The organism is Corynebacterium silvaticum, from assembly GCF_004382825.2.
Taxonomy (GTDB): domain Bacteria; phylum Actinomycetota; class Actinomycetes; order Mycobacteriales; family Mycobacteriaceae; genus Corynebacterium; species Corynebacterium silvaticum.
In genome coordinates, this window is the sequence record NZ_SDQO02000002.1 from 57,672 (window position 1) to 115,342 (window position 57,671).

Here is a 57,671-nt window from a genome sequence, read left to right on the forward strand (position 1 = left end):
CCCAGGCCAAGAACCGGGACCACTTTGGTATGAATCTCCCAAAGGGCCATCGACATTTCTCGCATCAAAGGGTTGGAGAGTTTCTCGGAAATCACTTTGTGGAACTGCCAATCTTCTTCCACAAAAGACTCCTGGCGCAGATACTTTTCCCGCATTGCTTCCACAATCCGGTCGAGTACCTCGGTGGATTGTCCCTTATAAGTGTTGACCAGCTCATCGGCGTTGGCCAGGTCCAGCGCGATGCGCATGTCCACAACGTACGAGAGGTTCTCTAAGGCGAGCTCCTCGTTCAGGGTCAGCCGCAACACCATTCCATTGATAAGGGGAGCGAGCGACATATTTCCTACAAACGTTCCGTGCCCATGACGAATCTCAACAACGTCCAGGGAAGCGAGCGTTCGCATGGCCTCGCGGACGGAGGAACGTGACACGGAAAGGCGCTCACAAAGCGCCGCTTCCGAGGGAAGGAGGTCCCCCGGAGAGAGATTATTATCACGGATGTAATCTTCGATTGCCGCCGCGGTAGGACTCTTTCCTACCGCCGGACCCACGTGTGAATTCATCTTTTCTCCTGTTCATCTGCGGCCGATCGGACATGCTGATGGACCGATAAACATGCCTCTTGACTACCAAAAATAGCCCTTATCTGCAGCTATTCGGTGTGAGAGAATTTTTAAGTGCTGGTTTCTGTGTGCTGCGGTTTTTCCTAGCAGCAGGGGATCCGCGTCCTCCCACACATGGGGTATAAAGCGGGGGAGAAACAAGCATGATCACAGTGCTGTTTGGCAACTTCGATTGAAATCCTAACACAAAACCTAGCGGACGTCAGACGTCTGATGTATTCTTTAGAATGACCCGCGACACGGCAACTGCCACCCATCCAAGCTGGTCGCCGCAGCAAGACATCTTGTACGCACACTTGGGGAAAGGAATAACCCATGAGCAATGCTTCAGAAAAAAAGTACACTCGCCGCGATTTCTTTAAGATCACTTCCGCTTTCGGCGCAGCGGCTGGTTTCGCAGCCACCCTCTCTGCTTGCGCCCCTAAGGGGAATGACACCTCGAGCCCCTCGGCAGGCGCGAGTGCCGGTTCATTGAACAAAGATGGCACCATCACGGCAGCTATCTCTTATGAACTCGGAACCAACGGCTTCGACCCCATGTCCACCACTGCAGCACTGACCGTTGCAGCAAACTGGCACACCATGGAGGGCCTCACGGAGCTCAACCCAACCAACGGCGAGCCCTACGCCGCATTGGCAAAGGAACTGCCTAAGGGCGAGGGCAAGTCGATCGACGTTATGCTTCGCGACGGCGCAAAGTTCCACGATGGCACCCCTGTCACCGCCGACGACGTTGTGTTCTCCTTCGAGCGCGTCCTCGACAAGGCAAATAAGAGCCTGTACGCATCCTTCATCCCCTTCATCGAGAAGGTTGCAAAGAAGGACGACAAGACCGTCACCTTCACCCTCACCGAAGAGACCGGCGTCTTTGCTAGCCGCCTCGCAGTAGTCAAGATCGTCCCCAAGGCCCTAGTCCAGGCAAACCTGGACAAGTTCGCTGCTAACCCCATCGGCTCCGGCGCCTACAAGATGACCGACAATGGTGGCACCTCCAAGACCATCAAGTTCGAGCGTTTCGAGGACTACAACGGTCCAAAGCCAGCGCTTGCCAAGAACATGGTCTGGCAGATCATCCCGGATGCATCGACCCGTACCAATGCCATCCAGTCCAAGACGGTTCAAGCTATCGACTCCATCCCTTACCTCTCCATTGAGCAGCTGAAGTCCAGCTCTTCCGTGGAATCAGTTCAGGGCTTTGGCTTGCTGTTTGCCATGTTCAACAACGATAAGTCGAACCCCTTCAGCGATGTAAAGAACCGCCAGGCATTCCTCTACGGTGTGAACATCAAGCAGATCATCGAGACTGCTCTCTTGGGCCAGGCAAGCCCTGTCACCTCGTTCCTGTACAAGGAGCACCCGCAGTACCACGAGGCAAAGGTTCAGTACGCTCACGACGCAGAGAAGGCCAAGAAGCTCTTCGCTGAGACCGGGCTCAAAGAACTGCGCATGCTGTGCACCGACCACGACTGGGTAAAGAAGTGCACCCCGCTGATCCAGGAGTCGCTCTCTGCAATCGGCATCAAGGTTGATTTGACCGAGAAGAAGTCTTCCGACGTGTACAACACCATCGACGGCAAGCCAGAAGCATACGACGTGGTCATTGCCCCCGGCGACCCCAGCGTCTTCGGCCTCGACCCCGACCTGCTTATGCGCTGGTGGTACTCCGGAGACACCTGGACCGAGTCCCGTATGCACTGGAAGGGCACCCCTGAGTACACCAAGCTGCAGGAGATCCTCGACGCAGGCCTCAAGTCCACAAATGCTACTGAGCAGAAAAATAAGTGGAACGAAGCCCTCGACCTCATCTCCGAGAACGTCCCGCTCTACCCGCTGTTCCACCGCAAGGTGCCAACCGCATGGGATGCTTCCTCGCTCGTCGACTTCAAGCCGATCTCTCTGACTGGTCTGAACTTCGTCGGCGTTGGTTCCACCAAGTAAAAACACCTTCTCCACATCCCAGCCAGCTATGCCGCTCCATAGGTCTTCCGATGGGAAGCACGCTGGCTGGGAGGAGAACTCCCACGTTGCCCTAGGGGGGTCACGGCAGCTGTGTTTCCTACGCGCTGTTCAACACCCCGATTGGGCGCACAATAACTACACAGAGCGTTTCACCCCGTCGAGCGCAAGCTCACGGAAACACATACAGGGTCTCGAAATCGAACATCGCACGTTGAGGCCTTATGTAACCCCATCCTTAGGCCACTATCGGCCGCAAAGAACCACGGCGCTACATATAAGACTCTCTCCGAGCACCTACGTTTTCCGCGCCAACTTGTAAAGATGAGGCTCCCTCCTCTCCGGTTGAGCCTTTGCACACGTACATCGCACGAAAGTCAGGACATTTACTATGTCTAACCTGCTACGACTGATCGGTCGGCGCCTAATCGCGCTACCCATCATGATCCTTGGCGTGACCTTCTTGGTGTTCTTCATCATGTCCTTCAGCCCTGCCGATCCCGCGCGCCTGGCGCTAGGAGAGACGGCTTCTCTGGAGGCACTCGAAGAATACCGTGAGTCCCACGGCCTCAACGACCCCCTGTTGGTGCGGTACTACCACTTCCTCGTGGACATGCTCCACGGCGATCTTGGTACCACAACTGGTAGCGCCTCCGTCACAGACGTCGTCGCTAAGGCATTCCCGATTACGCTGCAGCTCACCTTCTTAGGGTTGATCCTCGCTGCCGTGTTCTCCCTCGTCTTTGGCGTCATCGCAGCCCTCTACCGAGACAAGTGGCCCGATCAGGTAATCCGCGTTGTCTCCATCGCCGCACTGGCCACCCCTTCTTTCTGGTTGGCTATCTTGCTCATCCAGTGGCTAGGCACGATCCCCGGCGCATGGGGACTGTTCCCTGCGTTGATTACCTCATGGGTGAAGTTCACCGAGGACCCTGGCGTTTACCTCAATAACCTCTTCCTCCCGGCTGTGGCCTTGGCCGTTCCCGTTGCTGGCTCACTCACCCGCGTGGTGCGTACCGCCATGGTGGAGGAGCTCGACAAGGATTACGTGCGTACTGCCATCGGCTCCGGTATCCCCAAGGCTGAAGTCATCTCCCGCAACGTTCTCCGGAATGCGCTCATTACCCCAATCACGGTTCTGGGCCTCCGCGTTGGTTACCTCATGGGTGGCGCGGTGATCATCGAGATCATCTTCAACATCCAGGCTATGGGTCAGCTGATCCTCGACGGCGTTACCCGCAACGATGTTTACCTCGTTCAGGGTGTTACCCTCACCGTCGCTATCACGTTCATCATCATCAACATCATCGTTGACATGCTTTATGTGCTCGTCAACCCACGCATCAGGAGCATCTAATGCGACGCAACCTGACTGAAAAACTCGAAAATCGCGCAGGGCAGCGGTTCGCCGGAATTCGTTCTTTGCCTGTTACCTCCAAGGTAGCGCTGACGTTCCTTACGTTGGTCGCGCTCATGGCCATCTTTGCGCCACTCATCACTGCATATGACCCGCTAGCGTCTTCTACGCCAGTTCAGCCGCCAAGCGGTGAACACTGGTTTGGCACCGACGCCATTGGACGCGATATCTTTGCTCGTGTGGCCTATGGCGCCCGCGCATCGCTGATCATCGGCCTGTGCGCCACTGGTGCAGCGCTCGTCGTGGCTGCGGTCATTGGCTCTATCGCAGCGACTGCCGGCAAGGTCGTCTCTGAAGTTCTGATGCGCATCTTGGACATCATCATGTCCTTCCCCAGTATCGCTCTTGCAGCTGTGTTCGTTGCCGTCTTTGGCACGTCCATTCCGGTCTTGGTCTTTGCTATTGGCTTCCTCTATGTTCCGCAGCTTTCCCGCATCGTGCGAGCTAATGTGCTCAGCGAGTTCGGTGAGGATTACGTCTCTGCGGCCAAGGTGATGGGCGCTCAGATCCCTCATATCCTGATCAAGCATGTTGCTCGCAACACGATCTCCCCCATTGCAGTTTTTGCTACGGTGCTGGTTGCAGACGCTATCGTGTTCGAGGCCTCCCTGTCCTTTATTAACGCTGGTGTGAAGCCACCTTCACCATCATGGGGCAACATCCTCGCTGATGGTAAGCAGCTTCTCCTTACCGGTTCCTGGTGGCCTACCTTCTTCCCCGGCCTCATGATCCTTGTGACTGTGCTCGCGCTGAACATCCTCTCCGAGGGGCTTACCGACGCCATGGCGTCGCCACGCATCAAGCTCACCGCAAAGGTCTCCGACAACGACCCCAGCATCGATACCCGCAATACCCTCGGCCAGTCCACAGAGAAGGAAGCGGCTCGCTCGCTGAACACCTCTCTCGCAGCTCTCCGAGAAGCGGAAATGAGTGAAGACCGCCGGCTTGTTTATACCCGCGGCGAGGCACCACTGATTCAGGTCAAGGATCTCTCCATTGCTTTCCCTGCTGCGCACGGAGACGTGAGCATTGTGGATAAAGTGAACTTCACCGTGTCACCGGGCCAGACGATGGGCCTCGTGGGCGAGTCGGGCTGTGGCAAGTCCCTGGTGTCTATGGCCATCATGGGTCTACTTCCGCCCACCGCCAAGATCACTGGTGAAATCCTCTTTGACGGCAAGAATCTTCTCGATCTTAAGCCAGAAGAGCACAATGCCCTCCGCGGACATGACATGGCCATGATCTATCAAGATGCCCTGAGCTCTTTGAACCCCTCGATGTTGATTCGCACGCAACTGCAGCAGCTGATCCGCCGTGGTGGAAAGCGCACTGCAGAAGAGCTGATGGAGCTTGTCGGTCTTGACCCAGTGCGTACCCTCAAGTCTTATCCGCATGAGCTTTCCGGTGGTCAGCGCCAACGTGTGCTCATCGCTATGGCTCTTACACGCAACCCGCGCCTGCTTATCGCCGACGAGCCGACAACAGCTCTCGACGTAACCGTGCAGCACCAGGTCGTCGATTTGCTCAATGACCTGCGTGAAAAGCTCGGTTTCTCCATGGTCTTTGTCAGCCACGACCTTGCTTTGGTGGCTAAGCTAGCTCACAAGATCACGGTCATGTACGCAGGTCAGGTCGTCGAGCAGGGTAATACCCGCGAGCTTCTCTCCAAACCGCAGCATGAGTACACCCGAGGCCTCCTGGGTGCTGTGCTGTCCATCGAAGCTGGCGCGGATCGTCTCTACCAGGTACCGGGAACCGTGCCGAGCCCTCGCGAGTTTGTTATCGGTGACCGCTTTGCACCGCGTTCCAGCTACCCGACCACGGGCTTGGATCAGCGTCCGCTCCTCCGCCTTGTTGACGGTTCAGAGACCCACTGCTTTGCCGCCACAGATGCGTTGCTCGCACTGCGCCGCGAGGAAGCAGCCGCTAGCAGCAACCTCGATGTTGAAGGTTTGGAAGGTGAAATCCGATGAGTAATCCCCAGATGCAGCAGCGCAACAATCTCACGGGTCGTGACAGCGATGCTCCTATCATTGAGCTTCGCGACGTCAACGTGATCCACAAAACGCGCACTGGAAAGCTCTTCCGCCCCGAAACCCTTCACGCCAACAAGGACATCAACTTCCACGTTGACCGTGGCCAGGTTGTTGGCATCGTTGGCGAGTCCGGCTGCGGTAAATCCACGCTAGCCCGCGTCATGGTCGGTCTGCAGAAGCCCACCAGCGGCGAGGTTTACTTCCGTGGGGAGAAAATGACGGGACGCGGTCACCAGCGTAAAGAGTTGGGCCGTGCCATCTCCGTTGTTTTCCAGGATCCAGCCACTGCGCTGAATCCACGTATGACGGTCAAGGACCAGCTCCTCGATCCCATGCGCGTGCATAAGATCGACGATGAAGCCGGTCGTCTCAAGAGGGTCCGCGTTCTCCTGAGCCTCGTGGGCCTCCCACAATCCGCTCTTGATGTTCTGCCCCGTCAGATCTCTGGTGGCCAACGTCAGCGCGTGGCTATTGCCCGTGCGCTTGCGCTGGAACCGGATGTGATCATCGCTGATGAGCCTACTTCTGCGCTTGACGTCTCGGTGCGTGCACAGATTCTCAACCTGCTCACCGACCTACGCAATGAATTGGGACTCGGCCTCGTGTTCATTTCGCACGATATCAACACCGTGCGTTATGTCTCCGACCGCATGTGCGTGATGTACAAGGGCGAGATTATTGAGGAACAACCCACCGAGCTTCTCTTCTCTCAGCCTCAGCAGGAATACACAAAGACGCTGCTTGCCGCAACGCCGTCCCTCCTCTAAATACGTTTTTAAGAATCGAGTTTTACCATGTCTTCCATTGTTTCCGGTATCGTCCCCCCAGTCCTCACACCGCTGCACGCTGATCGCAGCCTTGACCTGGAATCGCTCGCTCGTCTTGTTGAGCACCTCATCGGTGCTGGTGTCGACGGTTTGTTCGCCCTGGGATCCTCCGGCGAAGTCGCATTCCTCAGCGATGAGGATCGCGGCATCGTTATCAACGAGATCGTGAAGCTGGCCAAGGGCCGCGTGCCCGTGTACGCCGGAGTCATTGACACTCAGGCAAACCGCGTAATCAAGCATGTTCGCCAGGCAGAGGCAGCTGGCGTGGACGCTGTGGTTGTCACGGCTCCCTTCTATGCCATCTGTGGCCCCAACGAGATCGAAGCACACTTCCGCGCCATCGCAGAGGCCACCGAGCTTCCCATCATTGCCTATGACATCCCCGTGTGCGTGCACTCCAAGTTGTCCTCCGAAATGTTGGTCAAGCTTGGCAAGGACGGCGTTCTCGCAGGTGTGAAGGATTCCTCTGGCGACGATGTTTCTTTCCGCCGCTTGGTGATGCTCAACAAGGCAGCTGGTTCACCGCTGACCCTGCTGACCGGCCACGAGGCAGTAGTAGATGGATCTTTCATCGCTGGTGCCGACGGCTGCGTCCCCGGCCTGGGCAACGTCGACCCCGCAGGCTACGTCCGCATGTGGAAGGCAGCTCAGTCCAGCGATTGGGAGACCGTACGCACTGAGCAGGATCGTCTCGCCGCACTCTTTGAGATCGTCTTCCAGCCGCGCGGCAAAGTCGGACCGGCTGCCGGCGTCGGCTCCTTCAAGACCGCCCTTGAACTCATGGGCGTGTTCTCTTCAAACTTGATGTCCGCACCACTCGCGCCTATCGACGACGCCGAGTCCCGCGATGACATCGCAGCAATCCTGCGCACTGCAGGTTTGCTGGGCTAATAAGCTCCGCCCTTACCAGGCGGAAACCGGAAAACAAGCTCACTGCCTTCTTGCCTGAAGATTCCACACAGATATCAGGCAGGGAGGCGGTGAGCCTTATTATACTCTCAAATTTTATCTCACGGTAGCGTTGCGCACGACGCTGAAGTACTGGTTAGAGATATCAAGAGCCACAGTCTGGCCAGGCTGGACCACTTCACCCGATGGCAGGGTCAGAGTCTGGTTACCCAGCTCAGTTTCTCCGGTCGGAGTAAAGAGTCCGCCATGAATCCAGTGCGTAATCGCATCGGCAGACTTCTGGGTGCCGTAGAACTTGTAGCCATAGCTGAAGACGTGGGAGTCGCCCACAGGTCCGACTTCGCCTAGATAGTCTGGCTTAGCAAATCCGATTTGTGATGCCGCTCGATCTTCAACGGTAGCGATGGTGGGGGTGATGTTGTCAAAATCAGAAGCCATAGCGGTGGCGGGGATTCCGAAGGCGATACCTAGAAAAATATATCAACTTGCTCTGAAGACTCTACAGGCAATTAGCAGGAAAATTTTTCCCACACATTTCACCCTATACCGACACAAAACTCAAGCTCACAACCACTTTTTACGGGTTTTACGCCCAGATATATATTTTTCACCCCACAACCGTCACCCCGCCACGAGCGACCACAAAGAATAGAAAAATGCCGCACAATAAACCACCACAATGGTTAATTGAATCAACGGATGAGCCTGCCAGGTAACCCGCCATTCCGGGTTGCGGTTACCGTGTGCCCTAGCAGCACGAAGCAACAAAACCGGGATAATAGACATAATCGCACCGGCAAAACCACCTGCATACGTCAGGGCAGCCACAAATCCCGTAAAACCGGCAAAGAAAATCACCAGCGGCGGAATCACGGTAAGGGACAGCGCTGCGATTCGCTGCCAGCCGGTTTCCTTCCAGTGGAAGATATTCAGGACGTTGCGCATCGTCGTAAAGCCAATCGCCAGAAACGACGTCAACATGGCGCAAAGAGCAAAGATATTAGCCAGATAAAAGGCCACGGTGCCCAAGGAATCACCCCAGGCAATGGTGATCACTTCCGTGACGTCGGTACCCAGCAAGCCAAGCGCGGCGAAGGGGACAATCGCCAAGGTAAAACCGGTGATTCCCATCCCGGCCACAACCGCGTGAGGTATGGCGTTCGGATTATGGTCGCGTAGCCCACGAGCGAGTTCCGGCACCACATATTGGGCGAGAAACGTAAAAACTGCCAAATTCATGATGGGAATGATGAATGCGGGATTCAGCACCACCACGTTAGAGATGGTGATACCCGGGCCGATAAAGGTCCATCCGCACAAAATGACGATGATCAGCGCCATCGCTGTGGTGATAGCACCTTCCGCGATACCTGTGGCATGCAGCCCAATCCACATCACCGCTGCACCCACGATGAAAAAGATGACTGTTCCCAGAGTCGGCGGAAGCCCAAGAAGGTTATGCAGAAGTGAACCCGACCCCGAGGCATATGCGATCAGGGCCCCGATCCCGTTCACCATAATGGCCACAAACACAAGCCATCGGCCGGCCTGGCCAAGATACTTTTCCGCGAGCCCCGAAAGCTGGAAGTCTTCTTGAGTGCGCAGCGCCACCTCCGCCACATAGAGCATAGAAAAGGTGGTCAACGTGCCCGCAATGATGAGTGCGATGACGAGGGATAAAAACCACCATCACGGGAGGCATAAGGGATACTCAAAATACCCGCGCCGATATTCGTACCAAAAATCAATGCGATGCCCTGGGCCAGGGTAATCCGGTGATTATGGTGTTCTTGATGATGCTCGCCATGGTCTGTGCGAGCTTTCCCAGCGTTGTGGGTTGGCAACGTCAGGGCTTGTTTATTGAAGGGCATACAACTCCTTGTTTTCTCGCTATTGCCACGCCACGTAGCGGATGTCTAAGTACTCAAAAATTCCTTCGACTCCGCCTTCCCGACCAAAACCGGATTCTTTTACCCCTCCGAAAGGAGCAGCGGGGTCCGAAATAGCACCGCGATTGATGCCAACCATTCCGGCATTAAGCTCGGTGGCGAGCCGTTGAGCAGTATGGACGTTCTCGCTGAATCCATAAGCTGCCAGGCCAAACTGCGTTTGATTAGCCAGAGAAATCGCCTCTGCGAGATCAGAAAAAACCGTTATCGTGGCTACCGGGCCAAAAATTTCCTCATGCATTATGCGCGAGTCCGGAGCCACCTGAGTCAGCACAGTCGCGGGGTAAAAATAACCAGGACCATCGGGAACCACGCCACCGCACTGAATGTGCGCGCCGTCTGAGACAGCGTCAGCGACCAACTCAGCAATCCGGTCCCGCTGCCGCTCAGTGATCATTGGCCCCAGCGTGGTCGACTGCTCTAGACCATGCCCAAGCACATAGCCTTCCATCAGTTCGGTTAGCCTGCGGGTGAATTCTTCTGCAATCTCCTCATGAACCAGGAAGCGGTTAGCCGCGATGCAGGCCTCCCCGCCGTTGCGCATCTTTGCCTGTAGCGCGCAGCTCACAACAAGATCAAGGTCAGCGTCTTTGTGCATCACAAAGGGCGCATTTCCCCCCAACTCCATCGATGTCCTCTGCAAGGTGTCTGCCGACTGCCGGACGAGAGTTTTCCCCACGGGAGTCGATCCCGTGAACGTGACTTTACGCAACCGTGAGTCTGCCATGAGCTCCTGCGATAAAGCAGCAGCGCGAGTGGTTGGGATAACAGAAAACACCCCGTCGGGAGCATCATGACGTTCCAATACCTCGGAGATCACCGCGCCGAGGAAAAGCAGCGTCAGGGGAGTCTCTGCAGCAGGTTTCACTATGATCGGACACCCCGCGGCAAGAGCTGGCGCGATCTTGCGAGTAGCCATTGCTAGGGGAAAATTCCACGGCGTAATCGCCAACACGGGTCCTGGGTCCTACCGGCGTGTGGGTTGTCAGGATGTGTCCGTTGCCGCCAGGAGCGGGGGAGAAGCGGCCCTGCACGCGCACAGATTCCTCCGCAAACCACCGAAAGTACTCATTTCCATAGCTCACTTCACCTTGGGCTTCCGCAAACGGCTTTCCCATCTCCAAGGTCATTGTCCGAGCAAAATCGTCACGACGCTCCTCTATCTCATGAAAAATCTCGTAGAGAACCTGTGACCGTTTTCTTGAAGGCCACGCGGACCACTCAGCAAACGCCTTATCTGCCAGATCAAGGGCGCGCATCCATTCCGTCGATCCTGCATCACTAACGTGAACTAGTTCTTTCTCCGTGGCGGGATCGACAACAGAAAAGGTCTCCGTTAGGTCCTGAACCTGAGTGCCGATACGCACCCCCGTAGGAATTACAGGCAAAAGGGCACTAGTCATGGCCCTCCTCCTATCGCCCGGACTCTTCACGAAGGGAATCGCAGAGAATTCCCAAGCCCTCACGCAGCAAGCTTTCGCTTATAACCACGGGCGGAAGCAGCCGAATCACATTTCCGTCAATTCCACATGTCAGGATCAGGATCCCCTGCTTCTTACACGCCGCAGCAACTCGCGCTGTGAGATTAGGATTAGGTTTTCCGTGGGCGTCGACAAGCTCCAGAGCTACCATTGCTCCGCGACCGCGAATCTCGGCAACCGTGTCCAGCTCCTTTGTCAAAGGATCGAGCACCTCACGCACAATGGCCTCGATGTCTAGTGCCCGCTGGCGCAAATCCCAGCGCTTCATCTCTGCAACAGCCGCAAGCGACGCCGCACAGGCGATGGGGTTGCCACCATAGGTTCCACCCAGGCCGCCCACCACCGGAGCATCCATCATCTCCGCGCGTCCGGTAACCGCCGACAAGGGCAGTCCGCCCGCGATGCCTTTTGCCGTGGTGATCAGGTCCGGGACTACGCCTTCATGATCGCAGGCAAACCACTCACCCGTACGGCAGAATCCGGCCTGAATCTCATCGGCAACAAAAACTACATTATTTTCCGTACACCACTGGGAAATAGCAGGCAAAAAGCCCTGAGCAGGGACAATGAAGCCACCCTCACCTTGAATCGGCTCGATCACCAGACAAGCAATGTTTTCCGCACCAATCTGTGTCTCGATCATGTGAATCGCATCTGCTGCGGCCTCGGCGCCACTTTTATTGTCGCGCAACGGATAAGACATCGGTGCCCGGAATACGTCTCCCGCCAGGGGACCGAACCCGGTCTTGTAGGGCTTGTTCTTTGCCGTCATTGCCATCGTGAGGTTGGTGCGCCCATGGTAGGCATTATCAAAGACGATCACAGCTTGCTTGCCGGTATATGCGCGGGCGATCTTGATGGCATTTTCTACGGCTTCCGCACCAGAGTTTAAAAGAACGGACTTTTTTGCGTGATCTCCTGGGGTGAGCTCCGCAAGCATCTCGGCAACTGCCACATAGGACTCGTAGGGGGAGACCATGAAGCTGGTGTGAGTGAAGCGTCGTACTGCATCGGATACTGCATCCGCGACGGCCTGGTTGGATCCTCCAACGGTGGTCACGGCGATGCCGGAGGCGAAATCGATCCACGAGTTACCGTCGGCGTCGACAAGCACGCCCCCGTCGGCATCCACAACATAATCGGGCAATCCCGGGTTGAGCGCGCGTGCGACGGCCTTTTGCCTGCGTGTATCCAGTTCGGCGCTGTGCGGACCGGGGGCCTCTGCTACCTTGCGAACCTGCGGGAGACGGTAAGTGAGATCTTTCATCATTCTCCAATCACGTTTGTGATCACGGACACTCTATCTGTGATGTGCACCAGTGTAAAAAGAAATACGTGACACAGTACATATACAAAGTGGATAATTTTTCAAAGACTTATCGACACAATGTCTAATCACAGCTAGAGTTTTCCTATGTCGTCGGAGCAGCGTCACACCACACCACTAGGACAAGAATCCCTGACCTCACCTGGCTTTATCAACAACGCTCTCTCAAGCTCACTGAAATTATTGCCGCTGACGTAGAGTTTTGCTCCGTCCACCCCACAGAAATGCCAGACCCCACGGAATTCCTCGCACCCGGCGCGATCGTACTCACTACAGGAATTGCCTGGGGCACCGAGGCAGATGCCGCCGACTATGTCTCACGACTAGCTTCCTGCGGTGTTGTCGCGATCGGTTTTGGCAGCGGGGTCATTTACCCGCACCCACCCCCATCGCTCATTGCGGCATGTACAGCGCACAGCATTGGGCTTTTCGACGTCCCCCGCGCAATCCCTTTCGTCTCCATCCAAGCGCGGGTACACCAGGAGATTCTGCGACGCCGAACCGTCGCCCAAGAATCACTACATACAGCACAGGAGGCGCTCAATTCCGCAGCACTGCGCGGGGGAATAACCCAGCTCTTGCATGAGCTTGCATCAAGTATTACCGCGGACGCGGCGTTAAGTGATGCAGCGGGCACCCTCATATTCTCCCCAGACAATGACCACTATGGCGTTGCACAGCGTGCACGCGCGCTTATCCGGGAGGGAAACATAAGGGAAGCCGTCTTGAACAGCGGCGATGTGGTCACAATGACCCAGCGTTTGGGCACTGGTGATGGTTTTTTACTGCTGGTTCTTGCTTCCGCCACGGGGTTTGACGCACGCGCGCGTAGTTTGATCAAACACGCCTCAGGACTCATAGAAATCCTTGCCCACAATCACGGGAATGACTCCCATGAGGCAGAAAAACTAGCACTAGGCATCCTTGCCCAACATCCCCTCCTGACAGAAACTGCACAGCACGTTTTATCCGCGCTGAGCAATCACGACAATGCCCTACAGATTGCCTATATCCATGCCGATTCTCCTTTAGCTATCACCAAGGCACTCAACCGCCTGACCAAACCAACCCCATCAGCCACTGTCCCACGCACAGTCGCTATTGCCCTGGGCAGTACCAGCGCCATCGCAGTGCACGCCGGCACATCGGAATCATTGTTTATGCAGGCCATAGGGCCGCGTCATCAGCTGCGCATTGCTTTCAGCGACCCTCTGACGCCTTCTGACCTCACCCCGGAGCTGGTGGAGCGCCTAAGCGTACAGGCGCAGAATCTGATGCTAGGCACCTCCAGCACAAGCACACACCATGATTCCTGGTTTAACAATCCCGAGTTTCTCCGACTCACAGCCGCACATAGATTGCGCACAATCGATACCTTGGACGAGCACGATTGCACGAACAATAGCGCCTACCGGGCAACACTTGAGGCGTTTTTACGACACAACGGCAACGCTGCCGCCGCAGCCCAACAGCTCGGCATCCACAGACACACCATGCGTAATCATCTCCACCACATCGAGGATCTCTGCTCTATCAACCTTAACGATCCCGTGACCAGGGCCGAGCTTCTTCTCCTACTCATGAGTCATGGCGCTCATACAAAAGGGGATCGGCTACAGCACCCGACCCCCTAAGTACTACGCGCATACTAGTCTTGCACGTAGTACAACTGTTTGTTCACAAACTCATCCATGCCCAGTGGTCCCAGCTCGCGGCCAAAACCGGAACGCTTCACTCCACCAAAGGGCAATTCAGCGCCTTCTCCCGCCGGAGTGTTCACATTTGCCATGCCCACCTCTAGTCGCCTGGCAACCTGAGCCGCACGCTCTGCGTCTTGGGAGAACACCGCTCCACCGAGGCCAAAGGGACAATCATTGGCCAGCTCCAACGCTTCGTCATCACTTTCCGCCTTGTACACCACGGCTACCGGTCCGAACAGCTCCTCGTAGTATTCGTCGCTTCTTCGGGGGACGTCAACAAGCACGGCGGGGGAGTAGTACGCACCTTTTTCTGCTAGCTTCCCTCCGGCAAGAAGTTTCGCACCTGCGGTAACGGCAGCTTTCACCTGTTTATCCAGATTTTCCGCAGCTTCCCTGGAGGACAGGGGGCAATACGTGTTATCACCAGCTGTATCGGGTGTGGCAGGCACCGACTGCTGCGCAAGAGAAACGAGCTCGTCGACGAACTCATCATATATATCGGCCATCACGATCATGCGTTTGTTGGAATTACACGCCTGCCCGGTGTTATACATTCGAGTATCCCACGCAGTGCGCGCGGCCGCCTTCACGTCTGCAGTATCCAACACAATATAAGGATCTGAGCCACCAAGTTCCAGTACCGCCTTTTTGAGGCTAGCACCCGCTTTGGCACCCACGATTGCCCCGGCGCGTTCGGAACCAGTGAGGGATACTCCCTCTTCGATGATTCGCGAAATCTGATCATGAGTGGCAAAGAGATTGGTGTACACGCCTTCGGGTACCCCAGCATCATCCATAATCTGTTGCACAGCCAGCGCAGAACGGGGACAAATCTCAGCGTGCTTCAAGACGATCGTGTTTCCCAGCATGAGGTTAGGCCCTACAAAACGCGCGATCTGATAAAAGGGAAAGTTCCATGGCATGATGCCCACGAGCGGGCCTATCGGCAAGCGACGTACCTTGCTGTGCCCTCACCAGTGGGAATGCTCTGATCCTTGGCAAAGCTTTCGCCGTTATCCACGTAGTACTGAATTATGTCCCCTGAGAACTCCGCTTCTTCGATTCCCTCTGAAAGCGGCTTACCCATCTCAGCGGCAGCAATATGAGACAGCTCTTCCTTGCGCTCATGGAACAAGTCAGCCACCCGACCAACGATCTGCGCGCGCTCCGCAAAGGTCCGCGCTCCCCAGTCTCGATAGGCAGCAGCCGCACTCTCTAGCGCTTTGTCCACGTCGAGATCCGTGGCGTTATCAAACTTCTCTACGATCTGATTGTTCACAGGGTTTTGAACTCGATACATCGTTGTGCTCCTTTATGTAGTAATCAACGTGAGGTTGTCATCGGCGCGGGAGGTGTTACGTCTTAACGTCCTTCCTAAAAAGAAATCGGGATGTGCAACGCGAGTAAAAATCATCAGAAGAATGCCCATGATCAAAATGCCCATCCCCAACACAAAAACAGTTCCCATTCCCATCAGGGACGAACCCGAACCATAGTCCGGGGACATCGAGTCAAACGCGGTGATAAAGAACATCACCAGGAGGGATCCTCCACCTAAAACGGGGAAAAGGAATTTAAAAATGATGTTGTGCGCTGAGGTGAAGAGTTCCGTGCGGAAATACCAGATGCATGCCACCGCAGTGACCCCATAGTAGAAGCAAATCATCAGCCCGAGGGTAGAGATCGTATCCCACAGTGCATTCTCGGAGATGATGCGAGTGATGGTGTAAAAAACTCCTGCAGCCACAGCGGAAGCAATTGTGGCCACGCTGGGGGTTCTAAACCGAGGGCTCACTCGACCAAAAGCTGGCGGCAGTGCACGATAATAGCCCATAGCCAAAAGCGTCCGCGCAGGCCCCACCATCGTCGATTGCAGCGATGCAAAAGAACTGAACAGAACTGCAATATAAATCAAGACTGCATAGTTTCCGAGAACGGGAAAGGACAAAGCTGCAAAAATAGAGGACTGATTCTCCGGGTTACCCGCTCCAAGTCCTTGGTCGCCCGTTCCGGCCCACGTAACCACGGCTACAGCGGTAAGCAAATAAAGGAGAATAATCGTGACTACCGTAATGGTAGCTGCCCTACCAGGCGTTTTCTCCGGGTTCTTTGTTTCCTCATTCATGGTCAGCGTTACATCCCAGCCCCAAAACATGAAGATAGACAGCGATATGCCAGCAGCGACCAGGGAAAAATTGCCAATGTCTAGTGGGTTGAACCACTGCATGGTGAACGGCGTGAAATCAAAACCGCCATGATGATAGGCCCGGAAAATTGCCACAACATCAAAAACCACCACCGCAATGATCTGCACTGCCACCAGTACATATTGCAGCTTCTGCGTAGACTCCAGACCGCGATAAGAAACATAACCGGCAATCGCGATGAACACGAGTGTCGTGGGAATATTGATCCACAGATTCCGCGTCCACTCACCGATCGCGGGGTTACCTAGTACCTGGGCTAGCAAGAGATAAAAGAAGTCCACCGCCACGGCGGCTAGGTTGGAAAGAACCAGAATGGTTGCTGTGATAAGCCCCCATCCGCCTATCCAGCCGACCCAGGGCCCAAAAGCCTTTGTTGCCCACGTAAATGAGGTGCCGGAATCAGGGACTCGGTTGTTGAGCTCTCGGTATGCAAACGCAACCAGCAGCATAGGGATAAAGCCCAACAACAGGATCGAAGGAACGTATTTGCCCACCGCTGAAATGGTGGGACCTAAACCCGACGTCAGCGTGTAAGTGGGGGCAATGCAACTGATACCAATGATCACCGCGCCGATGAGTCCCACACGGTTTTTTGCCAGGCCTTTTTCGGATTCAATAATGATCTCAGCCATCTGTCTCACCTCCCCTCATATATCCGTTGGGGATGACGACCATGGGCACAGGCACTGAGCGCAGCATCCGGGAAGCCGTCGTACCAATAAACAAACGCCCAGGAACAGCCAACCGCGAGGAGCCAACAATAACGATCTCTCCGGGATCCCACGCAAGGTCTGATACCGCGTCTTCCACGGAATTCCCGCTGGCTACTACGGTGCTCGCTTTTCCGTCGTCAAGCATGTGCTGGGCTATATCACCAAGAACGCGGTCGGCATACTGTCGGATGGCGTTGGGGACATCATTGCCTAGGCCCTGCAAGTCCGATTCCCCATGAATGACCAGAGACACTAGTCTGAGTTCCACGCCGCGCTTGCTAGCCCGATCAATGGCGTTACTTATCACGTCCACGCTTCCCGCACGAGGGCCAAACATACAGGTAAGACGAGAAATCGGCCCTGGATACGCATACCCTTTAGGTGCCAAAGCAATGGGAACCGTCGCGGAATGCAGCAAAGCGTTGACCGCAGCACCCATGTGGAACCGGCTGAGTATCCCGCCTTTACGTGCACCTACAACGATCATGTCACAGTTCAGTTCCACCGCAGCGTCGTTCAGGGCTTCTGCCTCTGAGTCTCCCAGGACGATTCGGGCTGTCGCATCGATGTCTTTGGGGATGCTGGCAAGGGCTTCTTCTAACCACGTTGCAATGTGCTCTTCCAGAATCGAGGAATAGCCTCGGTCATGTGGATATACCCCAGAAAAGGAATTACTGCGGGGAGCAATCATCACGATGTCCAGGCTTACGTCCCGTTCTTTGGCCAGAGCTATCCCAAGGTTGAGAGCGTCTTTGCCGTAGTCGGTGGCAACATAAGCGACCAATATCCGCCCTGAGGCACGTCGATGGGGAAAATCCATGGTTAACCCCTCGCGGCAATCGCACGCGCGACGTGTTCGCCCATGCGTATCGCCCCGTCCACGTGCTGATATCCCTCAGCAGCGATGTCTGAACACGAGTAGTAGATCGGGCCGGTTGGCTGGTTTTGCAAATGTCCCCACCGAGAAAGTCCACCGAGGTCATAGCTGGTGGCATAGGCGCCTCGCGTCCACTCTTCCGCAGCCATATCGGAAAGGTAAAAAGCTATCGGTTCCATAGTCTTGGGCCCCAAGTACATGGACATCGCCTCAAGGATGCGTTTTTTGCGTTCCGACGCAGAAAGGTGCCACATGTCCTCGGCGTAGACATCGGAGACAAAGCCCACGAGGGTGCCGTATGTGTCTTCCTTGTCGGGTTGCCCCGAGGCACAATTCTCACCGTAGTTGGTGTTGTCGTAGACCTCTTGAACAAGGTGTCCTCCGCCAAAACCGGTTCCCGATAGGCCTTCTTCCCGCCAGAAGGGCGTCGGGTAGACCGCGTGAACTTTGATGACCAGCCCCATGGAGATGTGCTGGTGCACGATCTGTTGGTCGCGGGGGAGTGGCGGAACATAATCAATCCTGCTGTACAGATTGGGAGGGATGGCAAGCACAGCGTATCGAGCGCTCACTATCGCCTTGTCCGAGTACGCAGTCACGTTTCCCGGAGCGCCGTTATCGGGGACCCCGTTGCGGACGTCGGCAAGCACTCCATTGAGCGGATCTGCAGTATCAGGATCGGGAGTAGCCCACTCTAAGCGACGTACGGGCGAGTCAAGAATCACGGCATCGCCAAGTTCCTGCGCCATGGCCAGCGATACTGACTGCATTCCGCCGACAACACGCTTATCCAAGATGAAGTCTTCATCTACGAGGTTGCTAAAAGAGCCTGCCGACGCCGCCATGAGCGCCGCCTGCAATGCCGAAAAGGTATGCGCCGGCTTTGTGAGCATGCCCGAGGCGACGTAGATGGATACGTTGTCTATCGCCTCGGTATCGCTAGAAAGCTGCTCCAACCAGCTGCGAAAAGAAATCGAGTCTAGTTCTTTAGCCCGCGGATGCATCCATGGTGATGCCGGGTCGATCTCCGAGGTCAACTGATCGAGTTCCCGGATAAGCCGATCCATTTCCTCGGCCGTAGTGGGGCTAACCGGGAATTCTTCCTGGTACACATGTCGTGTGCCATCGGGGGACACGTACACCGATTTTCCCTCGCGATAGCGGGGGAACGTGTCCAATCCCAGCTCTGAAACCAGCTCTATAAGCCGCGTTTGGTCTGGGGAAATCCACTGTCCGCCTAGCTCAATAAAGTGTTCTACGCCGTCAGCGTCTTTGACTTTTCCGTTCCAGGTCCGGCCACCCACGCGAGCACGAGCTTCAAGCACGCATACTTTCAGCCCTTGCGCTTTGAGGGTGCGGGCTGCCATAAGTCCTGACGGTCCAGCTCCAATAACTACTACGTCGCTTTCTATCTTTTGTGGACTCGTCATCACTACCAACTCCTTTACTCCGCACGATCTACTGGAAGATTTGTGAGAAAATCAACCAGTCGAGAAGGACTACAGCACATTAATGAATGCCATTCATTTTGTGTTGCGGGTCACTGTACAGTACATATGAGAGTTGAAACAAGGGGTATATGGCAATGAATTCTCCGCGCGGTCGCGGCCGACCCTCAAAAGGAGTGGTCACACGGGCAGCAATCGCCCAGGCCGGACTTTCCATCGCAAGTACCCGAGGGTATGAAGCCCTGACTATGGCAGCACTAGCTCGCCACCTAGGCGTAGCCCCCAGCGCCCTTTACAATCACGTGAGAAATAAAGCCGATCTCCTCATCGTGATACAAGACGAGGTGATGACCTCCGTGGACACCTCCCCCCTCGACGCAGCAATCACAGGCACCCTATCCCCAAAGAAGGCCCTGGCCGCCTGGGCGCGTTCCTATCGCGACGTCTTCTCCCAGCACCTCCCGCTAGTCCAAATCATCGCAACTTTTCCCATCATTGGGGCACCAGAAACCGTAAAGATATACAACAAAGCCGCCCACGTTTTACAACTCACAGCCCTGGAGCCGCATCTCATCCTCCCGAGACTCATCGCCCTAGAATCCTTTATCTACGGCTCAGCATTTGATGTGCACGCTCCGGAAAATATTTTTGACACCACCGGAATGACCCCAACCCCCGATTTCCTCCACGACGCAGTTGTAAAGTTTCACAATTCCGTCCGTCCCCCCGACCAGACAGCCTCGCAGAATATCTACGCAGAAGCCCCCTTCACAGTGGGGCTCAACGCCTTGCTCGCAGACCTCTAGCCCCACAACCTCACACGCTTTACTCGGGAGTCGCTTCAACCTGGACAGTCATACCAATATGAACCCAGTCCCACGGCGCCACCGACACTCCCTCAGAGCCTTCTCCCAAGAGGGCAGGCTCAACACAAACAAAGTTCCGCCATTCCCCGGCACCCATGTCAGACATCTCATTCGCCAGAGTTCCACACAATAAAGTGGTCGGTTTCTTGCCCTTTGACCGTGATGCGTCGCTGGCCATCGTCGATAAGCAAAGGCGCGGGAGCGGAAAGGCGGAATTCTTCTAACAAGCTGCCGTCCGAGGTAAAGGTCTCATGAGGTGCTGCCACGGTGGTGTTCAGCACATCAGCGACATAAAAATAGGGGTGAAATGCCAGCTGAAGGTTTCGACGAACGCTAGAAGCATTCCTACACTTCAGCATCATGGCAAAGCCGTGCGACGTCGACTGAACGGCCAGGCGCAGATCCCAATCATCGTGATTCATTCGAGCATCAATCCCGCCCGAAGTCTCCAGCACCTCCCATTCCTTTCGGCACGCCCACCCATGTTGAAGTTCATCGTGGCCCATAAGTTTGCCAAACCACGGGGCAATAACGGGCACGCCGCCGCGAATAGAACCGCCTAATGCCATATCTGGAATGCTCGACATAAAGAGTATTTCTCCACACGCAGAGGTGTTGGCGGAGATAAGGTGGCCGCGGTCTTCGGGCATAGTGAGAGTCGTCGTCATGGTTTCCCAGCCTACCGTTGTACAATGGGCAACAACAGCCCATGTTTCACGTGAAACTATGAGTTTCTACCAGCACATCCCGGAAGGTTTCCGAACGTGGCAGACTATAGGGCATGAATATTGCCGTAGTCACCGGCCGCGTACTCGATCCTCATTCCCTCCCCGGCCTCCGCTTTAATCGAGCATTCGCCCCCTCCGCCGATTATCGCGCCGCCCGAGTAGCACTCCTCACCGGGCAATACCCCCAACGGCATCCACTCACGCGCTTTGCATCGCTTATCGACGACGTCACCGATGACTTCTCCCGTTCCGGAATCCCCATCATTGAACGCGCAACTATCGACGGCACCCTCATCGCGGAAGCCCTAGCCTCCAAACGCGCCGTCTTTTTTGTTGGACACCCCGAGGGACAAGAACAGATTGCCATGTCACTCCATTGGCCAGGTGTTACCGATGCCAACCTACCCCACACCAAGGTATCCAGCACCTCATGGGAATGCTCGGAGCTCGTATCCAGTCTGGACGTTGCACCAACCCTTGCAGCCATTGCAGGATACGACGTGCGCCCCAACGCCCGACTCTCCTTTGATGGCATGAACCTAACGCCAGTTGTTCGCTATGGAGCTACCGGACATGGGGGACTTTTCTTTGACGACGGCACCATCATCACCCCCACAGAGACCCGACAAGACACATCCGACCCGGAATGGCAGATGTGGAAGTCAATCATGGAAATGGGGCCGCTTCAATAGTCATTGCACCGCATTAGATTGCGCACAATTATTGTGCACAATCTAATTTCGCACGCTTTACCCTACCCAGCAGAAAGGCCCAACCGAAGTTGGGCCCAAGGGGTGGAATTAACCAGGAATTAGCGCTTTTGGTACAGCTTATTCTTTTGGAACTTGGGGTCCGAGGTAACCAAGACGCCAAGGTTGCGGAAGATCCCCTCATCCACAGAACCCAGGATCGTAGTGGTGTGTACGTCGCAGCCTCGCAGGTTCTTCAGCTGGTCAAGAGCTTTCTGTGCGTTCTGATCCGTAGCTGCAGAAACAGAGAGGGCGATCAAGACCTCATCTGTATGCAAGCGAGGATTGGTGCTGCCCAGATGATGCGTCTTCAGCGTCTGAATCGGCTCAATAGCCTCGGGGGAGAGGAGATGGACTTCATCATCAATCCCGGCCAGTACTTTCAATGCGTTCAGCAGCATTGAGGAGGAGCATCCCAGCAAATCTGATGTTGCCCCAGTGACTATCTGGCCGCTAGGAAGTTCAATGGCACATCCCGGAAGTGAGGTGCGCTCTGCAACGGCACGAGCAGGCTGTACCACAACGCGCGCATCGGACTTGATGCCAGCTTTAGCCATGACAACTGCAGCACGGTCCGATTGTATGGAGTCGGAACCCGCACGGGCTTCATCCACGAGCGCCTTGAAATAGCGTCGAATGATTTCCTGCTCGGAGGCTTCCCGGCACGCACTATCATCAGAAATGTATTTGCCTGCCATATTGACGCCCATATCCGTAGGAGACTCATAGGGGCTCTTGCCCAGTAGTCGCTCGAGCAGCGTCTTTAGCAAGGGGAAAGCCTCTACGTCACGGTTGTAGTTGACGGTTTGCTCGCCATAGGCAGCAAGGTGGAATGGGTCAATGATATTGGCATCGTTAAGATCCACTGTGGCGGCCTCGTAGGCCAGGTTAACAGGGTGCTCCAGGGGGAGGTTCCAGATTGGGAAGGTCTCAAACTTGGCATAGCCAGCCTGAACGCCACGCTTATGCTCGTGATACACCTGCGAAAGACACGTTGCGAGTTTTCCCGATCCAGGTCCCGGCGCGGTGACAACAACCAAGTCCCGTGTCGTGTCCGCGTACTCGTTAAGCCCGAACCCTTCTTCGGAGACAATGCGATTCGTGTCCATCGGGTAGCCGGGAATAACCCGGTGCTTGGATACCTTGACCCCCAAACGCTCTAGGCGCTCGATAAAGGCAAGGGCGAGGCGGTTTCCTTCCTCCAATTGGGTGAGCACCACGTGCTCTGCTAGGAATCCACGATCCCGGAAGACGTCTACGAGCCGCAGGACATCTTCCTCGTAGGAAATACCGAGATCGGCACGAATCTTGTGGCGTTCCAGGTCCTTGGCGTTGATGCAGACAAGGATCTCTACTTCGTCTTTGATGCGGTCAAGCATCGCGATCTTGTTGTCTGGAGTGAATCCTGGAAGAACACGGGAGGCGTGCATGTCGTCGAAAAGCTTGCCGCCCATCTCCAGATATAGCTTCCCGCCGAGAGCTTCCCGTCGCTCCCTGATGTGTTGGGACTGCATCTCGATGTATTTTTCGCGGTCGAAGCCGATCCTATTAACCATGGAACCTCATCGTAGCAAGACCATAAACGCTGCCGCGATTCCGGCAGGTCATGCGAGTTATACTCGCGTTTTAATTCACATAACAAAGGCCTCGCTGTAGTTCACAACCGTACACGAGGCCTTCGGAGTTCTTTCCGCTACTGTGATCCACTGGGTATGCCCAGGTGGGACAACACATTAAGGCTAGGTCAGATCCTTCAGCTTTGCCCCTGCGGCGGCACGCTGTACAGCTTCCGTACCCTTGATGGCGCTCGCCTTAGACTCGTATGCCTCGCCACTGGCAACGATCTCACCGTTTCCAGCCTTCAAGCGAAAGCGGAATTTACCGGCCCTGTCTTCATAAACTTCGAATGTTCCAGCCATGGGGTCATCCTTTCATTGTGCGCAAGGTGCGAATGATTGAATTGTCCCACGCTAGGGCATATAAGAAACCCTTCTCAGCAAAAGACTACCTTTCATTTATCCTTTATAAAACCAGGTAGTCCCCAATATAAGAAATTAATCTCTTCCCCATATCTAAAAGTTAACTCAAGCGATTGGAACGCTCGACTAGCTCATCCCACGACGCATAGGGGAGGGTGAGCCACGTAAAGGCCAGCGCCCGCATCCGCACTGTTGCCACTTGCGATTCTCCCAAAAGCTCACCTTCTACGCTGCCACCATCCGCCAGAACCTCGCGTTGCGCCAGGGCAAGCTGGTCCAAGGTGCTGATGTATTCATGCGCCGTGCAGATCTCGTCCAGAGTCCGATAGCTCGCCACCCGATATAACCCCTCAGGAGAACGAGCCAGGAGTCGCTTAGGCACAAACAAAGCCTTGGGATTAACCAGGTTAACGGGGTGCGCATGGGCAGTTCCAATGCGATCCTGGGGAATATCTTCATCGCCAAGCAACCCCACACACCACGCCAGAGTTTCCACCACGATCGCCTGATCCAGAACCTCCGCCACTGCCATCATTCCTGAGCGCCGCTGCTCTCTATCAAGTGGAGCAATGCGAGAAAAAGCTCACAAAGCCGCTGCTCGGAATCGGTGAGCGTGACCAACGCTAAATCATAACGTTCAGCCATTGCCTGTACGTCGGGATTCTTTCCTCGCCACAACTCCCGTGCGATATCTACGAGTACGGCAAGGCACACCATGCGATCGACAACGTCGCTAGCTGCCGGTAGCAACATTTCTGTCACGTCTGGCACGGGCATGGCAGTGGAATCTACTAGGAACCCCTGTTGAGACAACGTTTTTCGGATAGATTGCGCACGATCTAATGCGCGGGTGTTAAGGATTGCCGCAGGGGCCTCCCCGGCGAGGATGTTGCGGCGGTGGACGTCGTAAAGCTCCCCCTGCTCATCCAAGAACAACACGCTTGCCCCGGCCGCCCATGATTCGGCATTGTCGGGGAAATCCTCAAAATCATAACGAGTAAGGCTCCGCCCCAACTGGCTCATATAGCGCCGCATGGCAAAAGGATCGATGGCCGGGTCGTCCGCAATGCGTTGATTGAGATTGCCCGCCGCGCTAAGAAACTCCTCACGCAATGCCCGCGACTCCGGGGTTCCTGCATAAAGCGGACGCGGTTCAGGCCCGCCAGGCAGGGGAGTGTTCTGCGCAGAATAAGCAATGAATTTCATAAGTTCCTCAGAGGCAGGGCGATAACGCACGGGGACATTGACAACACAAGGATTCTAGCCACTGTCCGCCACTTGCCGCTGCCGCGAGAAACGAACGCGGCTATAGCCCCATAGTCGCTTTTGTTCGCTCCAGGATATCCAGACGCTCAGAGACGCTGCTTGTGGGCGGAACCTGCACCTTGACCCCATAGTAGGAAGCATGGCCTCGCGCTGCTTACACGCATTCAATAACCCGCTCGGGGGTCAACCAGGAAATCGGCTCAGCCTCCACTAGTGGCAGGTGAGTATCTGCCCAACCGGGGCCATAAACGCTATCTTCACTGCCAGCACCTGAGATCATCACGCCCCCAAGCACTCCAGCAGCAACAAGCTTTTCGACGTGCTCACGTGGCCGTCCAGCATCTCGGCTTTCAATGACGCTACGCCCCCAGTTCACCGTCACCGTGAGCCCCAGCTCCTGGGCAACGCGAGCCTCTGCCTCAATATCCAAGAAACGCTTCTCTCCGGGATACTCCGGCACATACGCATCACAGTGCTCGATCACCAGATCCAGCCCTAGCCCGCGATCCTTGAGTTCTCCGCCAGCGACTGGGCAAACATGCCCTCTTGGGCAGTCACAGAAGGTGCGGAATGCACGTGAAGCTTGGATATGGTTCGTTGGCCAGTGAGATCATTGAGCTGATGTGCTTTCTCTACGGCTAGCAGCACATGGTCGATAGCGGCTTGCCTCCCTTCAGAATCAGAAGAGCCAAGTCCAAAAGTAGGGGAGGAGCCGAGACGTTGCATGGTCCCTGGAATCAACGTGAGAACTGAATCTTCAAACCTATGGGCAAAATGTTCCGTCTGCCACTCAATGGGATCAAAGAGGTCATCACGGAAAGGAATTTCCAGAGCATCTGCGATTCCACGCTCCGCCAGTCCTGCGTAAAACCACTCTTGTTCTTGTCTCGCGGAGGGCACTGCTGCATAGGCGCCGACCAAGAAGCGACGCACGGTTTCCTCTATTGCCATACCCATATTTTAGTCCACAAACCCAAGACGTAGGACGTCTGATGTCATTTTTTTAGAGATGATCACCACACTCGACTGCCACGCCACAACACACACTAAGGGGGCTGCACCAACCACACGCGGTTGGTGCAGCCCCCTTATCGAGCAGGAGACATGACATGTCTAATTCTTCTGAGCGGAATCCACTCCAGACGCAGATACATTATTGGCTGCGACATCATCTGTTGACTCTTTGGCGTCGATACCTGCGATAGCTGCAGCAAGGCCAAGGTCATCAGCATCGTCCAGATCGTGGCGAGAAATAGATCCCTTTGCAAACTTATCCACCACCATCGCAATAGCGCCATCGCCCGTGACGTTGCAGGCGGTACCAAAGGAATCGATAGCGATATAAGCAGCGATCATGAGCGCCACCTGATCGTCGTTAAAGCCAAGGCTTGAGGACAAGAGGCCAACAGCAGCCATGATTGCGCCGCCGGGAACGCCCGGTGCGGCAACCATCGTAACGCCCAACATCAAAATGAATCCGAGTGCGGTTGCCAAAGGAATATCCATGCCATCCATGAACATGATGGCAAACGCAAACAAGGTAATTTTCATCATCGAACCGGACAGGTGGATCGTCGCGCACAGCGGAATCACAAAGCCCGCCACGGACTTGCTCACACCATTCTTCAGAGCGGACTCATAGGTCACAGGGATCGTCGCAGCAGAAGACGAAGTTCCCAGAGCCGTAAAGTAGGCCGGCATCATGTTCTTGAGGGAGCTCAGCGGATTCTTGCCTGCAACGGCACCAGCAAAGAGGAACTGCAAAACAAGAAGCACAAAGCTCATAAAGATCGCCAGAACCAAGACCTTGGCAAAGGCGGTAAGAACATCGGCAAGGTTTCCGTTCATTCCCAGGGAGAGGAACATGCCAAAGATGTAAATAGGCAGCAACGGGACAATAAAGGAGGAAATAACCTTCATCACCACACGGCGCAGATCCGCAACACCAGAATAAAGCGTGTCGGACTTAACCGTAGTCATAGCCACACCCACCACAAAGGCAAGAATCAAGGCGGTCATCACAGCCATCGGGGCAGGCATATCCACACTGATATAAGGAGTCAAAGCACCTTCCTCAATGTCAGATGCGTGGACATTTTGCTGTCCTGCCAAAAGCTTCGGATAAATCGAATTAGCTACAGCCCAGGAAATCAGCCCAGAGACCAGTGCAGAACAATAAGCAATTCCAGTTGTAATCGCCAGCCACTTACCCGCACCCCGGCCAAGGCCCGCGATGGCGGGAGTAATGAGTGAGAAGATAAGAACCGGAATGAAGAAGCCCAAGAAGTTTCCGAAGAGACCATTGAAGGTTACAAAAATTCGGGCTAACCCATCAGGAAAGAAAAAGCTGCACACAATGCCCAGGATGATCGCCACGATGATCCTGAACAGCAGCGAGGAAGAAAGACGCTTTATGTTCATTAGTTTGCCTACACTATGGAAGGAGGTACGAGGGACATACTGTTCCCTGCGCGACTGGCGTGTCGCCTGGGTTGTGAACTAACTTACGCGGTTACCAATGGAATTCATATTTTCCATGGATCTCATATATCGGGATTTTCCCTCGACGTTCCGGCTGGAAAATATGCACAAGCCCACGACCTGCCCCTTCTATGCGAATCCCCTCAAAAACCCACATTGGGCCAGCTGGCATTTTCCGATTTTTCACCATGTTTCACATGAAACATGGCCTTGTATCGCCCCTAGAAGAGGGAATGGGAAGCCTTTGGAAAGTTTTACAATGTCCAGCGCAACTGGTTATGTCGCGTGACCCAATTTCATCCGTCAAGGCACGTGCCAGACATACTGGACGATACGCCGAGCATACGCGTCAGACATGTGGACCAAACACGCACCAGGAAAGCCTATCGGGTTCACATATGTGACAAGAAAGCGCCATACCTTTGCTGTACATTTTAAAAAGAGCCCAAACAGAAAACCGGAGTTAGCGCTTTATAGGAAGGAGCCATTCATGTCTCGTTGGCCCCTCCGTAAAAATCATCGCCACCCAAAGTCGCATAGATTTCCGCTACTTCCACCACTCTCAGGAGGTTCAAGAGCAGAAACCCCAGAGGCTCTTACACCCCGACGCGCCCGAGGGTCGGCCCTGGCGGCAGCTTTTCGCGCACTCACAACACTGGCGAGACTCCGAGGGAGAAAGTCAGGGGAGAGGGGGCTCACGGCGTCCCGTAACCTTCTCCGTGCAGAGTCCGGAGAAAATTTCAATGAGGGGATTTCGGTTACAGCTCCAGCAACAACGTCGCTCGAAAACTTTGATCGCATGTCTATCAGGGCTGCCGAAAAAGTCATCACGTCTTATTCCACCAGCTTCTCTTTTGCCACCCATATCCTCGAACCGGAGCTACGCACTGACATCCGAAATCTCTATGCCATGGTGCGCACTGCAGATGAGATAGTCGACGGCACTGCCCGCGCCGCTGGACTTACCACTTCCCAGACCGCAGAGCTTCTCGCAGACTACGAGCGTGAGGTACTTCTAGCCCCCACGTAGATCCTGTTATGCACGCCTACGCCATCTCGGCTCGTCGATGTCAGTTTAAAGAAGAACACGTGCGCGCCTTTTTCGCTTCCATGCGTAGAGACATCAGCAGCGTTAACTACAATGCCGACGAGGATTACCGCAGCTACATCTATGGCTCCGCTGAGGTTATTGGCCTCATGTGTTTATCCGCGTTCCTAGTACAACGTCCCAGTTCTCCTCATCGAGGAGCAGACCAACGCGCACATCACTATTCCCAGAAAGACCTCGACATCATGAGCGAGGGCGCGCGTGCTCTAGGTGCAGCATTTCAAAAGGTAAATTTTCTCCGCGATTGGCAAGAGGATGCGACCCAGTTGGGACGGCACTATTTCCCCGGCGCCCCTCGCCGTCTCACCGACTCTTTCAAGCGCACAATCATCGCAGATATCCGCACCGACCTAGCCGCAGCGCTTCGTGCCATACCGCTCTTGCCGGGTTCCGCCCCAGTGGGAGTAGCAGCAGCTGCAGAATTATTCGCCGAGCTGACCAACATCCTCGACACAATGAGCGCAGCTGAGATCATGGAGAAACGTGCTAGTGTTCCTATCTCCACAAAGGCAAGAATCATGGCTCGTGCGCTTATCAAAGCCAGAAAGTTTCATCCGCTGACGCATGGCCGCTAGCACATGTACGTCTTGCTGTGTGAGAGGATCCCACCACTTGATTGGAACAGACAATGATGCCGATTACGCCTCCTAAGAAAGCCATTGTTATCGGGGCAGGTGCCGCAGGACTAGCCACCGCCGCTTTATTGTCGTGCGAGGGCTACGAGGTCACAGTGGTGGAGAAAAACGAGGAGATCGGAGGGCGTGCTGGGAATCTCTGCTACAAAGGTTTCCGTTGGGACACCGGCCCGTCGTGGTACCTCATGCCCGATGCCTTTGAACATTTCTTCGCTCTGCTCGGTAGCACGGTTAAACAGGAGTATAGCCTCGAAGATGTACAGCCCGCGTATCGACTTTTTGCAGAAACACACCCCGCACAGGCCGCCGAGCGTATCGACGTCCCCAGCGACCCCACCGCCCTAGCCAACTATTTTGAATCGGTAGAGCCCGGCGCGGGAGAGGCGCTTTATCAGTATCTTGCCAGTGCAAGCGCCACCTACCGCATCGCTGTGGAGCGATTTCTTTATACCAATTTCACGTCTCTTGGACCCTTGTTACACCGGGACGTTCTTGGCCGCCTCCGCGTCTTGATCACACTGCTCACACGGTCTCTCCACACGATGGTGAACAAGCGTTTCCAGGACCACCGGTTAAGGCAAATTTTGTCTTATCCTGCCGTCTTTCTTTCCTCTCGCCCAGAGGAAACGCCATCAATGTATCACCTCATGAGTCATACCGACATAGTCCAAGGAGTGCGGTATCCGACTAAGGGATTCACTGGTGTCATAGAGGCGATATACCGCCACGCGCTCACAAGAAATGCTCGTTTTCTTTTTGATACTGCCGTTTTAGAGATCACTACCAGCAACATGAGCCGTGATCTGCGCAAACGGGAAAACTCGCCCATGCCACTGGAGTGGTGATTCGGCACAGTGATGGTTCAAAAGAACATCTTCACGCAGACATTGTGGTTTCCTGTGCGGATCTACACCACACTGAGACGCAGCTTTTACCGCAGCACCTCCGCAGTTATAACTCCGACTATTTTTCTCGTCGCAACCCCGGTGTAGGCACGGTGGTGGTCTTAGCGGGGGTCAGGGGATCATTACCGCAGCTTAAGCATCATAATCTGTTTTTTAGCAAAGACTGGGCAATTGACTTTGATGCTGTGTTCCGCACCGATACCCAGAGCGTGGCCTCGGAATCTATCTATGTGTCCAAGCCCTCCCACACAGACGCACACGTTGCGCCGCCGGGTCACGAGAATCTTTTTATTTTGATTCCCGTCTCAGCGCAGCTAGCTATTGGGCATGGCAACGCCTATGGGCATGCCAAGTCTGAATCGGTACGCGCTATTGCCGAACACGCCATCGAATCCATTGCGCATAAGGCTGGCATCCCCGATTTATCCTCGCGCATCGTTGTGAGCAAAACGATTGGCCCAGCCGATTTTGCAGATCGTTACCATGCATGGCTCGGGGGCTCCATCGGGCCAGCGCATACGCTCAGGCAGTCCGCCTTCTTCCGAGGCCGCAATGTGTCTCGGAAGGTAAAAAATCTGTACTATGCGGGCGCAACTACTGTCCCTGGGGTAGGTATCCCAATGTGCCTTATTTCGGCAGAAAATGTGATTAAGCGACTGCGGGGCGATACCAGCCCCGGCCCACTGCCGGAGCCGCTCAATCCACGCCGAACTTCGATATAAAAGCACCCACAGCCATTTAGCTGATAAGCAAACCCGGACTACAGTGATCGGCATGACTGTCGTCGGCACGCTTTTGGCTATCGTAACTATTGCTCTTATCACCATCGGCGCCTTGGCATGGGCTCGCCGCCTCCACGGAAACTCCTATGTGGGAATCCGGGTGCCTGAGGTGCGTAAATCTCAGGAGCTGTGGACCACCGCGCATCACGTCGCTGGCCCTTTGTGGGTCGTCGGTGGCATTGCTGTTGGAATCGCTGCATCATTGTGTTTTGCCCCCTCCGGGTGGTTGCATCTGATGTCCATCGTTGCGGTGCTCGCGGGCATAGTGTTTGTGAGCATTGGCGCTAATGTGGGGGCGCGCGCCGCATCGCTTCTCGACGCCCAAGCGGACGTCACAGCGGCTTCAGAGTCCACGTGCTGCAGTGCCGGGGGAGCTGAGGAGGCGAATGATGAGGGGCAAGCGTCGACAAGCTTTACCCCCGATCTGGAAGCATTACGACGTGCAGCGCAGGCCTCCGATAACTGATTGATCTTGCGCGCATTCGCACTCATGCGTATGGTTCAGGTGTATGAAGAACATGAATGCACACTGGTGGTGTGGCTCGCATAGCGGCGAGCTACATGATTGTGCATCCCACAGCTCGCTTGAAAACTCCCAAGCGGGCTTTTTTGTATCCATAGGCTCCAGCCAGATGGCCCGCAGCGGGGGAGAATCCACCCAACACATGCAAAGGCACTATGGCTACTACAGAAACCACTTTTCACGTTGATAGGCGATCGGTCCGATACCACGAGGACGCCGCCGCGCTTTTTGCAGCGCTAGGAGGAACAACCGCCTCCGATTCCGCGCTGCTGGAATCTGCTGATGTGGAATCCAAGAAGAATACGATGTGCATTGCGACCCTCACCGGTGCGGTGCGCGTTACCTGCGTCGGGCAAACGGTCACAGTAACCCCGTTGACCCCCACTGGCCACAGCATCACGGATCGCTTGTGCAGGCAACTTGCAGACCACTTAGCAGAACGACGCATCAACGGGGAGGCGCTCTTTGCATTCACCAGGTCTCAAGAACTTAACGAGCGCGAGCGCTTAACTGCTATGAGCAACGCCGAGGTGCTGCGCAAACTCCAACTGGCGGCTGGCTACAACGGAAAAGAATTGCCCATCCTCTCCGGTGGTTTTGCCTTTGATTACCTAGAAACCTTTGAGGTGCTACCGGAGGTTCGGCCGGGGGAGAATACCTATCCGGATTATCAGTTCCTAGTGGCGGAGACTCTGCTGGTTATCGATCACCTTAATCATGAGGCCTTTATCGAGGCTGTGGGTATTGATGCAGAAGAACTAACCAGCAGGCTTAACCACCTTGCGGAGAAAATTTCTTCTGATATACTCGCGCTGGAGATGGCCACAACGACGCCAGGTACGCCGTCAGAGGTCCTGCACGTGCATACCAGTATGAGCGATCCCCAATTTTGCACGCATGTAGAAGAACTCAAAAAGAGCATTCATAGCGGGGACGTCTACCAGGTGGTACCGGCGCGATCATTCTCTGCCGCATGCGATAACGCCTACGCGGCGTATCTCCAGCTTCGTGCATCTAACCCAAGTCCGTATATGTTCTACGTACGAGGACAGATAACACCAAACAATATTGCACACAATGATAATGAAATCCCTTCCGAGACCTATGAAATCATCGGAGCCTCACCCGAATCCAATTTAAAGTTCGACGCAGCAACACGCAACGTCCAGCTATACCCCATCGCAGGCACCAGACCCCGGGGACTTAACCCCGACGGCAGCGTCAATCACGAGCTAGATGTCCGCGCCGAGCTGGACATGCGTACCAACGCCAAAGAGATCGCCGAACACACCATGCTCGTTGATCTTGCGCGCAATGACCTAGCCCGAGTAGCGGTACCAGCCACAAGAAAAGTGTCTGACCTCCTGAGCGTGGATAGATACTCCCGGGTAATGCATCTTGTCAGTAGAGTGAGCGCCACACTACATCCCGATTTTGATGCTATCGACGCCTACCGCGCCTGCATGAACATGGGAACACTCAGCGGGTCACCTAAATTGCGTGCAATGGAATTGCTTCGCGGTACCGAACGTACCCGGAGAGGATCCTATGGGGGAGCGATTGGTTATCTGCGTGGCGACGGCACAATGGACACCTGCATCGTTATTCGATCCGCTTTTATCCATAACGGCGTCGCCGTGGTTCAAGCAGGAGCCGGAGTAGTGCGAGATTCCATACCCCAGGCGGAAGCTGATGAAACCTTGCACAAAGCATACGCAGTACTCAATGCTCTCGCGATGGCACAGAACGCAACCCCTAAGGTGAACCGCTCATGAACCCTACCAACACCCATGTAGTACTCCTTGATAACCACGATTCCTTTGTATATAACCTGGTCGACGCTTTTGCCGTTGCTGGCTATCGCTGCACCGTCTTTCGCAACTCCGTAGAGGTAAAAGAGATTCTGGCAGCCAAGCCGGACATTATCTGCCTTTCTCCCGGCCCCGGCCACCCACGGGATGCGGGCTGCATGATGGAGCTCATCGATCACGCATTGGGACGCATCCCGATCCTCGGCATTTGTCTAGGTTTTCAAGCACTCCTAGAGCACTTCGGGGGAGACGTTCGCAGATGTGGACCTGTTCACGGAATTACAGATCTCATGCAGCTCAACGAGCATGGTCTGCACAGTTCACTATTCCGCGGCCTAACCGTTGATGGCGATCCTGGTTCCCGGGAGGGCCAGCGCGTTCCCGTCGCCCGGTATCACTCCCTTGGGTGCACAGAAACCCCGAAGGAATTGACGGCGCTAGGAACCTGTCCCTCTGTCATCGGCCCAGTGATCATGGCGGCCGAGGCCCGCGAGCATGCCGCGGTGGGGTTGCAGTTTCACCCAGAGTCAATCCTAAGTCCTTCCGGGCCGATCATTTTGCAACGCTGCATCGACCATCTATCTCAGCAGAGAGACCACACCCCATAAATAACGTCACGTGACGTTATTCTTAGGTACAAAATATACATTAGGACATACCATGACCAGTGAAAGCACAAAGAAAAAACTTATCGCCTATCTCGACAACCCCAACCCAACGGTTGAGGAAGCTATCGAGGTTTTTACCCCTCTCACAATTGGCGACTACGACGATGTGCACATCGCAGCACTCCTAGCCACCATACGCACTCGCGGTGAAACCTACGCAGACATCGCGGGCGCCGCACATGCTTTTCTCGCCGCAGGACGACCTTTCCCCATCACAGGTTCCGGCTTAATGGACACCGCAGGCACCGGCGGCGACGGCGCAAATACCATCAACGTAACCACGGCAGCCTCGCTTGTAGCAGCTTCTGGGGGAGTGCGGATGATCAAATGCGGCAACCGTTCAGTCTCTTCCAAGTCGGGATCAGCCGATGTTCTAGAAGCTCTCAATATCCCACTAGACCTAGACCCCGACCGCGCAGTCCGACAATTCAAAGCCTCCAATTTCACATTCCTCTTCGCACCGGCCTACAACCCGGCAGTCGCCCACGTACAGCCTGTCCGAAAAGCCCTCAGAGTTCCCACTCTTTTTAACGTCTTAGGTCCATTGCTTTCCCCGGCGCGCCCCGAATTTCAGCTCATGGGCATTGCCAATCCGGCACTTGGCCCCATCATCGCTCAGGTCTTCCGCGACCTGGGTCGCACCCATGCACTAGTGGTTCATGGCTCCGGAATCGATGAAGTCGCCGTGCACGGGCCCACCACCATATGGGAACTCAATCACGGCACGATCACCAGCTATGAGGTCACCCCTGAAGAACTAGGAATCCAGCGCCATAGTCTCGCTGACTTAGCAGGCGGCGACGGCACGGAAAATGCTGCACTGATGCGCGCCACTTTTGCCGGGGAAGGCGCTGCGGCTCATCGAGATGCTGTCGCAGCTACCGCCGGTGCAATTTTTTATACTGCAAATCTGGTGGACTCTCTGCGCGAAGGAACAGATAAAGCCAAAAAGCTCATCGAAGACGGTCACGTTCAACAATGGCTCGCAACCCACGAGGAGGCCAACTATGCGCAATAACACAGCGTCAATACCCACAGTCTTAGAAGAAATTGTTCACGCCCGCCGATCACATCTTCAAGAGATTCGTGCCCGCATTTCGCATGTAGATCCACTCCGGTTGCCGAGGTCCACAAAATCCCTTTTCCAGGCGCTTGGTGGCTCCGCGAGCGGGGGAGTGGCGCCGCTTCGGCAAGCATATTCCGGTAGCTCCGCGAGGGCACCGCACTTCATTATGGAGTGCAAATCCGCATCACCGTCATTAGGGGAAATTCGATCTGATTATTCCCCGGGAGATATTGCGCGGATTTATTCTCGCTACGCTTCCGCGATTTCCGTTCTTTGCGAACCTGACAAATTTAACGGCGACTACGACCACCTGGCCACCGTCGCAGCGTCGACACACCTGCCGGTCTTATGCAAGGACTTCATCATCGACCCCGTGCAGGTGCACGCTGCACGCTACTTTGGCGCGGACGCGATCCTACTCATGCTTAGCGTGCTTGACGACGCCACCTACACCTCACTTTCCTATGAGGCCGAGCGCCTCGGGCTAGACGTCCTCACCGAAGTAATCAACGAGGATGAGGTAAAAAGAGCCATTCGCCTTGGCGCAAAGATTTTTGGCGTCAATCACCGCAACTTGCACGACCTCAGTATCGACCTTTCTCGTTCCTCACAACTAGAAGCCCTCGTTCCAGAAAATGCTGTACTCGTGTCAGAATCCGGCATTCGGACAAACGAGACGGTGCGTCAATTGGCCGGTCATTCCGATGCTTTCCTTGTAGGCTCACAACTCACCGGCCATAACGACGTTGACTCCGCCGCACGTTCGCTCGTTTTTGGAACCAACAAGGTGTGCGGTCTCACCACCGCTTCCGCGGCACACGCTGCACGCGCAGCCGGCGCAACACACGGAGGATTGATATTTGAAGACTCCAGTCCTCGCAATGTTTCACGTGAAACCGCCGAAAAAATCATTGCAGCAGAGCCGCCTCTGCACTACGTTGCGGTAAGCAGACGCACGCAAGACTGGACGGAAATACTCCTTCCAGGCATTAAGACCCTCCAGATCCATGCCCCATATCAAGGGTCCATCGCGGGGGAGAAGGAGCTTCTTAACAAAGCCCGCCTGGAACTCCACAAGGCGGGAAGGGAAGACGTTGCCATCTGGCGCGCCGTATCCATGACAGCTCCCGAAGGGCCCGAGACTGCCATGGCACTCATGGATGACGTAGATATGGCGCTTCTCGACGCCGGCACCGGCGGCACCGGAACATCCTTCCATTGGGAAGAGATTCCCCAAGGCGTGCTCCCCAAGGCAATCCTGGCCGGGGGCCTTAACCCTGACAACCTTCCCGAGGCATTAGCAAGGGGGTGCGCCGGCCTAGACCTTAACTCCGGCGTCGAGTACCCAACCGATGCCGGAACCTGGGCGGGGCTAAAAGATTCGGGGGCATTACTCCGAGCTTTCTCCACCATCCGAGGGTTTCATTACTAACCCAGCTTTTTCGCACCTCGACCACACCCCAATACAGAAACATACCCCCACCCCTTGCGCTCACCACCGAAGACGTTTAAGCTATTTCCTATGAGATATGCACTAAACATCTGGTGGTGGCGCGCTTACTAAGCGGGCCATTGAGTGCTATCTATTTCTCCGGCTCGCATCATGCGGGCCGTTTCTTTTTGGGTGAACCCTAGGCCACCGGCCCGCGATCAATCACATATCTATCGCGCAAAGGCACCAACTATGTTCTCTCCTAGCCACTTCTACACCGTCTGCACCGCAGCAGGTGCGTACCGAGGCATCCCACCGCAACCACGGATCAACGTGGCGTCGGCACGCGAAAAACGATGGCGTAGTTTCACGTGAAACATTGACATACGGAACAACCACCTTTAAAAACTTGCAACCTAAGGATTCACGATGACACCCTCCCAGAACCCCACCGATCAGCACACACTCCTTCCCGCATATTTCGGAGAATTCGGCGGACAATTCGTTCCCGAATCACTCCTGCCGGCACTCGATCAGCTTGAAAAAGCGTTTGTTGAGGCGCAAGAAGACCCACAGTTCCGAGAGGAACTCGCGGGCTACCTCAAGGACTACCTGGGGAGGCCCACCCCTTTAACCGAATGTTCAAAACTACCTCTGGCCGGAAAGGGTAGGGGACACGCTCGCATCTTCCTCAAACGCGAAGACCTCGTTCACGGCGGAGCACATAAGACAAACCAAGTGATCGGCCAGGCCCTCCTGGCTAAGCGGATGGGCAAAAAACGCATCATCGCGGAAACCGGCGCCGGACAGCACGGAACCGCCACCGCTCTCGCCTGCGCGCTCTTAGACCTTGAATGCGTCATCTATATGGGGGCAAAAGATGTGGAACGTCAGCAGCCCAACGTGTACCGCATGGAGCTCATGGGCGCCACAGTAGTACCCGTAGATTCGGGATCAGGAACACTCAAAGACGCGGTTAATGAGGCCCTCCGGGATTGGACTGCCACCTTCCACGAATCCCACTACCTACTCGGCACAGCGGCAGGCCCTCACCCATTCCCGACGATCGTTCGAGAATTCCATCGTGTTATTTCTGAAGAAGCTAAAGCCCAAATGATTGAACGCACGGGAGGCCTTCCCGACGTCGTGGTTGCCTGCGTGGGCGGAGGCTCCAATGCAATCGGTATGTTTGCGGACTTCATTGATGATCCATCCGTAGAACTCGTCGGCGCGGAACCTGGCGGGGAGGGTCTGTCATCCGGCAAGCACGGAGCAACCATCAACAACGGACAAATCGGTATCCTGCACGGCGCTAAAAGCTATTTGATGCGAAACTCTGACGGCCAAGTGGAAGAGTCCTATTCTATTTCCGCCGGGCTAGATTACCCTGGGGTCGGACCTCAACACGCGCATCTGTCAAAGTCTGGACGAGCCACCTATGTAGCTATCACGGATGCCGAGGCTCTTGAAGCCTTCCAATTACTCTCCCGCGAAGAGGGAATCATCCCGGCATTGGAGTCAAGCCATGCCCTTGCTTATGCACTAAAGCGAGCCGCCCTCGCAGAAGAAGAAGGAAAAAATATCACCATACTTGTCTCCCTTTCAGGGCGTGGTGATAAAGACATCGATCACATTCGCAAAACTCTCGCCGCAAACCCCGAACTTGCCCTCAAGGATTAATCATGAACCGCTACCACAACCTTTTCACTCGGCTAGAACAATCCAACGAGGGAGCCTTTGTCCCTTTCATCATGCTCGGCGATCCTTCCCCCGAGGCATCCCTGACAATCATTCGCACCGCCGTCCAGGCCGGAGCAGATGCACTTGAGATCGGCGTTCCCTTCTCAGATCCGGTGGCCGACGGCCCGACCATCCAACGTTCCCATCTCCGCGCCTTGGATAATGGAGCAACCGTCGATTCCTCTTTGTTGCTCATTGCTCAGATCCGTTCAGAGTTTCCAGACCTGCCCATTGGCCTCCTGATCTATGGCAATGTCCCTTTCACTCGCGGACTAGATACCTTCTATCAAGAATTCGCCACCTCCGGCGCCGATTCTATTTTGCTTCCCGACGTCCCCGTACGGGAAGGGGAGCCCTTCATCGCAGCAGCACAACAGACAGGGATCGCACCCATTTTCATTGCGCCCGCACAGGCATCGGAAGATACCCTCCGAGCCGTGGCAGCGCATTCTGAGGGCTACATCTACGCAATTTCTCGCGATGGGGTCACTGGCACAGAGCGGGAATCTTCCACTAGCGGACTCAGTGACGTAGTAGCAAACATCACGACATTCGGCGGTGCCCCTGCACTTCTCGGGTTCGGGATTTCCACCCCCCAGCACGTCCGAGACGCGATGGCAGCCGGGGCAAGGGGAGTAATCACCGGATCCGCCATCACGGCGATCATTGAACGCCACTGTGTTGGTACACATCCCCAGCCCGCCACAATCGATGACATGCCCGCACTGCAATCGGAAATTTCCGCTTTTATCGCTGAGATGAAAGAAGCAACTCGCGGATAGCAAGCCGCACTGCACAGGCAGCCTTCACCAACGCCCGGTTGGCGCGTCGATAAGCATATAGTCGCCGCGCTGATCGGGCAGTGAATGTTTCACGTGAAACATTCAGCCGAGCCGTCTTTTGTCACTGTGATGATTAGTGACTGATCCACGGTTTCGGTGTAATACTGGTTTTATGACTACCCATGACTCCACATCTTCAGCACACCACGGCCCTAAATGCACAAGGCGCATGTTCTTACTCGGCACAGCAACCACTTTTGCGGGGGCGGTGCTTGCAGCCTGCGGCGGCGATAAAGCCAAGGCCAAAGAAATAGCACTTTCCGACGTTCCTGTGGGTAGCGCAACCATCGTCGACGATTTCATCATCGCCCAACCTGTTGCGGGGGAGTACAAGGCATATTCGACTGACTGCCCTCACCAGCACGCAAAAATCACGATCGTCCAAGGCGACACCGTGAAGTGCCCAAAGCACGGGTCCATATTTAACATCAAAGACGGCGCCGTCACCCAGGGACCATCGCGAGACCCGCTCATAACAAAGACTCTTGAGGTATCCGGGGATAAAGCGAAGATCTCCTAACACCTGTTGTAATAACAGCCACACTGCGAGCATTCCGATCTAGACTCAAAGAATGCTCGCCAAAATCAAGAACCTTGACCCCCTCATCGTCCTCATAGTGCTGGCGGTCATCATCGCAATTTTCTTCCCAGCCCGCGGTGGCTTTGCCGATGCCTTTTCCACCGCGACCAAAATTGCAATCGCTTTACTCTTCTTTCTCTACGGTGCTCGCCTCTCCACTAAAGAAGCCCTCGATGGCTTGAAAAACTGGAAGCTACACCTAACAATTCTCGCTTTTACTTTTGTGGTGTTCCCTGCGATAGGCCTAGCGCTCAAACCTCTCGACATGGTTATTTCCAGCGGAATCTCTATGGGCATCCTTTATCTCACGCTCGTTCCTTCTACCGTCCAATCGTCGGTAGCTTTCACTTCGATCGCACAAGGCAACGTCGCAGGGGCCATCGTGAGCGCCTCAGCCTCCAACCTCATCGGAGTTTTTGCCACCCCGCTGTTAGTGATGGCGTTCATGACTACAGAAGGCGGAATGCATATTGACACCGGAGTTTTTCTGGATATTGCCATCCAGTTGCTCCTGCCTTTTGTCATTGGACAACTCCTGCGACGATGGGTCAAAGACTTTGCCGCGAATAAAGCAACCAAATCCGTGGATCGCGGATCCATCGCAATGGTGGTTTATTCCGCCTTTTCCGCAGGAATCGTCGCCGGGATTTGGTCATCGGTCAAAGTATGGGAAGTACTTTTCCTCGTTGTGTTCTCCATCGTGCTAGTCGCTTTTATGTTGTGGTTGACCAAATTCAGCGCGCAAAAGCTCGGGTTTAACCGCGGGGATGTTATCGCCATAGAATTTTGTGGCACAAAGAAATCTCTCGCTTCCGGCCTGCCCATGGCAGCCGTGATATTCGGGGGAGCAAACCTAGGTCTGCTCATTCTTCCGCTGATGATTTTCCACCAGATACAGCTCATGATGTGTTCCTGGCTTGCCGCCCGCTATGCTCGAAATTTGCCAGAAAATCTCAACTAAACCCACCGCGTTCAGGAGAACCCCATGACTTCCTATCTTTATGTGAGAACACTAATGTCTATCCCCGGAGTGGGAACGAGCAACCATATTGCCGAGTTAGAACCCACCAGCACCACCGAATGTCGCTTGCACCGACTCCTAGAGGTGGATCCCTCCAATAGCGTCTGCGGGGCAGCCCATGGTGGGACGGTCGTGGGGATGGCGGCACCACCACAAAACACAGTCCCACATCCAGAAAGCTATGCAAACTTTCCTGACATTGAAACCGCATACTTATCATCAGAAGAATTTGAATCATTGTGGGCTGAGGCAAGAGCCAAATTCCCTGAATTACGCTGAGCTACACTGGGACAAAACCGGCTTTCCCACCTACGCATCAGAGGTGGGAAAGCCGGTTTTGATATATCGAAAAAGGGGGAGAACAGTTCACCACACCAGGTTGACCAGAATCATATAGAAAACTGTTCCACCGATAATGGATAGACCGCAGTCTCTCCGCCACCAATGCACAAGCAACGTAGCAACCGTGGCGATGAGCGCAGGCACAAGACCTCCCGTGGCACCCCGCGCAGCAGAAAGCGTATACATAACTAACACCACCATCACACCCACAGGCATGGTCATCGCGAGCATGGACATCAACGCACTGCCCTTAAGCAGCTTAACCGCAGAGAAGGGGAGCCACCGAAGCATAAAAGTGATCACAGCAACCGGCAGGAGCACGAGGACAACAGAGGAAAGCGTGACGCCCTCGGGTAGCCCCAACTGAGCAAGCGTCATTTCTTCACCTTCCATGTCAGTGCAGCATCCAAGCGTGGTTGCGCGCTACGAATGAACAACAAAAGGAAATAGGCGACGAGCGCAATGATGAGCATCTTCTGAGTGGAGATCAGGGCAGCGATGACAGATAGGACAATGGCAAAAAATGGCAGCGACCAATCTTGGTTGTTGCGAAATGCCTCCCAGGCCAGCACCACAAAAAGCGCCGTGAGGGCGAACTCCATTCCCTGAATCCCTTGGGGGAGAGCCACCCCAGCCAGCGTCCCGACAACGCCCGACAAAACCCACAGAACGTGACAAAAGACCTGAATAGTCAACAGTCGCACACTAGAGATATTCCCTGCCTCGGGGCGAGCCGAGACGATCGCATAGGCCTCGTCGGTAAGCGAATATGTGGAATACACTCTACCGATAACTGATGTAATCCGGTGGCGCGGATACGTTAAGCCATAAAAGATATGGCGGAAATTCACCATAAAAGCTGTGATCGCTGCCGATACGGGACCTGCTCCACCTGTGACGAGCGTCAGCGCAAGGAATTCCATTGAGCCCGCGTAGATCACGATGGAAAAAATTGGCGCCCACCACCAGGCAAATCCTGATTGCGTCACCAACAAACCAAAAGCAAGCCCCAGGGGGACGAGTCCTAATGCAACCGCCCAGGATTCTTTAATCCCGGCCCGAATTTCGGACGATGTTTCACGTGAAACCATCACAACCTCTTTTTATTAACATTCCTCCAGAAAAGGCGAACACCAAGGAGATACGGATAGAAGAAACTGAGTGCCTAGCCCTCTATGGAGCGCGGCACTTATGAGAGAAAACTCAAGAAAAAACAGATGTATCACCCTAAGTAAAAACTTAGTTTTCGGATACGCCCATAGGATACGTCGAATACAAGGGGAGCGGCATCGGCTGGCGCCTCATTACGTCACCCCAAACGTCCACACTTCCAGCAGCAGTCACGTCGGAGGACAATGCAGGCGCTACATACCATTCGCCTTTTTCAATCTCCTCATTCAGTTGACCGGGCTCCCACTCTGCATAACCAGCAAAAAGACGCAGACCCGAGAGATCGTCCGCTACATTTTCTGGTTGCGTACGCAGATCCACGTGCACCAGTCGATTAGCCAGCCGATTGAAATGCGGGTGCGCAGCAATGTCCACCCCCGGGGCGGTGACCCCTATCCCTACCACTCCCTGCTGGTTGAGGGGACCGCCAATGTAAAGAGCCTGGAGCTTAGACGCTAAGGGGGCCCATTCCGGCATAACGTTAAACACGGCAACGTCACTCCGCGAGGCAAGGTTCACACCAAACGTCGTGACCTCATTGTGCTCAAGAATCAGAATGACATTCCGCGCAAACACGGAACTTTCCATGGAAGGCGCCGCTATAAGCAGCATTCCCGGAGCAGGTTCATTCCGCTCCATAGCGTTGAATAACCGGTCTGCATACATGTCTCACGCCTTCCTTATTTTTCTTCTACTTTGTCGACCCAGTTGTGTCGGCAGCATTGTGGTTTTTCGACCACCATGCTGTGAGTTCCGCGATAGCTTCTTCCCGTCCCAAAGGGCCACGCTCCAACCGTAGTTCTTTGAGGAAAGACCATGCTTTACCCACGTCAGGTCCGGGTTTAAGGCCAAGTAGCGTCATAATCTCGTTTCCGTCGAGATCAGGGCGCACCCGCTGAAGATCTTCTCGCTCCGCAATCTCCGCGATGCGTTCTTCTAGGTGATCGTATGTCCGATGAAGCCGAGCCGCCTTCTTTTTGTTACGCGTTGTGCAATCTGCACGGACAAGCTTATGCAGCTTGGATAGCAGGGGACCAGCATCCGTTACGTATCGACGTACAGCGGAATCCGTCCATTCCCCCTCATTGAACCCGTGGAACCGCATATGCAGCCGGATGAGGTCGCTCACATCATTCACCATCTGCTTAGAGTATTTAAGCGTGCGCATGCGTGCTCGCATGATCCTGGCACCCACGATCTCGTGGTGATGAAAGCTCACTTTCCCCTCATCATTAAAAGCCCGGGTGTCCGGCTTGCCGCAATCGTGCATGAGGGAGGCCCATCTCAGCACCACGTCGGGGCCGTCCTCCTCCTGTTCCATCGCCTGACGCAGTACCGTAAGCGAATGCAGGTACACATCCTTGTGCTGCCGGTGCTCGTCTTGGGTAAGCCGTAGCGCTGGAATTTCCGGAATAATACGCGCGGCAAGCCCCGTATCCACCATGAGGTCAATGCCGTCCCATGGCGCCCGCCCGCAGAGTAATTTATCCAGCTCCACCTGTACTCGTTCGACGGTAATGCGATCGATCTGATCCGCCATCTGCGTCATGGCATTGCAGACGCGATCCGCGACAGAAAATTCCAGTTGGGAGACAAACCTGGCGGCGCGAAGCATACGCAGTGGATCGTCGTTAAAGCTTTGCTCCGGAGCGGAAGGCGTATCCAAGATGCCTTCTACCAGGTCATCCATGCCGTTAACCGGGTCATGGAACGTCATGTCACCAGTGGGGTGTATCTCTACAGCCATGGCGTTGACTCGGAAGTCCCTACGGATAAGGTCGCCCTCTAATGTGTCACCAAATTGCACTTCCGGGTTTCTCGTTTTCCCGTCGTACACGTCTGAACGAAACGTGGTGATCTCGATTTGTTGCCCGTCTTTTTCTGCGGACACCGTTCCAAAATCGATTCCGGTATCCCACACCACAGGTGTGTAGTCGTTGAGGATCTCCATCACGGTCTCTGGTCGAGCGTCGGTGGTGAAGTCCAAATCATTGCCCAACTCGTCAAGGAGAGCATCACGCACGGAACCTCCTACGAGGTAAAGGCGATGCCCACGGTCTTGAAAAAGCTGCGCGAGGGGGGCCAACAGGGGAGAAAGACCCGCCAATGTGTGCTGCGCACGAGCAAGAAGCTCAATGCGGTTCGGCGAATCGCTCGCCGAGGAGTTCTCGGCAGTATTCTCAGCAGCGTTGGCATTACAGGGGGCAACAGAGGACGCGGCGGAGGATGGGTTCACTATCCCTACGGTGTGCGAACCATTATTAGTAATGGTTGTGTGCTGCTTACTCTGTGAATTCACGCGCATGAGTCTACCTGTTCGGTTCCGCTACCATGATTCCTCCACAATGCACCCCAGCTAGACGACGCTAACCGCACACCCACCTCGCACATCGCCAAGGGGCTTTGAGACACGTTAATCCGCCAACTTCCTTCTATATGTAAGGAATACACAGGGGGATACACCTCCGTATTCTCCGCTTTTGGAAAATACGATCGGTTTTTTACCCAACGCATCACATCCAAATGCGTAATCACTCACTTATAGTTGCTAAAGTTATGGTGATCACGTCTGCATTTTTTCGCGTCTTCAACAGATTTTTCCCACCTTTTTGGGTCAAGAAACCCACTTTCTGCGCCATCTGTTAGCTAGACGTATGGCTAAATACGCCGCAAAAGCTGGCCACGATTACTCTTTTCTTTTAAAGAAGCGGTTCATAGGTACCTTCTCAAGGTTGAAAAGGATACGATCAGCGAGATGAGCGATAACGAACAGTCGCGCCCGAGTTCGGTGAATTCTACGGAATCCACCGCGCCACGGCGCAGAAGACGCACGCGGTCACGCCGTTTTGGCAGTGATCAGACGGGGCGCTCTTCGCAGTCACAACGAACTGCAGAAGGGGGCCGTACCTCTGCGACCCAGCAGCCGGGGGCAAAGCGCGCTGACTCAAAGCGCAGCGCTAACGCTCAGGCTTCTGGTGAGGGGCGCGCGTCGAAAAGCAAAAATAGCTCGTCTCAAGAAAACGCTAGCGGTGCTTCTTCCCGCGGACGGAAAACTAACGACGCCAACAAGTCCACCAAGTCCCGTAAAACCGGCTCGCGCTCGGCTGCTGCGCGCAACACCGCAAAACGCAAGGAGAATCAAGGCACAGCCGCACCGCAAGGAAACGAGTCGGCAGATAATGAGTCGCGCGCTTCTCGACGTAAGCGCTGCACGAGGACAGGGCAGCGCACCGCTCAGCGCTCCACGTCCACACCGGAGAATAAGCGTCGCCGGCGTCGGCCACACAACACTAATCGCTCTAGAAATAGCCGCGCCAGTCTCCGTAACCAGTATCAGACATCCAAGATAAACACGCGCGATGAAACCTCTGCGGGCGGTCTGGTGATCTCTGGACTCGCTGAGGCGGTTGATAGCAATAATAACGTTGACCTTTCCCGTATTTATGTGGCGCTCATCGGGCGACTCGATAGGAGAGGCCGCCTTTTGTGGTCCATGCCTAAGGGGCACGTGGAACCCGGTGAAGACAAAGGAAAGACCGCCGAGCGCGAGGTCTGGGAAGAAACCGGAATCCACGGTGAAGTTTTCGCGGATCTGGGCACGATTGACTATTGGTTTGTGTCTGAGGGCGTGCGTATTCATAAGACGGTTCATCACCATCTGCTGCGATACGTCGATGGTGATCTCAACGATGAAGATCCAGAAGTTACTGAGGTCTCGTGGATCCCAGCCAACGAACTCATTGAGCATTTTGCCTACGCCGACGAGCGTAAGCTGGCCCGCATCGCGCACGATTTAATCCCAGAATATGCCATCAAAGAGAAGGCAGAGGGAAGGAAAACCCCGCGGTGAGCACCATCAAACTCACCCACACCACCTCACTCAGCGGCCATAGGAATGCCAGCACCGCTGAGCTTTTGGCGACGCCTCACTCACGCCGAGCCACCGACATGGGAGTCTTTCCGCTCTCCCTGCTGTCGCGCACTGGGGCGGCGTTGCTGACTCTCGCCTTATGCAGTGCCACGCTCACTCATGCGCCGCAAGCTGCCGCAGATCCGCTTCCGTTATCTCCCATGGGGCCGACGTCGCATCGTTGGACCAATCCGGATGTGCGATCAATCGACGTGAACGCCAAGGTCAAGGTTCAGATCCTCAAAGTCGATTCCCACGTCCAGCTCGGCGAAAAGATACATCTTTCGCTTCGCATCATCAATAACTCTGATTCTCCAATCGATCAGAGTTCCGCAAAAATTGTGGCCCGTCACGCCGATGCAGAGCCCACCGTCGCTGGTGCCCGCACTGTGCTTGCTGCAGCACCTTCCTCCTACCCATACCTTGCGAGTCCGATACCAATTCAGTCGAAGATTGCGCCCGATAGCTCCAAAGACATAGATGTCAGCATAGATACCGGGGCAGCGGAGCCCGGGGGACTACAGCTGCGTTCTGCCGGTGTCTATCCCATATTGATCGGACTGCATGACGCCTCCAACAGCGTCTACAGCACACAGCGATTCCTACTGTCTGCGTCCGATACGAATAAGTCTGAGGGCGCGACACCGGACCCGAAGCAACTCAGCATGGTCCTGCCGATCACTGCGGAGGTCGATATCGTTGGCGGGGAAACGGGCGAGGCCCCCGAACGCGCCCCTCTCATTATGCGTTCGGAAGCATTGACTGAAGAGATTGCGCATGGTGGCCGCTTAGATCGGCTTCTCGACGCCTACCTCGCCGCCCGCACTGTAACGCCAGAGATCAGCACGGCGAGTTGCTTAGCCATCGATCCGCAGTTCCTCGATGTCACCCGACGTATGTCCGAGGGATATAGCGTGGCCTCACAGCGCCCCAGCTCGGTGTCGGAGAATAGACGTCTCCGCGATTCTTGGAGCATTGAGGACGAAACAGAAAAGTATGTCCCGGGCAAAGGTCAAAAAGCTGCTGCTGAGTGGCTCGCAAAATTAGGGAAAGCCACGGAAGGCACCTGCACTGTGGCTATGCCGTGGGCTAATGCTGATCTCAACGCGGTGGCTAAAACCAACAATCCATGGTTGATGCGTGAGGCCCTGCAGCGTGGCTCTGGCGTCATCAAAGACGTGCTGGGGGTTACCCCGGAATCTAATATCGTGATCCCCGGCGCGGGCTATATCACCGCACAAACTGCAGCCTCCTTGGGCTGGGCGGATCAAAAGGAAAGCGCGGACGGTACCAAACCTCCGACCACGAGCGACATCAGTGCTGCCTGGGAGGCCACCAAGGCTAAGGAAGCTAAGTCTCAACCGGATGAAGGTTCCCTCAAGGAATCGCCGGCCAAGGACTCTGAGGCCTCGTTGGATAGCGTCCGTGACTCCGCGGCTCCCACGATCGCACCCACTGCGCAAGTCCCTGTTTCTGTCCTTGTCGCGGACAACACGGTGTGGCAGGCCCCCAAGGTAGATCGTTTCGGCCAGCTTGCCGCTGGCGTGCGTTCTGTGGCGTATCAAGGCTCGTTATCTGCCACGCTTGCCCAGGCATCCCCCAAACCAGTGACGGCGGGATACGGCAACTACGACATTCGCTTTGATTACTCCCTCGACTCTGAGGCAGCCCGGATGGCTACCGGTGCGGCCGCTATCGATGCCGCTGTTGCGGAAAGCACTCAGCCCACACTGTTGATGATGCCCACGTCGATTAGGAACCCCAATTCCTGGTTCGAGGCAATTTCTACTTTGCTGCGGGAGAATTCCGCACTGCCGATGACTCTGCGCGACTATGTCACTATGTCGCAGCAACAGGAAGGTGAGCTTGCTGCACGAACTGCGGCGGCGGCTGCAACGTCGGCAAGCGGCGACGGCTCATCTAACAGCATCTCTAGCAGCGGCCTGGTAGAGGGCAGATATGGTGCCCCCTATGACGACCCCACAGTGGTCTCAGACACGGAGATCCTGCGGGCACGCCAGCAATCGGATTACACCGACGATCTCACGCGTCTCATGATTAACGACGCCGCCATCGCCCTATCGCCTTATAACTTCACTGCGCCATTGCGGCAGGATTTGCTCCGCGCTCTCAGCGTCAACGGACGACGTTCTATTAACAGTTTTGACCAGAAGATTGCCCGGGCCACCGCTTTATCCAATGAAAACCGCGATGCGCTCACGGAATTGCGCAGCTCCGTCACATTGTTGTCCCCGGGCAACGTGTACACCAGGCTTTCTCCATCCTCACCGCTACTTATTGCGGCAAAGAATGGACTTCCGCTTCCTGTCGATGCACGTATTCGCTTCAATGGCCCTGAAGGCGCGTCGATTAAGGTGAAAGACAGCCTGGTGATTCCGGCAAAGGGATCCATTACTGCGCAGATGATCGCGCAGCTTCCCGACGACGATGACCAGACTAATCTCAAACTATGGCTGGCTACTCCCACCGGCGCGGCGATCTCCAACCCTGTGACTATCGCGGTGCAAACTCGGTCCGGTTTTGTGGGGCAGTCTGGTATCGCTCTTACCGTAATCCTAGGACTCTTTGCTCTGCTGTTCTTGCGCTTCTTTGTCAAACGCAAGCGTCATACGCATAGCGAGCCAAAAGCAACAACGCGTTCTCTTTCTCCCGCATCAACCACGCGGCGCCCACCCGTACGCAGGCCGCGTCGTCGCAGTGAAGGATCAGTTCGCGATGGCGACCGTACCAGCGGTGATGCCAACTCGGATGATTCTGGAAACGGTCTTCACTCTCCACGGACATAGTGTAGAGGGAAGACACCACCCCCTTTTTTAAAACAGCTCTCGGGGCTATCACCAACGCAATACCGATCGCCCCGATCTTTCCCCTTGACGCCGCATAAGTTTCAGTCCCTCCGACTCGCACGAAGCTTATGGCGGCGACCATAGAAAAGAAGCAGGATTTCCAGGTGAACTCATCTGAGAGCACACCCCCTAGCAAGGGAACCAGGTACCGCATCGTGCCTCCCGCGGCACCGGCACCAGTCCCCGAGGCCCGTCCCCGCCACACCAGTTCTTCGGTGCACCCCAGCGAGGATCGCTCCAAATTGGACAAGGACCCCGCTCGTCACTCGGTTGCGGATGCTCCCGGCGACAACAGCGCTATGCCTACCGGCCTGAGCGTTCCCTCTGAAGGTGCTAAGCCAGCCGGAGGGGAGGCGTCGGAAAGCCTTGAGCACGAGGCGCAGTCAGCCTCAGTGGTTACTTTGGATAGGGATGAACAATCCGCCCGCACCGCAGCAGACGGCGCCGCGGATAATTCTGCATCTCAGGCGGGTGAGGACTCACAAAGCACAGCCTCTACCAGTGATAATGACGTTGTTCGTTCCACTGGTTCCATGGCCATAGCCACTCTTTTCTCACGCGTTACGGGCTTCCTGCGTACCGTTTTGATCTCCACCAGCTTAGGCGGTGCCATCGCCTCGGCATTCAACACCGCAAACACGCTGCCCAACCTCATCACAGAGATTGTGTTGGGCGCCGTTCTCACGTCTTTGGTGGTCCCCGTTCTTATTCGAGCGGAAAAGGAAGACCCTGATAGGGGAGCCGCATTCATCCGGAGGCTCTTTACCCTCGCGGCAGCGCTACTCGGATTGGTCACGATCGGGGCGATTATCGCCGCGCCTTTGCTAAGCCGGCTCATGCTAGGCACAGAGGGCAAGGTCAACATCGTTCAAACCACCAGTTTTGCGTATATTTTACTTCCGCAGATCTTCTTCTACGGAATGTTTTCGCTGCTCATGGCAGTGCTTAATACCAAGCAGATCTTTAAGCCTGGAGCGTGGGCGCCGGTAGCAAACAACATGATCACCATTGCCGTGCTCGTGTTGTACATGCTGCTTCCTGGCGAGCTTGACCCCACGGCTCCTTCTACGATCACTGACCCGCACGTGCTGCTCCTGGGCCTGGGAACCACGCTGGGTGTTGTTGTGCAGGCGTTGATTATGATTCCGCCGATCCGTCGCGCCGGGATATCGCTCAAACCGCTGTGGGGCATTGATGAGCGTTTGAAGCAGTTCGGAGGAATGGCCACAGCAATCATTGTTTATGTGGCGATTTCTCAAATCGGTTACATGATCACAACCCGTATTGCTTCCTTTGCGGATGAGGGCGCACCCAATATTTACCAGCAGCATTGGCTGTTGTTGCAGGTTCCCTACGGCATTATCGGTGTCACGTTGCTTACCGCCATCATGCCGCGTCTTTCCCGCAACGCCGCCGATGGTGATGACAAAGCAGTGGTCCGCGATCTGATTATTGGCTCGAAGCTCACCTATATCGCATTAATCCCTATCGTCGTCTTTTTCACGGCTTATGGCGAGCGCATCGGCCTCGGGCTTTTTGCTTATCGACGCTTCGACGCCGAGTCTGCAACCATCCTCGGCTGGACGCTCAGCTTTGCTGCGTTCACGCTGCTGCCTTATGCTCTCGTTCTGCTGCACCTGCGTGTGTTCTATGCCCGAGAAGAGGCATGGACCCCTACGTTTATCATCGCAGGTATTACCGTCACCAAGATAGTGCTCTCCGTTATTGCGCCACTGGCTGCCACGGATCCCAGCCGAGTAGTGATCCTGCTTGGCGCTGCCAACGGCTTTGGATTCGTGGCCGGTGCGATCATCGGCGCGATGCTCTTGCGACGCAAGCTTGGAAATCTCGGCGGACGCGAAGTACTAAAAACAAGCACGTGGGCCTTTATCGCCTCTGGCGCAGGTATCCTCGCGGCGCTGGCGCTGAGCTACGTTCTCGACCAGTTTATGGGCGGCTTGTTTAGCGCCTTGGGCAGCGTCGGAATGCTTGTTCACCTGGCTATCGTTGGCGTGGTCTTCCTCCTATGCATCGGCCTCGTTCTTTCGCGTTCGGGCCTGGAAGAAGTGGTCAACCTTGGTTACGCGCTGCAGCGCATCCCAGGTATGAGCCGCTTCATCCACATGCGCGCCCCGCAAAAAGACGACATGGTGCCAACGCGCCAGGCTATCGCCAACGAGGCCCTCGCTTTCGACGACACCTTCAACGCCACACCAATCCCGGCACCGATGTCTGCCGGTATCGTCCGTGGCCCACGTCTGGTCCCCGGCGCGCAGGTCTCCGATGGTCGATTCCGTTTGTTGGCAGACCACGGCTCTGTCTCCACTGCTCGTTTCTGGCAGGCTAGGGAAAAGACCACGGGTAGGGAAGTAGCCCTCATCTTCGTGGACACGTCAGGGAAAGCTCCACAGGCTCCCGCAACTCCTGCGGCCGCTGCGGGCGAGGCAGCGGAGGTATCGCGTCGTACTCGTGCGCTGGCTAATCTCAATCACCCAGCAATCGCGCCAAATATTGAGGTTTTGTCGTATCGCAACGGTTGCCTTGTTGTTGCCGATTGGGTCGCAGGTTCCTCGTTGGCTTCCGTGGCCAGCGAGCCGGTTAATCCCTATGCTGCCGCCTATGCTTTTGAGCCTCTCAGCCAGGCCGCACAGTTTGCACAAAGTGCTCACACCCCCTTAGGTATTGATAACCACGCACGTATCCGTATCAACACAGATGGCATGGCAATTCTTGCATTCCCCGCTGTCTTGTCTGATTCCTCCTACGAACGCGATATGCGCAGTATTCGTACCGCGTTGGGCACTCTTATTCAAGTGGACACTGCTCCGCAAGAAATCACTGCGCTTCTGCATGTCGACGCCACCGAGCTTCCGCACGCCATCGCAGATCTTCCAGATGCCCCCTCTGTTGCCGAGGACCATCTCGTGGTTGAGGAAGAGGCTACTCCTAGGCCTCGAAATACCCCAGGCTTTGGTAGCGCTGGGTTTAGCAATATCAGCCGTGCGATTATCGCCATGGCGGTTGCAGTGGTCGTTGTCTCCATCGCTTTGATTACCGGATACATCACGAGCCTCTTTGGCAGTGACCAGGGGCAGGTGCCTTTGAACAATGATCCGATTGTGAACTCTAAGCCCTCTGATGTACTAGACCTGCCCAGCATTGTGGCACCGATAAAGAGCGCTTCTGCATGGTCTCCAAGTGGCACCACTCCGAGCAGCGAGTCCGCGTCTACTGCCCACCTAGCCATTGACCCAGATAAATCCAGTGCGTGGTCTACAGGTCCGATGGCAAAGGGCCAGGGGGCAGGCATCATGATCACCCTTGATCAACCGCATCTGGCGAGCTCCGTGGTGGTGGAAAGTGATGGCACGCCGGCAAAGATCTCTGTCTACCAGGTCGACGATGACGAACTTTCTTCGCTGGACTCCGCTCAGCTTGTGGGAGAACGCAAAGTCTCTTCCACGCAGACCCGAATCTCGTTGAGCGAGGAGCCGTTGGTCACCTCCATTCTGGTGTGGGTAACGGGGGTCACCGACAATGCCTCCGTGAAGATACACAACATCACGGTGGTCGCTAGTTATTAAACACCCCGCGTAGAACTGTGGTGGGAAGGAGTCGTCGATTCTTTCCCACCACAGTTTTCTTTTTCTTGTTATAAAACCCTCGTTATCACCTTTGTGCAGAACCTTGCCCCCAAACCATCGCGTGCGCGCTGTATGTCTCCCTGTCATTGTTTGGGCATGGCACTACAAGTCCCCCATAAAAGCCATAAACCGGTGTTTATGCAGTTCAAGATATTAAAATTCTTCCTTATATGGTCCTATGACATCCAATTCATTGGGCAAGCAGGATATCTCGCCAAGACGCTTTCTTAGCCAATATTAAAAGCAAGAATCATCGTGCCGCTGTAGGGAAGTGGCACCATAAACACTATGGGGGGGAATAGTGAGCTGTGCAGTCACGGCCACCGCAATCAAACACGATGCAGCCAAAATCCAGAGCTGGCGACTCAAACAGACTGACTTTGAAAGCCATCGCAGGGGAAAACGTCGCAAAGCGATATGCCACAAAGACCCGCGACGCTGATCTCGTTATCCAGTTCCTCGAGGGAAATAACCAGGCCTTCGACGAAATAACTAAGCGGCACTATCACAGCCTGTGGTGGCTTGCTCGACGTCACAGCTATTGCGATTCCGATGCTGACGACATCATGCAGGAAGCGATGCTCAAGGCCGCACGAAATCTAGCGCGGTACCGTGGCGACTCCTCATTGAGCACGTGGCTTTATCGCCTTGTGTTTAACAGCGCTTACGACCACATCCATCGTTGCACGCATCGAGACAACCTCCCGTTGGAACCTCTCATGGGAACACACGCCCGGCTGGACTATACACTCAGCCATGTTCCACTCAGGGATCACGCTATGTCCATGTCAATAGCCCAAGCGGTAGACGTGTTGCCACCCGAGCAAAGAAACGCCATTCTCTTGGTCGATTTCGCTGGCTATGACGTTGATGTTGCCGCACAGATAGAAAACGTTCGGCCGGGAACAATCAAGTCGCGTCGGGCTCGGGCACGAAAAACTCTGAGAGGTCTTCTCACTCCCGTGGTTGAAGAGCTGTAGCGCATAGACGTGGCTTCAACGTTGTCCTTGTCACGTCGGTAATGCATTCTTGCCCTCACTTGTTAGGAAGAAAAAGAAAGTAACCTATGAGAATACTGAGGCGCTGCGGCTAACGGCTACACTGAGCCAGAATCACGAAAGCACCTACGGAGATACTCAGAAGGGCTTTCTCCACATATCTGGCCCCGCTAGATTCAGTTACAACAGCTAGGAAGGCAACCTCATGTCCGAAGCACCCAGCGTGCCTAACGCGACCACAGTGCACGACGTAGCCATCATCGGATCCGGTCCAGCCGGCTACACCGCAGCTCTCTATGCGGCTCGTGCTGAGCTCAAGCCCATCGTTTTCGAGGGAATCGAATTCGGTGGATCTCTGATGACCACCACAGAGGTAGAAAACTTCCCGGGCTTCCCAGAAGGCATAATGGGGCCAGACCTTATGGACAACATGCGTACTCAGGCCGAGCGCTTTGGGGCAGATCTCCGCATGGAATTGGTGACCAAGGTGGAGCTTGAAGGCGAGATCAAGAAGATCTGGGTCGACGAGCAAGAGTTCCATGCTCGTTCCGTCATCCTGGCCACAGGCTCTGCACCGCGCTATATCGGTGCAGAAGGCGAACAGACTCTCCTGGGTCGGGGAGTATCTGCGTGTGCCACATGCGACGGCTTCTTCTTCCGCGATCATGACATCGCTGTCGTTGGCGGCGGCGACTCCGCCATGGAAGAGGCAACCTTCCTTACCAAGTTTGCTAAGTCTGTGACTATCGTGCACCGCCGCGAGGAGTTCCGCGCTTCCGCAATCATGCTGGAACGGGCCAAGAGCAACGACAAGATCCGGTTCCTCACCAATAAGACCGTATCCAAGGTGTTGGGGGAGAATACGGTGAGCGGCCTGGAGCTCACGGACACTGTCACCGGAGAGACTTCCGTTCTCGACGTCACGGCTATGTTCGTAGCAATCGGCCATGATCCTCGCTCTGATTTGTTCCGTGACGTAGTGGACACCAATGATGCGGGCTACGTCCGGGTAGCAGAGCCTTCCACGCGCACCAACGTTCCTGGTGTCTTCGCCGTGGGAGATCTTGTCGACGACCACTACCAGCAGGCAATCACCGCTGCCGGTTCCGGTTGCCGCGGCGCTATCGACGCCGAGAATTATCTCGCATCACTCGACGCCTAACCCACCACCTACGTATAAGGAGAAACCCTATGAATGCACCTATCGCTTTGACCGAGGCAACTTTTAAGACAACCGTCATTGACTCCGATAAACCAGTTCTCGTCGATTTCTGGGCTGAATGGTGCGGCCCTTGTAAGAAGCTGGGTCCGATCATCGATGAGATCGCCGCCGAGATGGGCGACGATGTCGTCGTGGGCAAAGTCGACGTCGATGCCGAGCGCAACCTGGGCGCAATGTTCCAAATCATGTCGATTCCCACCGTCCTTATCTTCAAAGACGGCCAGAAGGTCGCCGAATTTGTTGGAGTCCGTCCGAAATCAGAGATCGTGGCAAAACTGCGTTCACACCAGTAACTGGTATCCTTTGACGAGGATTACAAAGCCATCACTGTGCCGTTAACCGGCTTTTTGGCTTGACCACCCGTTATTGGAAAGGAGCAGTGTGTCTGACATCTTGCGAGTAGGTGACCGCAGCCCGCGCGTCGCTGAAGTCAGAACAGCACTGACACGCCTTGGTCTTGTGCCGGACTCTGATAAAGAAATCAAACAGTCCAAGGGGCAAACGTTCACTGACCCGGAGACATACTTCGACGAGGAACTCGCCGAAGTTATCAAGGGTATGCAGCAGGCTCGGGGCATCATCGCTAGCGGTGAGATCAACGAGGTCACTCTCCGTGCCCTCCGCGAGGCCTCATATAAGCTCGGTGCCCGAGTTCTTAGCTTCGAGCCGAATAATATTTTCGTTGGCGACGACGTAGTGCAGTTGCAAACGCAGCTTCAAGAACTCGGTTTTTACACCGATCGCGTCGATGGCCGATTCGGTGATAACACATACAAGGCGTTGCTCAGTTATCAGGTCAACTATGGGCTGAAGAGCGACGGCATCTGCGGTCCCGAAACAATCCGTGCGTTCGGGCGCCTTGGTCGCAGAATTACCGGCGGTTCGCCGCAGGCCCTTCGCGAGCGCGAGCGCGTCCGCGACGCCGGCCCTATGCTCGCTGGTAAGCGCGTCGTCATCGACCCCTCTTTGGGCGGAAACTCGCGTGGACAAGTAGTGCGGGGTCCTTATGGAAAGATCACGGAGGAGGAAATCCTCTGGGACCTTGCCACCCGGGTAGAGGGACGCATGATCGCTGCGGGGATGGAGACCATCATCTCCAGGCCGCGGCAGGATAATCCTTCACAGCTGGAGCGCGCGGACATCGCCAATGCCTTTGATGCCGACGTGATGATTTGTCTACAGTGCGATCAGTACCAGAACGACAAAGCAAACGGCGTTGCCACTTTTTACTTCGGCTCTGAGTCCGGGACCAACTCCCTGACTGGCGAGATGTTGAGTGGCTTCATTCAACGCGAAATCAGCGCTCGCACCGACTTGGTCAACTGCGGTAACCACGGCAGGACCTGGGATTTACTCCGCATCACGGCTATGCCGACCATCGAGGTGGTGTTGGGTTATCTGACCAACCCTCACGATGTCACGATCTTGACTGACCCCAAGCATCGAGACGCGATCGCAGAAGCAATTGTGGTGGCCGTCAAGCGCCTGTATCTCCTTGACGACGATGACCAGCCCACCGGCACCTACAAGTTCGCAGAGATGCTGGAACAGGGCATGCTCTAAGTTTTCTGTGGTGGCTTTCCTCGGGGAGGCCACCATTTTTATTGCCTTTTATACAGCCACGTTGGCAAGCAAAGGTTCCGCAGTCTCCGCGGTAAACAAAGTGTGCGCTGGCGGCAGTTCAAGCCGTAGGAGGGGCAGCACCGGATGATGCCGAATGATCTCAAATCCAGCGGATTCCAATAACGCTAGCGTCATCAAGCCAATATCCTCCGCAGATGTGAGTATGCGTTGGATGTTCTCCGGCTGTGGGTTCAATGGATCGTCGCAAAAGGCTTCGTCTCGTGCAAAGGCTTCAAGAGCTTTTATTCCTTGTCCGGCAAGATGGACGATGGCTGCGTCGAGAAGCACTGTTTCTATGCCGCTGCCCATCATGGCTGGATCTCTGTGGAGGGAGGTCAGCACGTAGGCATCGCTGGTCACAGGGGCGGTGGGCAATTGGGCACAGCCCGGGGCTTCAGAAGCTGGGCAGTAGAGCAAGGTTGCATAGGCCCGGAGAGCAGTGTCGTCGGCGCTTGTGATGTTGAAGCCGCAGCTGCCGTATGCGGACAGCACAGCGGCTAACCACGCTTCTTTTTCCAGGGTGGGAGTCCCGGCAGTGGACGCACACAGGGCCGCTGATTCCTCCAGCTCCCAGAACACGCTTCTCGACGCCCCCAGGTGTATCCGGGGGATACCGTCTAGGTCGAGGGCCTCGATTCGTGTGTTCATGCCATTAAGCGCCTTTCACAAGAAGCTGCTAATGCCCCTCGCTGTTTCCGCCGAGGAGCCCCATGATGCGGTCAAAGTCTTCACGCCCACCAAATTCCACAACGATTTTTCCTTTACGCTTACCCATACTCACCGAGACTTTGGTGTCTAGGCCGTCGGCAAGGCGGTTTGCGGCATGGGTGAGGAACTCGGGGGTCGGGGTCTTTTCCCGCTTCTTTGGTGCTGGTTTCTCACCACGGTTCATCAGTGTGACGGCTTCTTCTGTTGCACGAACAGAAAGGCCCTCAGCCACAATGCGGTCGGCAAGGGCGATCTGGTGGTCCTCGCCACCTTTAACGCCTAGGAGCGCCCGAGCGTGTCCGGCAGAAAGCACACCAGCCGCCACTTTGCGCTGTACTGCTACGGGAAGGGCAAGCAAGCGAATCATGTTGGTGATGACGGGGCGGGAACGGCCGAGTTTATCTGCCAGCTCATTCTGGGTAACGCCGAATTCCTGCAACAATTGTTGGTAAGCAGCTGCTTCTTCTAAAGGATTAAGTTGAACGCGGTGGATGTTCTCCAGAAGGGCGTCACGCAGCATCTCCGAGTCATCGGT

At 55.2% G+C, this 57,671-nt stretch carries 40 protein-coding genes and 8 pseudogenes (2 of these 48 cut by a window edge); 27 read left to right on the forward strand and 21 right to left on the reverse strand.

Annotation, left to right across the window (positions count from 1 at the left end; all coding sequences use genetic code 11):
• Positions 1-563 carry the 5' portion of a FadR/GntR family transcriptional regulator gene (locus ET810_RS04360; protein ID WP_087454761.1) on the reverse strand. It extends 214 nt beyond the left edge of the window, so the window shows 563 of its 777 coding nt (coding positions 1-563); the start codon lies at positions 561-563; its stop codon lies off the left edge, out of view.
• A 375-nt stretch (positions 564-938) separates the two neighbouring features.
• Between ET810_RS04360 and ET810_RS04365 the strand changes: the two genes are divergently transcribed.
• The 5 genes from ET810_RS04365 to ET810_RS04385 all read left to right on the forward strand — a co-directional run bounded on the left by ET810_RS04365 (position 939) and on the right by ET810_RS04385 (position 7,750).
• Positions 939-2,561: an ABC transporter substrate-binding protein gene (locus ET810_RS04365; protein WP_087454762.1), complete on the forward strand. Its 1,623-nt coding sequence runs from the start codon at positions 939-941 to the stop codon at positions 2,559-2,561.
• Between the two features lie 409 nt (positions 2,562-2,970).
• Entirely contained in the window at positions 2,971-3,936 is a 966-nt protein-coding gene (locus ET810_RS04370; RefSeq protein ID WP_087454763.1) for an ABC transporter permease, read from the forward strand.
• Positions 3,936-5,969, forward strand: coding sequence for a dipeptide/oligopeptide/nickel ABC transporter permease/ATP-binding protein (locus tag ET810_RS04375; RefSeq protein ID WP_087454764.1), 2,034 nt, complete (start codon positions 3,936-3,938; stop codon positions 5,967-5,969). The genes ET810_RS04370 and ET810_RS04375 overlap by 1 nt, the downstream gene beginning before the upstream one ends.
• The gene (locus tag ET810_RS04380; RefSeq protein WP_087454765.1) at positions 5,966-6,799 is read left to right on the forward strand and encodes an ABC transporter ATP-binding protein; all 834 of its coding nucleotides are present in this window, start codon (positions 5,966-5,968) and stop codon (positions 6,797-6,799) included. Before ET810_RS04375 ends, ET810_RS04380 begins: the two co-directional genes overlap by 4 nt.
• 27 nt (positions 6,800-6,826) lie before the next feature.
• Positions 6,827-7,750 carry a dihydrodipicolinate synthase family protein gene (locus tag ET810_RS04385; protein ID WP_087454766.1) on the forward strand — a complete coding sequence of 308 codons (924 nt, stop codon included), beginning with the start codon at positions 6,827-6,829 and terminating at the stop codon, positions 7,748-7,750.
• A gap of 114 nt (positions 7,751-7,864) precedes the next feature.
• Here the strand turns inward: ET810_RS04385 and ET810_RS04390 are convergent, their stop codons facing one another.
• The 4 genes and pseudogenes from ET810_RS04390 to gabT all read right to left on the reverse strand — a co-directional run bounded on the left by ET810_RS04390 (position 7,865) and on the right by gabT (position 12,465).
• On the reverse strand, positions 7,865-8,206 hold the full coding sequence (locus tag ET810_RS04390) for a hypothetical protein (RefSeq protein WP_225870220.1): 342 nt from the start codon (positions 8,204-8,206) through the stop codon (positions 7,865-7,867).
• A gap of 183 nt (positions 8,207-8,389) precedes the next feature.
• Positions 8,390-9,639, reverse strand: a pseudogene (locus ET810_RS04395) (aromatic amino acid transport family protein).
• 19 nt (positions 9,640-9,658) lie between these two features.
• Positions 9,659-11,120, reverse strand: a pseudogene (locus ET810_RS04400) (NAD-dependent succinate-semialdehyde dehydrogenase).
• 10 nt (positions 11,121-11,130) lie between these two features.
• Positions 11,131-12,465, reverse strand: coding sequence for a 4-aminobutyrate--2-oxoglutarate transaminase (gabT, locus tag ET810_RS04405; RefSeq protein ID WP_087454769.1), 1,335 nt, complete (start codon positions 12,463-12,465; stop codon positions 11,131-11,133).
• Positions 12,466-12,749: 284 nt separating this feature from the next.
• Here gabT and ET810_RS04410 point away from each other — a divergent pair, with 284 nt between their 5' ends.
• Positions 12,750-14,159, forward strand: a complete 1,410-nt coding sequence (locus ET810_RS04410) for a PucR family transcriptional regulator (RefSeq protein ID WP_225870466.1) — start codon at positions 12,750-12,752, stop codon at positions 14,157-14,159.
• A 14-nt stretch (positions 14,160-14,173) separates the two neighbouring features.
• Here ET810_RS04410 and ET810_RS04415 read toward each other — a convergent pair.
• The 4 genes and pseudogenes from ET810_RS04415 to ET810_RS04430 all read right to left on the reverse strand — a co-directional run bounded on the left by ET810_RS04415 (position 14,174) and on the right by ET810_RS04430 (position 19,452).
• Positions 14,174-15,525: pseudogene (locus ET810_RS04415) on the reverse strand (NAD-dependent succinate-semialdehyde dehydrogenase).
• Positions 15,526-15,537: 12 nt separating this feature from the next.
• On the reverse strand, positions 15,538-17,064 hold the full coding sequence (locus tag ET810_RS04420; RefSeq protein WP_087454770.1) for an APC family permease: 1,527 nt from the start codon (positions 17,062-17,064) through the stop codon (positions 15,538-15,540).
• Positions 17,057-17,965: a universal stress protein gene (locus ET810_RS04425; protein ID WP_087454771.1), complete on the reverse strand. Its 909-nt coding sequence runs from the start codon at positions 17,963-17,965 to the stop codon at positions 17,057-17,059. Before ET810_RS04425 ends, ET810_RS04420 begins: the two co-directional genes overlap by 8 nt.
• Positions 17,966-17,967: 2 nt before the next feature.
• The gene (locus ET810_RS04430; protein ID WP_134316119.1) at positions 17,968-19,452 is read right to left on the reverse strand and encodes a flavin monoamine oxidase family protein; all 1,485 of its coding nucleotides are present in this window, start codon (positions 19,450-19,452) and stop codon (positions 17,968-17,970) included.
• A gap of 149 nt (positions 19,453-19,601) precedes the next feature.
• Between ET810_RS04430 and ET810_RS04435 the strand changes: the two genes are divergently transcribed.
• Complete coding sequence (locus tag ET810_RS04435; protein WP_225870219.1) at positions 19,602-20,276, forward strand: TetR/AcrR family transcriptional regulator; 675 nt, start codon at positions 19,602-19,604, stop codon at positions 20,274-20,276.
• 19 nt (positions 20,277-20,295) lie between these two features.
• Here ET810_RS04435 and ET810_RS04440 read toward each other — a convergent pair.
• Positions 20,296-21,004: pseudogene (locus ET810_RS04440) on the reverse strand (aldose epimerase family protein).
• A gap of 113 nt (positions 21,005-21,117) precedes the next feature.
• On the opposite strand from ET810_RS04440, the gene ET810_RS04445 reads away from it, so the two are divergent.
• Positions 21,118-21,756, forward strand: coding sequence for a hypothetical protein (locus tag ET810_RS04445; RefSeq protein ID WP_087454774.1), 639 nt, complete (start codon positions 21,118-21,120; stop codon positions 21,754-21,756).
• A 119-nt stretch (positions 21,757-21,875) separates the two neighbouring features.
• Here the strand turns inward: ET810_RS04445 and ET810_RS04450 are convergent, their stop codons facing one another.
• The 5 genes and pseudogenes from ET810_RS04450 to ET810_RS04470 form a co-directional block, all read right to left on the reverse strand.
• Positions 21,876-23,369, reverse strand: coding sequence for a DUF1846 domain-containing protein (locus ET810_RS04450; protein ID WP_134316118.1), 1,494 nt, complete (start codon positions 23,367-23,369; stop codon positions 21,876-21,878).
• 183 nt (positions 23,370-23,552) lie between these two features.
• A complete protein-coding gene (locus tag ET810_RS04455; protein WP_013912656.1) occupies positions 23,553-23,732 on the reverse strand; it encodes a YegP family protein in 180 nt (59 codons plus the stop codon).
• Between the two features lie 160 nt (positions 23,733-23,892).
• Positions 23,893-24,998: pseudogene (locus ET810_RS13130) on the reverse strand (DUF4272 domain-containing protein).
• A gap of 100 nt (positions 24,999-25,098) precedes the next feature.
• Positions 25,099-26,009, reverse strand: a pseudogene (locus tag ET810_RS13135) (DUF4862 family protein).
• Positions 26,010-26,171: 162 nt separating this feature from the next.
• Positions 26,172-27,479: a dicarboxylate/amino acid:cation symporter gene (locus ET810_RS04470; RefSeq protein WP_087454776.1), complete on the reverse strand. Its 1,308-nt coding sequence runs from the start codon at positions 27,477-27,479 to the stop codon at positions 26,172-26,174.
• 859 nt (positions 27,480-28,338) lie between these two features.
• On the opposite strand from ET810_RS04470, the pseudogene ET810_RS04475 reads away from it, so the two are divergent.
• From ET810_RS04475 to ET810_RS12455, 12 genes and pseudogenes are all read left to right on the forward strand, one after another.
• Positions 28,339-29,222: pseudogene (locus ET810_RS04475) on the forward strand (phytoene/squalene synthase family protein).
• A 56-nt stretch (positions 29,223-29,278) separates the two neighbouring features.
• Positions 29,279-30,909: pseudogene (gene crtI, locus ET810_RS04480) on the forward strand (phytoene desaturase family protein).
• Between the two features lie 52 nt (positions 30,910-30,961).
• A complete protein-coding gene (locus ET810_RS04485; RefSeq protein WP_087454959.1) occupies positions 30,962-31,435 on the forward strand; it encodes an SdpI family protein in 474 nt (157 codons plus the stop codon).
• Between the two features lie 212 nt (positions 31,436-31,647).
• Entirely contained in the window at positions 31,648-33,267 is a 1,620-nt protein-coding gene (locus ET810_RS04490; protein WP_087454778.1) for an anthranilate synthase component 1, read from the forward strand.
• Positions 33,264-33,911: an anthranilate synthase component II gene (locus ET810_RS04495; RefSeq protein WP_087454779.1), complete on the forward strand. Its 648-nt coding sequence runs from the start codon at positions 33,264-33,266 to the stop codon at positions 33,909-33,911. Before ET810_RS04490 ends, ET810_RS04495 begins: the two co-directional genes overlap by 4 nt.
• Positions 33,912-33,963: 52 nt before the next feature.
• Positions 33,964-34,989 carry an anthranilate phosphoribosyltransferase gene (gene trpD, locus ET810_RS04500; protein WP_087454780.1) on the forward strand — a complete coding sequence of 342 codons (1,026 nt, stop codon included), beginning with the start codon at positions 33,964-33,966 and terminating at the stop codon, positions 34,987-34,989.
• Positions 34,979-36,469: a bifunctional indole-3-glycerol-phosphate synthase TrpC/phosphoribosylanthranilate isomerase TrpF gene (trpCF, locus tag ET810_RS04505; protein ID WP_134316117.1), complete on the forward strand. Its 1,491-nt coding sequence runs from the start codon at positions 34,979-34,981 to the stop codon at positions 36,467-36,469. Before trpD ends, trpCF begins: the two co-directional genes overlap by 11 nt.
• Positions 36,470-36,898: 429 nt before the next feature.
• Positions 36,899-38,149, forward strand: a complete 1,251-nt coding sequence (trpB, locus tag ET810_RS04510) for a tryptophan synthase subunit beta (protein WP_087454781.1) — start codon at positions 36,899-36,901, stop codon at positions 38,147-38,149.
• Between the two features lie 2 nt (positions 38,150-38,151).
• Positions 38,152-38,991 carry a tryptophan synthase subunit alpha gene (gene trpA, locus ET810_RS04515; protein WP_087454782.1) on the forward strand — a complete coding sequence of 280 codons (840 nt, stop codon included), beginning with the start codon at positions 38,152-38,154 and terminating at the stop codon, positions 38,989-38,991.
• A 229-nt stretch (positions 38,992-39,220) separates the two neighbouring features.
• Complete coding sequence (locus ET810_RS04520) at positions 39,221-39,571, forward strand: Rieske (2Fe-2S) protein (RefSeq protein WP_087454783.1); 351 nt, start codon at positions 39,221-39,223, stop codon at positions 39,569-39,571.
• Between the two features lie 52 nt (positions 39,572-39,623).
• A complete protein-coding gene (locus tag ET810_RS04525) occupies positions 39,624-40,592 on the forward strand; it encodes a bile acid:sodium symporter family protein (protein WP_087454784.1) in 969 nt (322 codons plus the stop codon).
• A 24-nt stretch (positions 40,593-40,616) separates the two neighbouring features.
• Positions 40,617-40,931 (forward strand): hypothetical protein, encoded by a 315-nt coding sequence (locus ET810_RS12455; protein WP_134316116.1) that lies wholly within the window; start codon positions 40,617-40,619, stop codon positions 40,929-40,931.
• An 87-nt stretch (positions 40,932-41,018) separates the two neighbouring features.
• Here the strand turns inward: ET810_RS12455 and ET810_RS04535 are convergent, their stop codons facing one another.
• The 4 genes from ET810_RS04535 to ET810_RS04550 all read right to left on the reverse strand — a co-directional run bounded on the left by ET810_RS04535 (position 41,019) and on the right by ET810_RS04550 (position 44,469).
• Positions 41,019-41,372, reverse strand: coding sequence for a branched-chain amino acid transporter permease (locus ET810_RS04535; protein ID WP_087454786.1), 354 nt, complete (start codon positions 41,370-41,372; stop codon positions 41,019-41,021).
• The gene (locus ET810_RS04540; protein WP_087454787.1) at positions 41,369-42,085 is read right to left on the reverse strand and encodes an AzlC family ABC transporter permease; all 717 of its coding nucleotides are present in this window, start codon (positions 42,083-42,085) and stop codon (positions 41,369-41,371) included. Before ET810_RS04540 ends, ET810_RS04535 begins: the two co-directional genes overlap by 4 nt.
• A 148-nt stretch (positions 42,086-42,233) precedes the next feature.
• Positions 42,234-42,830: a YqgE/AlgH family protein gene (locus tag ET810_RS04545; RefSeq protein WP_134316115.1), complete on the reverse strand. Its 597-nt coding sequence runs from the start codon at positions 42,828-42,830 to the stop codon at positions 42,234-42,236.
• 25 nt (positions 42,831-42,855) lie between these two features.
• Positions 42,856-44,469: a CCA tRNA nucleotidyltransferase gene (locus ET810_RS04550; RefSeq protein WP_087454789.1), complete on the reverse strand. Its 1,614-nt coding sequence runs from the start codon at positions 44,467-44,469 to the stop codon at positions 42,856-42,858.
• Positions 44,470-44,919: 450 nt separating this feature from the next.
• Here ET810_RS04550 and ET810_RS04555 point away from each other — a divergent pair, with 450 nt between their 5' ends.
• The 7 genes from ET810_RS04555 (at position 44,920) to ET810_RS04585 (ending at position 56,368) form a co-directional block, all read left to right on the forward strand.
• Positions 44,920-46,014, forward strand: a complete 1,095-nt coding sequence (locus ET810_RS04555; RefSeq protein WP_087454790.1) for an NUDIX hydrolase — start codon at positions 44,920-44,922, stop codon at positions 46,012-46,014.
• Entirely contained in the window at positions 46,011-48,881 is a 2,871-nt protein-coding gene (locus tag ET810_RS04560) for a hypothetical protein (RefSeq protein ID WP_134316114.1), read from the forward strand. Before ET810_RS04555 ends, ET810_RS04560 begins: the two co-directional genes overlap by 4 nt.
• A gap of 164 nt (positions 48,882-49,045) precedes the next feature.
• Positions 49,046-52,525: a murein biosynthesis integral membrane protein MurJ gene (murJ, locus tag ET810_RS04565; RefSeq protein WP_134316113.1), complete on the forward strand. Its 3,480-nt coding sequence runs from the start codon at positions 49,046-49,048 to the stop codon at positions 52,523-52,525.
• Positions 52,526-52,923: 398 nt separating this feature from the next.
• Positions 52,924-53,565 carry a sigma-70 family RNA polymerase sigma factor gene (locus ET810_RS04570; protein WP_225870217.1) on the forward strand — a complete coding sequence of 214 codons (642 nt, stop codon included), beginning with the start codon at positions 52,924-52,926 and terminating at the stop codon, positions 53,563-53,565.
• 223 nt (positions 53,566-53,788) lie between these two features.
• Complete coding sequence (gene trxB / locus ET810_RS04575; protein WP_087454792.1) at positions 53,789-54,745, forward strand: thioredoxin-disulfide reductase; 957 nt, start codon at positions 53,789-53,791, stop codon at positions 54,743-54,745.
• Positions 54,746-54,774: 29 nt separating this feature from the next.
• Entirely contained in the window at positions 54,775-55,098 is a 324-nt protein-coding gene (gene trxA / locus ET810_RS04580) for a thioredoxin (protein ID WP_013912681.1), read from the forward strand.
• Positions 55,099-55,186: 88 nt separating this feature from the next.
• Entirely contained in the window at positions 55,187-56,368 is a 1,182-nt protein-coding gene (locus tag ET810_RS04585) for an N-acetylmuramoyl-L-alanine amidase (protein ID WP_087454794.1), read from the forward strand.
• Between the two features lie 48 nt (positions 56,369-56,416).
• Here ET810_RS04585 and ET810_RS04590 read toward each other — a convergent pair whose 3' ends face one another.
• Positions 56,417-57,076 (reverse strand): hypothetical protein, encoded by a 660-nt coding sequence (locus tag ET810_RS04590; protein WP_180316379.1) that lies wholly within the window; start codon positions 57,074-57,076, stop codon positions 56,417-56,419.
• A gap of 28 nt (positions 57,077-57,104) precedes the next feature.
• Positions 57,105-57,671, reverse strand: the 3' portion of a protein-coding gene (locus ET810_RS04595; RefSeq protein WP_087454795.1) for a ParB/RepB/Spo0J family partition protein. Its footprint extends 489 nt past the window's final position; only the last 567 of its 1,056 coding nucleotides appear in the window; its start codon lies off the right edge, out of view — the gene reads right to left on this strand; its stop codon occupies positions 57,105-57,107.

What these genes read in the sequence shown, in the direction of transcription:
- ET810_RS04365 (WP_087454762.1), top strand. Translation starts at nt 939, where the DNA reads ATGAGCAATGCTTCAGAAAAAAAGTACACTCGCCGCGATTTCTTTAAG.
- ET810_RS04370 (WP_087454763.1), top strand. Translation starts at nt 2,971, where the DNA reads ATGTCTAACCTGCTACGACTGATCGGTCGGCGCCTAATCGCGCTACCC.
- ET810_RS04375 (WP_087454764.1), top strand. Translation starts at nt 3,936, where the DNA reads ATGCGACGCAACCTGACTGAAAAACTCGAAAATCGCGCAGGGCAGCGG.
- ET810_RS04380 (WP_087454765.1), top strand. Translation starts at nt 5,966, where the DNA reads ATGAGTAATCCCCAGATGCAGCAGCGCAACAATCTCACGGGTCGTGAC.
- ET810_RS04385 (WP_087454766.1), top strand. Translation starts at nt 6,827, where the DNA reads ATGTCTTCCATTGTTTCCGGTATCGTCCCCCCAGTCCTCACACCGCTG.
- ET810_RS04390 (WP_225870220.1), bottom strand. Translation starts at nt 8,206, where the DNA reads ATGGCTTCTGATTTTGACAACATCACCCCCACCATCGCTACCGTTGAA.
- gabT (WP_087454769.1), bottom strand. Translation starts at nt 12,465, where the DNA reads ATGAAAGATCTCACTTACCGTCTCCCGCAGGTTCGCAAGGTAGCAGAG.
- ET810_RS04410 (WP_225870466.1), top strand. Translation starts at nt 12,750, where the DNA reads ATGCCAGACCCCACGGAATTCCTCGCACCCGGCGCGATCGTACTCACT.
- ET810_RS04420 (WP_087454770.1), bottom strand. Translation starts at nt 17,064, where the DNA reads ATGGCTGAGATCATTATTGAATCCGAAAAAGGCCTGGCAAAAAACCGT.
- ET810_RS04425 (WP_087454771.1), bottom strand. Translation starts at nt 17,965, where the DNA reads ATGGATTTTCCCCATCGACGTGCCTCAGGGCGGATATTGGTCGCTTAT.
- ET810_RS04430 (WP_134316119.1), bottom strand. Translation starts at nt 19,452, where the DNA reads ATGACGAGTCCACAAAAGATAGAAAGCGACGTAGTAGTTATTGGAGCT.
- ET810_RS04435 (WP_225870219.1), top strand. Translation starts at nt 19,602, where the DNA reads ATGGCAATGAATTCTCCGCGCGGTCGCGGCCGACCCTCAAAAGGAGTG.
- ET810_RS04445 (WP_087454774.1), top strand. Translation starts at nt 21,118, where the DNA reads ATGAATATTGCCGTAGTCACCGGCCGCGTACTCGATCCTCATTCCCTC.
- ET810_RS04450 (WP_134316118.1), bottom strand. Translation starts at nt 23,369, where the DNA reads ATGGTTAATAGGATCGGCTTCGACCGCGAAAAATACATCGAGATGCAG.
- ET810_RS04455 (WP_013912656.1), bottom strand. Translation starts at nt 23,732, where the DNA reads ATGGCTGGAACATTCGAAGTTTATGAAGACAGGGCCGGTAAATTCCGC.
- ET810_RS04470 (WP_087454776.1), bottom strand. Translation starts at nt 27,479, where the DNA reads ATGAACATAAAGCGTCTTTCTTCCTCGCTGCTGTTCAGGATCATCGTG.
- ET810_RS04485 (WP_087454959.1), top strand. Translation starts at nt 30,962, where the DNA reads ATGACTGTCGTCGGCACGCTTTTGGCTATCGTAACTATTGCTCTTATC.
- ET810_RS04490 (WP_087454778.1), top strand. Translation starts at nt 31,648, where the DNA reads ATGGCTACTACAGAAACCACTTTTCACGTTGATAGGCGATCGGTCCGA.
- ET810_RS04495 (WP_087454779.1), top strand. Translation starts at nt 33,264, where the DNA reads ATGAACCCTACCAACACCCATGTAGTACTCCTTGATAACCACGATTCC.
- trpD (WP_087454780.1), top strand. Translation starts at nt 33,964, where the DNA reads ATGACCAGTGAAAGCACAAAGAAAAAACTTATCGCCTATCTCGACAAC.
- trpCF (WP_134316117.1), top strand. Translation starts at nt 34,979, where the DNA reads ATGCGCAATAACACAGCGTCAATACCCACAGTCTTAGAAGAAATTGTT.
- trpB (WP_087454781.1), top strand. Translation starts at nt 36,899, where the DNA reads ATGACACCCTCCCAGAACCCCACCGATCAGCACACACTCCTTCCCGCA.
- trpA (WP_087454782.1), top strand. Translation starts at nt 38,152, where the DNA reads ATGAACCGCTACCACAACCTTTTCACTCGGCTAGAACAATCCAACGAG.
- ET810_RS04520 (WP_087454783.1), top strand. Translation starts at nt 39,221, where the DNA reads ATGTTCTTACTCGGCACAGCAACCACTTTTGCGGGGGCGGTGCTTGCA.
- ET810_RS04525 (WP_087454784.1), top strand. Translation starts at nt 39,624, where the DNA reads ATGCTCGCCAAAATCAAGAACCTTGACCCCCTCATCGTCCTCATAGTG.
- ET810_RS12455 (WP_134316116.1), top strand. Translation starts at nt 40,617, where the DNA reads ATGACTTCCTATCTTTATGTGAGAACACTAATGTCTATCCCCGGAGTG.
- ET810_RS04535 (WP_087454786.1), bottom strand. Translation starts at nt 41,372, where the DNA reads ATGACGCTTGCTCAGTTGGGGCTACCCGAGGGCGTCACGCTTTCCTCT.
- ET810_RS04540 (WP_087454787.1), bottom strand. Translation starts at nt 42,085, where the DNA reads ATGGTTTCACGTGAAACATCGTCCGAAATTCGGGCCGGGATTAAAGAA.
- ET810_RS04545 (WP_134316115.1), bottom strand. Translation starts at nt 42,830, where the DNA reads ATGTATGCAGACCGGTTATTCAACGCTATGGAGCGGAATGAACCTGCT.
- ET810_RS04550 (WP_087454789.1), bottom strand. Translation starts at nt 44,469, where the DNA reads ATGCGCGTGAATTCACAGAGTAAGCAGCACACAACCATTACTAATAAT.
- ET810_RS04555 (WP_087454790.1), top strand. Translation starts at nt 44,920, where the DNA reads ATGAGCGATAACGAACAGTCGCGCCCGAGTTCGGTGAATTCTACGGAA.
- ET810_RS04570 (WP_225870217.1), top strand. Translation starts at nt 52,924, where the DNA reads ATGCAGCCAAAATCCAGAGCTGGCGACTCAAACAGACTGACTTTGAAA.
- trxB (WP_087454792.1), top strand. Translation starts at nt 53,789, where the DNA reads ATGTCCGAAGCACCCAGCGTGCCTAACGCGACCACAGTGCACGACGTA.
- trxA (WP_013912681.1), top strand. Translation starts at nt 54,775, where the DNA reads ATGAATGCACCTATCGCTTTGACCGAGGCAACTTTTAAGACAACCGTC.
- ET810_RS04590 (WP_180316379.1), bottom strand. Translation starts at nt 57,076, where the DNA reads ATGAACACACGAATCGAGGCCCTCGACCTAGACGGTATCCCCCGGATA.